This is a genomic window from Bradyrhizobium viridifuturi, from assembly GCF_001238275.1.
Taxonomy (GTDB): Bacteria; Pseudomonadota; Alphaproteobacteria; order Rhizobiales; family Xanthobacteraceae; genus Bradyrhizobium; species Bradyrhizobium viridifuturi.
The window spans coordinates 1-55108 of sequence record NZ_LGTB01000015.1 but is presented as its reverse complement, the minus strand read 5'-3'; the positions used below and the strand labels follow the sequence as shown (position 1 = coordinate 55108).

The window sequence follows — 55108 nt, the reverse complement described above, 5'->3', positions numbered from 1 at the left end:
GCGGCGTCGGCGGCTTCGATCAGGTCGCCGGGGCGTTGGGTGTCGTTCGGCTTGGTGGTCGCGACGCCGATGCTGACGGTGACGACGCAATGGCTGGAGGGCGCGTGCGGCACGGCGAGGCCGAGCACTGCCGTGCGCACCGTTTCGCCGATCGCGAGCGCATGCGCGGCATCGGTGTTCGGCAGCAAGAGGCAGAATTCCTCGCCGCCATAGCGGCCGGCAAAGCCCATCGTGTCGGCGGCGATCCCCGCCAGGGTTTCGCCGATCCGCGTCAGGCAGACGTCGCCTTCGGGATGGCCGTAGGTGTCGTTGTAGAGCTTGAAATGATCGACATCGATCATCATCAGCGACAGCTCGCATCCATACTGCTGCGCCCGCATCCATTCGAAGTCGAGCCGGCTCTGGAAGCCGCGGCGGTTGGCAAGGCCGGACAGCGCGTCGATCGAGGCCATCACGGTGAGACGGTCGTTGGACTCAACGAGCTCGCGTTCGCGCTGGCTGAGCTGTGCCGCCATCGCGTTGAAGGCGCGCGCCAGCGGCACGAATTCCGACGGCAGCTTGTGCTTGGCGACGCGCGCCGACCAGTCGCCTTCGCCGAATCGCCGTGCCATGCCGGTCATCAGCTCGATCGGATGGATGACGAGCCGCTCCGCGCCGACCAGGGCGCCGAGCAGCACGAACAAGCAGACGAAGCCGAGCTGCAGATAGGCGGTGCGGATCTCGCGGTTGATCGCCGCCGTCACCTTGGCCTCGTCCATGCTGACGATCAGCCGGGACTGCGTTCCGGCGATGCGGGCGAAGCTCAGCGTGCGCTGTGCGCCGTCAGAGGCCGTGAACGACACCGAGCCCGACGGCTCGTCGTAGCTCAGCGCCTTCTCGGCAATCGCCGACATCAAGGGGATAGTATCGAGCGAGTGGCCGATCAGGCTGGCGTGATCCGCGGGAGCCGCGATCACGACCCCGGTCGAGTCGACCAGGACGGCCGACATGCCGGGCTGACCGCCGAGATTGGCCATGATCTGCGACAGCCAGTCGATGTTGATCCCGGCGACCACGACGGCGTCCTGCTCCGGATTGATCGCCGCCACCGGATAGGCGGCCATCATCATCGGCCGGCCATTGGTCTTGCCGCGCAGATAATCGCTGAATACGAAGCCGCGATTATCCTGCGCCTTCTTGAAATATTCGCGGTCGCCAAGGTCGAGGCCGACCTGCATGTTGAGCGTGGAGCACTGCACCACGCCATCCCGGGAGACGAACATGATGCTGCGGATCCAGGGCAGCACCGTCGGCAGGCTGGCGCGCAGCACCTCGCAGCTCTGCCCGATACCGCCGGAGGCGCGGATATAGGCGGCCGACTTCAGCATGGTCTCGACCGAGGAGACCACTTCGCGCTGGGTCTCGGCGGCATGCGCGGTGAGGCTGGCGTAGCCCGCGGCGGCCTGCGCGATCTGCTTGCTGCGGAAATCTTCCAGCGTGCGGACGCGATCGAGCATCAGGGGCGCGACCAGCATCAGCGCAAGCAAGGCGAGCCGGGCACGGATACCCAGAACCTTCTTGAGCCTGACCCGGTTGCGGTTGAAAGTGACGCCCGACATTCTGTTCCCTTGCCCGCGCGCAAGGTAGAATGCAGGGCTTCAAAAAGCCTTTCCCGAATTTGGTAAAATTCGAGCCAAACCCCGCATCTGTCAGAGAACGGCACAAGCATGACGCAAAGCCCGACCACGCCGTTATCGGCTGATTCACCACACGGCCTCGCCGCCGTGGAGCAGGAGATCGCGCATGCCTGCAAGGAGGCGCGGCGCGACCGCGCGTCGGTGACTCTGATCGCGGTGTCGAAGACCTTCGCGGCCGACGCAATTTTGCCGATTATCGGCGCCGGACAGCGCGTATTTGGCGAAAACCGCGTGCAGGAGGCCAAGGGCAAGTGGCCGGAGCTGCTCCAGGCTCATCCCGGATTGAAGCTGCACCTGATCGGGCCGTTGCAGTCGAACAAGGCCAAGGAGGCGGTCGCGCTGTTCGATGCGATCCATTCGGTTGATCGCACCAGCATTTGCGAAGCGTTAGCCAAGGAAATCAAAAATCAGGGCAAGCACCCGGAACTGTTCGTCCAGATCAATACCGGCGAGGAACCACAGAAGGCCGGCGTCGCGCCGCAGGATGCGGATACCTTCATCGCGGCATGCCGCGACAAATACGGTCTGCAGATTTCAGGACTGATGTGCATCCCGCCGGTCGACCAGGCCCCGGCGCCGCATTTCGCGCTCTGCGCCAAGATCGCCGCGCGCAGCGGGCTCAAAAATCTCTCGATGGGCATGAGCGCGGATTTCGCCGTGGCAATCGCGATGGGTGCGACGCATGTGCGGGTGGGTTCGGCGATTTTCGGCACGCGGACGGTGCCGCACAACTGAAGCCGCATAACCAGCGTCGTCCCTGCGAAAGCAGGGACCCATACGCCGCGGCCATCGCAAAGGGCACGCGGCTAGTCGGTACTCAACAACCAAGCCCTGTGGTTATATGTCCCGGCTTTCGCAGGGACGACAGCGGTGTGTCCTGCAAGAGCGGTTGTTACCCGAACTTCACCGACACCTTTCCGATCGCGCCGAAATCGGCCGCGAACACATCTCCGGCCGCGATCGGCAGCGGCGGGTGGCAGGTGCCTGTCGTGACGACCTCCCCTGCCCGCAACGTCAGCCCGAGCGCGCGCAATTCATTGGCGCACCAGGCGAGCGCCACGCGGGGATCGCCGAGCACGTTCTTGCCGTGGCCGATGTAGCGCTCGCCGCGCAGGGTGATGGTCGGGCGTTCCTCGACCAGATCGATCGCGCGCCAGTCGGCCGATGTCGCGGGTCCGAGCACGAACAGATGCGCGCAGGCATTGTCGGCGATCAACTGCGCCTCGCCGGCGGAGACGAAATCGGTGAAGCGCGAATCCGGAATCTCGATCGCGGGATGCAGCGTGCCGACGGCATCCAGCACCTCCTGCACGCTGTACGGCGTTGCGCGCGGCACGAGGTCACGCGCCATGCGGAAGGCGAATTCCGGCTCGCCGACGCGCATCTCGATGCCCTTCATCGACGCGGTGCCGCCATCTGCGATCACTGTCTCGGCGAGGATGCGCCCCGCCAGCGGCCCGGCGACGTTGATGTGCTTCTGGCCGGCTTCGCTGGTCGCCGCGATCTTCCAGCCGAACAGTTTTTCGCGCGAGGTCTTTTCCAGCTCGGCCTGCACCGCGTAACCCTCGGCGCGATCGCGCGGCCGCATCGCGCCGTCGAGCGCGCCAAGCTTGGTGCCGGCGTGCCAGTGATCGCTCAGGACTATTGCAGCGGCCGCGATCTGGTTGCTGTCGAGCATGGTTTCGCTCCCGCGAGTTTTATTTTGGGGAATGTTTTTGGGTCGCGCGCAATCTCAGCACAAACGCGTCGCGTCTGTCGCGTGGGAAAACCGATGCCCAGCTATCTACTCGATGATGATCTTTGTCTTTGGGCTCATCCGCCGCAACAGCCGCAGCATCGACGCTTTCGTCATCGAGACGCAGCCCGCGGTCGGTCCGAAATTCGACCGCGCCAGGTGCAGGAACACGGCGCTGCCGCGGCCGGCGATGCGCGGCGCAGCGTTGTGGTCGATCTCAACGATGAAGTCGTAGAGGTGATCCTCGCGGGTCAGCCGGTCGCCGCCCTCGTCGCGGTCGAGCCGGATCGGTTGGTTGTAATGGCGGTCGGCGGGATCCTCGCACCAGGCGTCCTCGCGGCGGATCGGCCGGGTCGGCAGCAAGGTCACCGGCCGCCGGTGCCGGTCGGCGCGCCACCAGAGTTGCCGCGGATGGAACATGCCGCGCGGCGTGCCGCCGTCGCCCTCGCGCTTGTTGGCGAGGATTCCGCCGCGTCCGAGCGCCACCGGAACGGTCCAGCCGTCGGCCGTCAGCCAGCCCCGGCGCGGGTTGCCGGCGGCGGCGCGGACCTCGATGGCGGAGAGCGGGCGATCACGTTTGACTGTCATATAAGTGATTGAAATAGCTGATCTTCCCCTAAGAATCGTTCCAAACTGAACTTGCCTCGGATGTTCGGATCATTCTATCACCCGGTATTACAGGACATTCACGTCCTGCCCCGCCGGATTTGAGGTAGACTGCGTTGCCTTGTGAATCGGTAACAATCGCCTACCTGAGCAGATATCTAGCCGATGCTACGGCCTTAAGCGCCCCCCGCTTCTGACCGCCCCGCCCCGAAGGATTGTACCTATGGCCAATGCCCGCAAGATCTTGATCGTGGATGACGATACCGATCTGCGCGATACGCTGGTCGAGCAGCTGTCCCTGCACGAGGAATTCGAAGCCTCCGCAGTCGATACCGGCGCCAAGGGCGCCACTGCCGCCAAAGCCAATTCCCCCGACCTGGTCCTGATGGATGTCGGCCTGCCCGACACCGACGGCCGCGAAGTGGTCCGTAGCCTGCGCAAGGGTGGGTTCAAGGCCCCGATCATCATGCTGACCGGCCACGACACCGATTCCGACACCATCCTGGGGCTCGAAAGCGGCGCCAACGACTATGTGGCCAAGCCGTTCCGCTTCGCGGTGCTGCTGGCCCGGATCCGGGCGCAGCTGCGCCAGCACGAGGCCAGCGAGGACGCGGTGTTCTCGGTCGGCCCCTACTCGTTCCGGCCCGGCTCGAAGATGCTCACCGGCGCCAATGCCAGGAAGGTGCGGCTGACCGAGAAGGAAACCGCGATCCTGCGCTTCCTCTACCGCGCCGGCCAGATGCCGGTGTCGCGCGAGACCCTGCTCCAGGAAGTCTGGGGCTACAATTCCGGTGTCACCACCCACACGCTGGAAACCCACATCTACCGCCTCCGCCAGAAGATCGAGAAGGACGCCGCCAACCCGGAAATCCTGGTCACGGAAGCCGGTGGCTACAAGCTGGTGCCGTGATACGCTTCGCGCTCAACGATTCGTGAAATCGAGGCGCACCGCGGTTACCGGCCCTGAATGTCGATCGATGATGACGTAGCCCTGCTCGAGCGGGTCCCGACGATGCGTCTGTTGGGCGACAGCTCCTTGCGCATGCTGGCGATCGGCTCCGAGCAACGCGACTTCAACGCAGGCGAGGTGCTGTTCAAGACCGGCGACACTGCGGACGCCGGCTATGTCGTGCAGCGCGGTACCTTTCGCGTCGAGGAAGGCGGCGCCGAGATCATCGCAGGTCCCGGCGCGCTGATCGGCGAGCTTGCATTGATCGTCGCGATGAAGCGGCCGTCGACCGCGACCGCACTGGAGCGCGGCTCGGTGATCCGCGTCGCCCGCAGCCTGTTCCAGCGCGTGCTGGAAAGCGACCCCGCCGCAGCTCGCCGCCTGCGCGACGAACTCGCACTGCGCACCAGCCAGCTCGCGAGCGATATTCTGATGGCGGGTGGGAAGTTGAGTACGTAGCTGCCGCTGTAGCCTTCGCCATCGTCCTGATCCGTCATCCCCGCGCAAAGGCTTCGCCTTTGTCGCTGGAGGTGCGAGCCCTTGCGAGCCTCGAAGGATGCACGGCCCGGCTGGGGCCGTCGACCCTTCGAGACGCGCTTCGCGCTCCTCAAGGTGACGGATCACGTTGCTGCTCCGCCAGTGAATCAAACCTCCATCACCGCCGTCACCGGCACATGGTCCGACGGCCGCTCCCAGCTGCGGGCGTCGCGGGTGATCTTGAAGTCGCTGACCTGATCCTTCAGCGCGCGCGAGACCCAGATGTGGTCGAGCCGGCGTCCGCGGTCGCCGACGGTCCAGTCCGCGGCGCGATAGCTCCACCAGGTGTAGACCTTTTCCGACATCGGGATCCGCTCGCGCGCGATGTCGAACCATTCGCCATGCGCCTGCGCCGCGAGCAGCTTCTCGGTCTCGACCGGGGTGTGCGAGACCACCTTCAACAGCTGCTTGTGCGACCACACGTCGTTCTCGTGCGGTGCGACGTTGAGGTCGCCGACCAGGATGTGGCGATCGTCGCCGCGCGGATGCAGCGGCTCGCAGCTCTTCATCTCGTCGAGGAACTGCAGCTTGTGCTCGAATTTCGGATTGAGCGCGGGATCGGGAATGTCGCCGCCGGCCGGCACGTAGAAATTATGCAGCACCAGCGGCTTTGAAAGCTGCGCCTTCTCGCCGAACGAAACCGAGATGTGCCGCGAGTCGATCTTGTCGCAGAACGTCCGGATGTCGGTCGACTCGAACGGCAGCCGCGAGACGATGGCGACGCCGTGATAGCCCTTCTGCCCGTTCAGCGCGACGTGCTCATAGCCGAGCCGCTTGAAGCGCTTCAACGGAAACGCATCGTCGATGCACTTGGTCTCCTGCAGGCACAGCACATCGGGCCGGGCGCTCTTCAGGAATTTGGCGACGATGTCGATGCGCAGGCGCACCGAATTGATGTTCCAGGTGGTGACGGAGAACCGCATGAGAGCTGGGTCTTAGCATGGTTCTCAGCGCGGGTCGGCGCTTTGTCCACAGCGTCGTAGGCGAGGATGGGTTTCGCTGCGCTCTACCCATCCTGCGCAGCTACGCGTGACGGCTAGCCCGGCGAGGAGCCCGGATAGGTCGTGAAGTCGATCTTGAACAGGCCCGGATCGGGCTTCTGCGTGGCGTCGAGATTGTAGACCGCAACCGTGGTGTCGTAGCCCTGCGGGTCGGTGACGGTCCATTGCTTGAGCTTGCCGTCCTTGGCGCCGATCATCAGCAGGAAGCGGCTGGTGCCGACCAGCGCCTGCTTCTCCTCGATCGTGATGCTGACGAACACGTCGTCGGCGGTGACGCTGACGACGTTGGTGTCCTTCATCAGGTCGATGCGGTCCGACAGCAGATAGCGCAGCGGGGTCTGCGACAGCGGATAGATGTCCTGGGTGGCGAGCCTGCGGTCGCGCACCGCGACCGACGAGCCGTCGGCGATCACCTCGATGGTGCTCGGATTGTCGTACTCGAAACGCAGCTTGCCGGGCTTCTGGATGTAGAAGTCGCCCTTGGTCTTGGTGCCGTCAGGGCCGACCTGCACGAAATTTCCGACCAGCGTCTGCAACGACGACAGATAGGCCGAGACCTTGGCGGCCTGCGCCTTCTGGTTGGCGTCGAAGGTCTGGAAGATGTTGGCGGGCACGTTGCGGCGCGGATCGGGAATCACCGGGTCCGGCGGTGCCTGGGTGGCGCCTGTCGTCGTCGGTCCCTTGTCCGCATTGCTCTGCGCGCCGGCGTCCTTGGCTTTGGGCGCAGCCTTCGGTGCGGGTTTTGGCGTCGTCGGCGCATTCTGCGCAGTCGCGCCGCCGGCGATCGCGGCGGTGACGAGAAGAGCAAGCGCAGTGCGCGCGCCGCGGTCAATGAGGTGTTTTGCCATCAGATATGTCAGGTCTCTGTTCGACGCTCGTCCCGCTTCGCCGGATTTTATCCCGCCTCTTCCGAGGGAGATATGGTTTTTCCGTGATGATCGCCCCCGATCAGAACTGGCCTTCTTCCTCCCCGACCAGGATTTCGCGCTTTCCGGCGTGATTCGCAGGGCCGACGATGCCCTCAAGTTCCATCCGCTCCATCAGCGAGGCGGCGCGGTTATATCCGATCTGCAGCCGGCGCTGGATGTAGGAGGTCGACGCCTTGCGGTCGCGCTTGACGATCGCAACCGCCTGCGTGAACAGGTCGCCGCCGCCGTCGCCGCCCATGCCGGTGGCATCGAACACGGCGCCGTCCTCGTCGGTCGGTTCTTCCGCAGTGACCGCTTCGAGATATTCCGGAGCGCCTTGCGTCTTGAGGTGGCGAACCACCTTCTCGACTTCCTCGTCGGAGGCGAACGGGCCGTGCACGCGGCTGATGCGGCCGCCGCCCGCCATGTAGAGCATGTCGCCCTGGCCGAGCAGCTGCTCAGCGCCCATCTCGCCGAGGATGGTGCGGCTGTCGATCTTCGACGTCACCTGGAAGGCGATGCGGGTCGGGAAGTTCGCCTTGATCGTGCCGGTGATGACGTCGACCGACGGACGCTGCGTGGCGAGGATCACGTGCAGGCCGGCGGCGCGCGCCATCTGCGCGAGGCGCTGCACCGCGCCTTCGATGTCCTTGCCGGCGACCATCATCAGGTCGGCCATCTCGTCGACGATGATGACGATGTAGGGCAGCGGCTCGAGGTCGAGCTTCTCTTCCTCGTAGATCGCCTTGCCGGTCTCCTTGTCGAAGCCGGTGTGCACGGTGCGCGTCAGCTCTTCGCCCTTGCCCTTGGCTTCGACGAGGCGCGCATTGTAGCCGTCGATGTTGCGGACGCCGAGCTTGGCCATCCGCTTGTAGCGCTCTTCCATCTCGCGCACGGCCCATTTCAGCGCGACCACCGCCTTCTTCGGGTCGGTGACGACCGGCGTCAGCAAGTGCGGGATGCCGTCATAGACCGAGAGTTCGAGCATCTTCGGATCGACCATGATCAGGCGGCACTGATCCGGGCGCAGCCGGTAGACCAGGCTCAGGATCATGGTGTTGATCGCGACCGACTTGCCGGAGCCGGTGGTGCCGGCGATCAGCATGTGCGGCGTGCGCGCCAGATCGATGATGACGGGATCGCCGCCGATCGTCTTGCCGAGGCACAGCGGCAGCTTGGCGACCGAATCGACGCTTTCTTTGGCGACCAGGAGCTCGCGCAGATAAACCTTCTCGCGATGCGCGTTCGGCAGCTCGATGCCGATCGCGTTGCGGCCGGCGACCACGGCAACGCGGGCCGACAGCGCGCTCATCGAGCGCGCGATGTCGTCGGACAGTCCGATCACGCGCGACGACTTGATGCCGGGCGCGGGCTCCAATTCGTACAGCGTGACCACCGGGCCGGGATTGGCCTTGACGATCTCGCCGCGCACGCCGAAGTCCTGCAGCACGCCTTCCAGCGCGCGCGAATTGTTTTCCAGCTCGGCCTTGCTCAGCGGCTGGCGATCGCTCGCCTTCGGCGCGCTGAGCACCGAGACCGACGGCAGCTCGAACTTGTCGGAATTCTTCTTCTTCGGCTTCGGCTCGGCCTTCTTGCGCGGGGCGCGGGCGGCGGGAGCTTCCTCCTCCTCGTCCTCTTCTTCCTCGTCGTCGAAAGCCTCGGCCTCGTCTTCGTCCTCGTCGTGATCGTCATGCGCCGGCGCGATCGAGGGCGCCGCGCGGCCGCCGCCGATGTTGGGCTCCTGGCGCTCGAACGCAGCGCTGCGGCCCTGCGCTCCGCTCGACACCAGCGATTTATAGGCTGTCGTGAACAGCCAGCCGAGTCGTGCCTTCGCGCTCATCAGGGCGTGGAACAGCCAGCCCAGCGAGACCGAGCTGCGGTCCTCGTCCTCTTCGACGAACGGCTCGTCATCATCAGAGATCGGCGTCAGCTCCTCGTCCTGCTCCTTGGCGCCCCAGCCGCAGGCGAACAGGAAGCACGCCGCCATCGCGACGAACAGGATCAGCCCGAGCACGACGCGGTAGATGAAGCCGGGCGGGCCGAACACCACGGCCGGCGCGCGCAGCAAGGCATCCCCGACCACGCCGCCGAGCCCGGTCGGCAGCGGCCACGACGTGTTGTGCGGCCAGCAGCTGGCAAAGCCCGCCGCGATCACCGTGCACAGGATCCAGCAGCCGAGCCGCAGCGCCTCGCGGTCGAACGGACGATGCGTCAGCATCCGCCAGCCCCATACCGCGACCGGCAGCAGCATCATGATCGCGCCGAGGCCGAGGATCTGCATCAGGAGGTCGGCACCGATCGCGCCGGGATAGCCGAGCACGTTGCGGATCGCGCGCGAAGTGGCGTGGCTCAGCGACGGGTCCTGCACCGACCAGGTCATCAGCGCAGCGGTGATCGCGCCGGACAGCGCGATCAGGCCGAGCCCGGTCAGTTCGCGCAGTCGCCGCGCCAGCGCCTCGCGCAGCGAGAGCGGCAGATGGCCGACCAGGGGGATGACACGTTCGATCGCTGGCATACTCAATCTTCGCGCTTCGCGATTAACCCAGGGTTTCGACCAGGCGATGCATCGCCTCGGCCGTTGATTCACTGTCGGAGACCAGCGCGAGGCGGATATAGCCCGCGCCCGGATTGGAACCGTCGTTCTGCTCGCGCGCCAGATAGCTGCCGGGAATCACGCGAACGCCGGCGTCGCGATAGAGCCTCACCGTCGTCGCCTCGTCGCCGCCGCGATCGGAGACGTCGAGCCAGACGCAGAAGCCGCCGGCGGGCCGCTTGTAGCCGTAGCGGCTGCCGAGGATCTGGTCGGCGAGATCGAACTTGATGCGATAGAGCCGGCGGTTCTCCTCGACATGCGCCTCGTCGCCATAGGCGGCGACCGCGACATGCTGCAGCGGCACCGGCACCTGAGGTGCGGCGACATTGCGCAGCTCGAGGAAGGCGGCCATGAACTTTCGATCGCCGGCGGCGAAGCCGACCCGCATCCCCGGCAGGTTCGAGCGCTTCGACAGCGATTGGAACGCGACCACATTGGTGAAGTCGGGCCCGGCGCATTCCAGCATGCTGCCCGGTGCTTCGCGGGTGTAGATCTCCGAGTAGCACTCGTCGCTCAGGATCATGAAGCCATGGCGGTCGGCGAGCTGCTTCAGCCGGGTGAAGTAGGCGCGCGAGGCGACCGAGCCCTGCGGATTGGCCGGCGAGGCAAGGAAGAACGCGACGGTGCGCGCCAGTGTCGCCTCGTCGATCGAATCGAGGTCGGGCAGGAAGCCGTTGCTGAGCGTGGTCGGCAGATAGATCTGCTCGCAGCCGGCCGCGCGGGCACCGGCGCCATAGGCCGGATAGAACGGATTCGGCATCAGGACCGCCGGCCGGCCCTTGCGCGGCGAGACGTAGCGGGCGGCGGTGATCGCGGCGAAGAACAGCCCCTCGCGGCTGCCGTTCAGCACCATCACCTCGCTCTCCGGATCGACCGCGCGCGGCAACTGGAACCGGCTTCCCAGCCAGGTCGCGGCCGCGCGGCGGAACGGCTCGATGCCCTTGGCCATCGGATAGCGGCCGAACTCGGCGGTGTGCTTTGCCAGCACCGGCCCGACGAAATCAGGCACCGGGTGCTGCGGCTCGCCGACCGACAGTGTAATCAATGGCTTAGCCGGTTGGTACGGCGCCAGCAACTCGGTGGTACGCACGAATGGGGAACGCTCGGCCTGGCCGGCGGATGCGACATCGCCGGCGCCCTGCGCCAAGCCGGATGAGGCGGTCATTGCCATGGTTGAAATGCCAGCACTTTCACTGCGGTCGGGGTTGAGGGGGCGCCGACCGTAAACCGATCAAGTCACCATAGATAGGGCGAGGTTAAGACGCGATTAACCATCGGCGGCGCGGCGCGATCGGCCGGCGCGTGATATCAGCGCTGGCCGAACAATGCCGCATCGAAATTGCTCCGAGATTGCTCTTGGACTTGATCCACCGCCGCGCCGTCAGGGCGCTCATCGTCACGGACGACCGCGAGGTCCTGCTGCTGCGGATTCGACCGCCGCACGGAGACTGCTTCTGGATCGCGCCCGGCGGCGGCATCGAGGGCGACGAGGCGCCTGAAGCGGCGTTGCGGCGGGAGCTCGCCGAGGAATTGGGGTTGGTCGATTTCGCGCATGGCCCCGCCGTCTGGCGGCGTCACCACACCTTCAATTGGGGCGGCCGGAGAATCTCCCAGAAGGAAGAATACCGGATCGTTCATACGGATCGCTTTCACCCCGTGATGACTGATGCGGCTGAGGCCAGGGTGCTCGATTGCTTCCGCTGGTGGCCGATCGCCGATCTGTCCCGCGCGCAGGAACGGCTGACGCCGCTGTCGCTCGCCACCATCCTTGAAAACTATCTGCGCGACGGCGCGCCCGGCGAGCCGCCGGACGAGGAAGTGCTGGTCGACTAATGCTGCTTGCCGGCGGTTGTCGCGGATTCGAGCGATCCGCTTTACCCGCCGTTAAGGCGCCGCACGCGCCACGAAATCCCTTCAGCAATTCGCAACACAGCGCGAATGAATGATCCCGCATATTGCGAGTTCGTGCAGACGGAAATGGCCATCAAGATCGAGACACGCGGCGATGTCCTGCGCCGCACCGGGAAGGTGATGGTCATTGCCGCCGGCATGACCGCGGCGATGTCCTTCAGCATCGGCATGCTCGTGTTCGGCCGCGACCTGGCCGCGTCGATCACGGTCGGGCAGATGCAGGCGTTTGGATTGACTGCGGGCGTCTTCATCGGGGTCACGCTCAGCGGCGCGATGTCGTATCGTGCAGGGATGCTGATGCTGGAGCTGGCGCAGACCCGCCGCGAGCTCGCGCAGATCTCGCAGACTGACCAATTGACCGGGCTGCTGAACCGGCGCGGCTTCGATGCCGAGGCGGCCATCGCGCTCGACAAGGCTGAGACGGATGGCGCGTCGGCGGCGGTGCTGATGTGCGACATCGACCATTTCAAGTCGATCAACGACCGCTACGGACATGAGATCGGCGACAAAGTGCTGGTCGAGATCGCCGACGTGCTGCGCGAGTTCGCGGTCCGGCACGGCGCGCTGGTCGCGCGTTACGGCGGCGAGGAGTTCGCGGCGGTGCTGACGGGCCGGAGCCACGAGCAGGCCGCGCGCGGCGCCGAGGAAATCCGCCGCGATTGCGCTGCAAGAACCATCCTCGACGGCGTAACCCAGTTGCCGGTGACGATCAGCATCGGCTTCACGGTGAAGGACGCCGGATTCGATCTCGGCGGCCTGATGCGCACCGCCGACCAGGCGCTCTACGCGGCCAAGCGCCACGGCCGCGACCGCGTCGAGCACGCGCGGGATGCCGCGTGAGTGTTCGTAGCCCGGATGGAGCGAAGCGCAATCCGGGCCACGCACAATCGATACGCAAGGCTTAGCGCGCCGGCAGCTTGTCGAATGACGGCTTGCCCTCGGGCAGATGGTGGAAGGTCTGCTTGTCGCAGGTGTAGATCGTCATCTGCGGGGTGAACACGCTGGGGTCGTCGAAGGTGCCGACCTTCAGGATCGTGGCGGGCAGACCCGGCACCTTGGTCACCAGATGCGTGCCGCATTCGGGGCAGAATTCCCGGGTCACGGCGCGCTCGAGGTCCTTGCGCGTGAACTGCTTGGGTTCGCTTGCGGTGTATCTGAAGCCGGTGGTCGGCATTGCCATGAACAGGTTCGGCCCGCCGCCCGTGATGTACTGGCATTCGCGGCACAGGCATTGCGCCGCCATCATCGGTTCGCCTTCGGCCTCATAGCGCACGTTGCCGCAATAGCACCCGCCTTGCACCTTCATGACGTCCTCCCGTTTTTGTTGTCGTCGTTGTTTGTAGCCTGTCATTCCACAATGGCAGGCAATTCCGACAATATTTTCTCAAGCCGCCCAAAAAAGAAAGGGGCTCCAACTTGCGCTGGAGCCCCTCAACGGTCCGGACATTGCCGGGTATGTGCCCGGACCGTAGTTCTGGGAACGACCGCTTGGGGAGGTCGCGCCCCGGGAGAACCCTTACATGTTGTACGCGCGCTCCGTGTGCTCGGTGATGTCGAGGCCTTCACGCTCGGTCTCGACGTTGGCGCGCAGGCCGACGATCACGTCGACGATCTTGTAGAGGATCGCCGAACCGATGCCCGACCACACCAGCGTGGTGCCGACGCCCCAGCACTGCGAGATCATCTGCGCCGCGAAGTCGTAGTCGGCGACCTTCGGCGGGATCGCGGTGTAGTCGATGATGCCAGCGCCACCGAGCGCCGGGTTGACCAGGATGCCGGTGCCGAGCGCGCCGATGATGCCGCCGACGCAGTGGACGCCGAACACATCGAGCGAGTCGTCATAGCCGAGCGCGTTCTTCACGACCGTGCAGAAGAACAGGCAGACCACGCCGACCACGAGGCCGAGCACGATGGCGCCCATCGGACCGGCATAGCCGGCCGCCGGTGTCACCGCGACGAGGCCCGCGACCGCGCCCGAGAGCGCGCCGAGCAGCGAGGGATGGCCCTTGATGATCCATTCCGCGAACATCCAGGCCAGCGCCGCCGCAGCCGTGGCCACGAAGGAGTTGGTCATGGCGAGCGCAGCGCCGCCATTGGCTTCGAGGTTCGAACCAGCGTTGAAGCCGAACCAGCCGACCCAGAGCAGCGAGGCGCCGATCATGGTCATGGTCAGCGAGTGCGGAGCCATCAGCTCCTTGCCGTAGCCGGTGCGCTTGCCGATCAGGAGCGCGCCCACCAGGCCGGCGATGCCGGCGTTGATGTGCACGACGGTGCCGCCGGCGAAGTCGATCGCCCCCTTCTTGAAGATCCAGCCGGCGTCGGCGTTGATCGCGTCGAGGGCGGCCTGCGCCTTCGTCTTGGCATCGCCGTCAGCCGCGGCGGCGAGCGCCTTGGCGGCATCCTGGATCGCGTCCGGGCCCGGCCAGTACCAGACCATGTGCGCGATCGGGAAGTAGATCAGCGTCACCCAGAGCGGGATGAACAGCGCGATCGCCGCGAACTTCATGCGCTCGGCAAAGGCGCCGACGATGAGGGCCGGCGTGATCGCCGCGAAGGTCATCTGGAAGCACATATAGACGAGCTCCGAGATGTTGGCGTCGACCGAGAAGGTCGCCGCCTTCGAGTCCGGCGTGACGCCCATCAGGAAGGCCTTGGAGAAGCCGCCGATGAAGTCGGAGCCGCCGGTGAAGGCGAGGCTGTAGCCGTAGAGGGCCCAGAGCACGGTGACGAGGCAGACCGTGTAGAACACCTGCGCCAGCACCGAGAGCATGTTCTTGGAGCGAACGAGGCCGCCATAGAACAGCGCGAGGCCCGGGATGGTCATCAAAAGCACCAGCACCGTCGAAGTCAGCATCCAGGCGTTGTCGCCCTTGTTGACGGTTGGCTCGGCGTAGGCGGCGGTTGCGGCAAACAGGCCGACTGCGAGGGCCGCCAGTCCCGCGCCATAGGGACGCTTGAACGTCATGTCATATTACTCCTGAGGTCTTAAGGTTTGAGCGCGAAATCAGAGGGCCGCGGCATCGGCCTCGCCGGTGCGGATGCGCACGGCGTGCTCGAGGCTGATGACGAAGATCTTGCCGTCGCCGATCTGTCCGGTCTTGGCGGCGGAGGTGATGGCGTCGATGGTCTTGTCGACCTGGTCGGAGCCGACTGCGACCTCGATCTTGATCTTGGGCAGGAAGCTCACGGCGTATTCGGCGCCGCGATAGATTTCCGTATGACCCTTCTGACGGCCGTACCCCTTGACTTCCGTCACCGTGAGACCGTGAACGCCAATGGCGGTCAGGGCGTCACGGACCTCTTCCAGCTTGAATGGCTTAATGATCGCCATAACAATTTTCATGAGTCCTATCCCCGCTTGGGCCCGGTGCGAACGAACACCGGGAGTTTCGACTGAGGTTCACCACGCGGAGGACTTCCACTACGCGGGCACAGCCGGGACCCTTAGAATCAAATGCCGTGCCAACCGGCCGGAGTTCGCTAATGGATTATGAATCCGGATATTTTCCCGCATTGCGGGAGCCAGGTAGCCCTGCGCCATTCCGTCGCGCCTAAAATCTAGTCAGGCCGGCTCAATTCGTGAGCAAGCCAGGGTCCGGACACAATTCTGCTTAGCAGGGCAGCAGCCGTAGGTATCTAGATGGGGTGGTGCCGGGCACTTAGGCGGCGTCGCGCGCCGCGAACACCTTGTCGATCAGGCCCCATTCGAGTGCCTGCTGCGCGGACATGAAGTGATCGCGGTCCAGCGTCCGCTCCACGTCGGCCTCGGTGCGCCCGCAATGCTGCGCGTAAAGCCGGGTGATGCGCCGCTTGGTCTCCTGCATCTCGGTGGCATGGATCAGGATGTCGGACGCCTGGCCCTGGAACCCGCCGAGCGGCTGGTGCACGTGGAGGCTCGCATTCGGCAGCGCGGCGCGGTGGCCGGGTTCGCCGGCCATCAGCAGGAACGAGCCCATCGAGCGCGCGGTGCCCATGCACAGCGTGTGCACCGGCGCCTTGATGAACTGCATGGTGTCGTACATCGCGAGCCCGCTGGTGATCACGCCGCCATAGGAGTTGATGTAGAGGTTGATCGGCTTGTTCGGATTGTCCGCCTCCAGGAATAGCAATTGGGCGCAGACCAGTCCGGACATCGCGTCATTGACCTCGCCGTTCAGGAAGATGATGCGCTCGCGCAAGAGCCTGGAATAGATGTCGAAAGAGCGCTCGCCGCGGCTCGATTGTTCGACGACCATGGGGACGAGTTGCATCATGTCGCGCATTGGCGACCTCCATAGCTGCAGGTGATGAAGTCTTAGCGGTGAAGTTTGCGATCAGGCCGCGCGCATCAGGGTGCGGCGGTTGCTGTTGGCCGGTTGCGGCTGCTTTTCCCTGATGTCGCAGGCTTGCTGGATGATGCGAAACCTTGTGCCGCCGGCCTCGTTCGGCTCGATCCGGAAGGTGACGCGGCTTTCGCGAAACGGCGGCTCGGACTCGCGGAGCCGGTAACGCACCTCTTCGCCTGTTATCGTTGATTCAGGCTCGGCGCCGGCGAGATCGGCATCGGGCAGCCAGCGTTCGCGCAGTGCCGGAATGGTTACGGCGCGCCATACTTTCTCGGGCGGTGCGTCGAGCTCGTATTCGATCACCAGGGCTTGGTCCGCGTCAGGCTCGACTGCATCGCTCATTGATCCATGTCCTTCAGGAGGTCGGAGAGCGCTTCGATGCGCTTCGGCCAATAGGCGCGGTAGCGGGCGAGCCAGCTGCCGATGCTGGCGATGCGTCCGGGTCGACCTCGTAATTCACGAAACGGCCCTGCCGCTGCTCGCGCACCAGCCCGGCCGCGCGCAGCACCGCCAGATGCTGCGACATCGCCGGCTGGCTGATCTCCAGGCCGTCGCGCAAGGCGCTGGCGTTCAGGCTGCCGCCCGCCAGCTTCTCAAACACCTTGCGGCGGGTCGGATCGGCCAGCGCCTTGAAGATATCGGTTTCGACCATGACGACACATAAGCATACACTTATGTGTCGTGCAAGCGGGAACTGGCCTCACGCCCAGCTGCGTGACGTCGCAGCGCTCGGGTGCTTTGCATGGGGTTGTTTTGCGAATTTGCCGCCGGGCTCCCACCGGCCCTGCGAGCTCTACTGCAGCGCCTCCCCGTGCTGCGAGATGTCGAGGCCTTCCATCTCCTGCTGCATCGAGACGCGCAGCGGCACGAAGGCGGAGACCAGCTTGAGCAGCACGAAGGTGATGCCGCCGCACCAGACGAATGTGACGGCGACACCGTAGAGCTGGATCAGCAGTTGCTTCGGATTGCCCTCGAGCAGGCCGGAGGTGCCGCCGATCGCGGAGGCCGCGAAAATGCCCGCGAGGAGCGTACCGGTCAGGCCGCCGATGCCGTGGACGCCGAACACGTCGAGCGAATCGTCATACTTGAAGCGATGCTTCAGCCAGGTACAGGCCCAGAAGCAGACCAGGCCGGCAATGATGCCGATGATGACGCCGTGCCATGGCGCGACGAAACCGGAGGCCGGGGTGATGGTGCCGAGTCCCGCGACCGCACCCGAGATCATGCCGAGCACCGACGGCTTGCGGCGCGTCGCCCATTCGATCGCGCCCCAGGTCAATGCACCGGCGCAGGCCGCAAGATGCGTGGCGGTGATTGCAAACACTGCGCGCGAATTGGCCGCGAGCGCCGAGCCGCCGTTGAAGCCGAACCAGCCGACCCAGAGCAGGCCGGTGCCGACCACGGCGAGCGACAGATCGAACGGCGACAGATTGTCATGGCCATAGCCGTGCCGGTTGCCCATCACCTTGGCGGCGACGAGGCCGCTGATGCCGGCGGAGAGATGCACGACAAGGCCGCCGGCGAAATCCATCACGCCCGCCGTGAAGAGGAAGCCGCCGCCCCACACCCAATGCGCCAGCGGCACATAGACGAAGACGAACCAGCCGATCGAGAACAGCACATAGGCGGAGAACCGCATGCGGTCGGCGACCGAGCCTGCAACCAGCGCCACGGTGATGATCGCGAACGTCATCTGGTACAGCATGAACAGCGCTTCCGGGATGGTCTTGGCCGCCGGATTGACGCTGTCCATGGTGATGCCGGCCAGGAACCAGCTGTCGAGCGAGCCGAGCCATGGACCGTTGCCGACGAAGGTCAGCGAATAGCCGAAGGTGACCCAGAGGATCGAGATCAGCGCGACGGCGGTGAGGCTCTGCGCCATCGTCGCCAGCACGTTCTTCTTGCGCACCATGCCGGAGTAGAACAGCGCGAGTCCCGGGATCGTCATCATCAGCACCAGCGCGGTGGCGACGATCATCCAGGCGGTGTCGGCGGCGTTGATGCCGGGATTGGCCGCAGAATCCTGCGCCAAGGCCGGCGCGCCCCACGCGAGCAGGATTGCAGCAGTGATCGGCGCAGCTGATATCGCTGCACGAAGAGCTCGTGCCCCCATCATCATTCCCCGGCGGTCGTGGTTTCTTGGCGTGGATTTGACGCGCGCCGGCGTCGTTGCCGGCGCGATCTCGATAGAACTCAGAGCGCGTCGTTGTCGGTCTCGCCGGTGCGGATGCGCAGGGCGTGGTCGATCGGCGTCACGAAGATCTTGCCGTCGCCGATCTGGCCGGTGCGGGCATGCTGGGTGATGACGCTGACCGCCTTGTCGGCGAGCTCGGTGTCGACGGCGATCTCGATCCTGAGCTTGGGCAGGAAGTTCACGACGTACTCGGCGCCGCGATAGATCTCGGTGTGGCCCTTCTGGCGGCCATAGCCCTTGACCTCGGTCACCGTCATGCCGTGGACGCCGATCGCGGTCAGGGCCTGGCGGACCTCGTCAAGCTTGAACGGTTTGATGATCGCGACGACGAGTTTCATGGTTCAGGCCTTTATTCCCTTGAAGTTTTCCCTGTGCGCCCGTCCCCGGAGCGGCGCTTGCCGCCACCGGAGCGACAATTTGCCGTCCCGCACATTTCGCGTCCGGCAAATCTGGCAGCTTTCTGGGCAAATGGCACAAAAAAGTTGCAGGTTGAAGGGGAAAACGTGCGCAGCGGGTGAACTCCGTCACTGTACGAGACGACAACCCTCGGCCAGAATATGGCTTTCCCGCCCCGGCCAGCGGTCCCGCTGGCTCGTTTCGCCTACCGTGCGTCCCCAAGCGCGCGCCCCGAGGAAACAAGAAATGTCGAACCGAAACTGGTTTTATGCATCCGAAGGCCAGCAAAAAGGCCCCCTGCCTGAAGCTCAGCTCCGCGACCTGATTACCCGTGGCATGGTGGGCGCCGATACGCTGGTGTGGACCGAGGGGATGGCCGGCTGGCAGAAGGCCGGGGAGATTCCGGGTCTTGTTCCGAGCGCAGGGGCGCCGTCGGCGTTTCCGCAGGCCGGCGGACCGCCGCCGGTTGCGGCAGCGGCAGGCTACAGCGGCGGCGCGCTGTCGGCCGACTTCCCGATCTGGGGCCTGTTCGGACGCAGCGTGCTGATGTTCATCGGCCAAGTCTTCGTCATCCCGGCGCCGTGGACCGCAACCGGCTTGTACCGCTTTGCGATCCCCTATATCCGCGTGCCGGGCCGGCCGCATCTCGCCTTCACCGGGCAGCCGCTCGACATCTGGTACGTCTTCATCGTGCTCGGCCTTCTGACCTATGCCGGAGCGGCCCACAGCACGATCGTGTCGCTGCTCTCGCTGGTGCTGCAGGCTTTCCTGGGCTGGATGATCGTTCGCTGGATCTTCGGCCGTCTCAGCTCGAGCGGCCAGGACCTGCCGATCTCGTTCAACGGCAGCCCGGCCGTCTATGTCGGCTGGTACGTGCTAATGGTGATCGCGTCCATCACCATCATCGGCTGGGCCTGGGTGATGACCGCATGGCTGCGCTGGATCTGCCGCAACGTCGAGGGCACGCGCCGCGAGGTCACCTTCAATGCCTCCGGCCTCGACGTGCTGTGGCGAACCATCGTGTTCGCGGTCGGCTGCGGCTTCCTGATCCCGATTCCGTGGGTGCTGCGCTGGTACGCCAACTGGTTCATCTCGCAATTCGCGTTGACCGAGCGTGGCGCAGCCGCGAACGCATAAGCTTGCGTGGCGCTTCCTCTCCCTTCACGTCGCAGGGAGAGGAGCCGCCGCTTCAACAATGCTGGAAGCGCTCGCTCAATGCTGACTTTCTCGCCGCCGGTTCCGTTGGGTGATGTCCCGCCATAGCGTCCGCCTCGAGGCTCCGACATGTTTGACAGGTCCTGGTTCTATGGATCCGACGGCCAGCAAAAGGGGCCGTGCTCGGATGCCGAGCTTCGCGACCTCATTGCCAGGCGAAAGGTGACCGCGGATACGCTGGTCTGGAGCGAAGGAATGACGGGCTGGGCCAAAGCCGGCGACGTTCCGGGTCTACTGACCAACGCGGCGCAGCCAGCGCAATCCTTCGCTCAGGGCGAGGCCGGGTTAGACCCGGCATTGGCCACCAGCGGCGCGCCGCAGCGTCAAGCCCTGGCGGCGGGAAAGATTCTGGAGCTCGACATCACGCTCGGGAGATTGCTGAGGATCTACTGGCTGTTTATCTGGCGGTCGTTTCTCGGATCGATACTGATCGGCGCGGTGCTCGGGTTCATCATCGGCCTTGTGCTGGGTGTGCTCGGTGCGCCGAGAACCCTGCTGCAAACCACAACTGGCCTGGCTGGCGCCGCCGTCGGCTTGATCTGGTCGATTGTCTGCCTTCGGATGGCGCTGGAAAAGAAATACAGCGACTTCAGGATCGCGCTCCTGCCGCGCGAGACCGGGCGCGACTGAGCGCGCCGGCGCGAGGTGCCGTGCCGCGCTTTCTATTTGCGTTCGCGCACCGAGCCTTCTTGCGCGACGGACGCCACCAGCGTGCCGTCGGGCTTGAAGATCATGCCGCGGGTCAGGCCGCGGCCCGATTGCGCGCTCGGCGAATCCTGCGCGTAGAGCAGCCATTCGTCGGCGCGGAACGGGCGGTGAAACCACATCGCGTGGTCGAGGCTCGCCGGCATCATGCGCCGGTCGAACAGCGTGCGGCCGTAGCGCGCCATCACGGCGTCGAGCAGCGAGAAGTCCGATGCATAGGCGAGCGCGCACAGATGCAGCGCCGGATCGTCGGGCAGCTTCGCGGCGGTGCGGATCCAGACATGGATGCGGCCGTCGTCGATCTGCTGGCCGAAATAGCGGCCGAGCTCGACCGGGCGCAGCTCGATCGGCCGGTCGCTCTCATAATAGCGGCGGATGAACTCCGGCATCTCCTTGAACATCGGCTGCTTCGACACTTCCTCCGCGGTCAGCTTCTCCGGCGGTGGCACGTCGGGCATCTTCTCCTGATGATTGAAGTTGCTCTCCTCATCGGCATGGAACGAGACCATGATGGAGAAGATCGCGTTGCCGTGCTGGATCGCGGTGACGCGGCGGGTCGAATAGCTCTTGCCGTCGCGCAGCCGCTCGACCTCGTAGATGATCGGGATCTGCGGATCGCCGGGCAGGATGAAATAGCAATGGATCGAATGCGGCAAACGGCCCTCGACGGTGCGGCAGGCCGCGACCATCGCCTGGCCGATCACCTGGCCGCCGAACACGCGCTGCCAGCTCGTCTTCGGGCTGTTGCCGCGGAACAAATTCACCTCGAGCTGCTCGAGATCGAGGATGGACAGCAGGTCGATCAGGCTCTTGGACATGGATGCGTCCTGGATTGGTTCGGTTTGAATGTCGTCATTCCTGGGCGCGGCGCAGCCGCGAGCCCGGAATCCATTCATCCACGGAAGATGCGGCCTGATGGATTCCGGGTTCGTGCTGCGCGCGCCCCGGAATGACGGATGGGGCTGGTTAGCCGCCCTTGTTTCTGCCCCCTGTTTCGCCCAGCTAATATCAGGTAGCAAGCACAGTCTGAGGGCGTGAGGCGCGTAGGGAAAAGGCATGCCGGCACAGCGAAGTATTGTCATCTGCGGGGGTGCATTCGCCGGTCTGGCGCTGGCCGTGGCGTTGCGCCAGGGGCTTGGGCCGGACATTCCGGTGATCGTGGCCGATCCGGCGCTGAGCCAGCGCCCGAGCCGCGATCCGCGCGCGACCGCGATCGTCGCGGCCTGCCGTCGGCTGTTCGAGACCCTCGGCGTCTGGGGCCAGGTGGCGCCGACCGCGCAGCCGATCACCGACATGGTCGTGACCGATTCCAAGCTGGAGGACGCCACGCGTCCGGTGTTCCTGACCTTCGCCGGCAATGTCGAGCCCGGCGAGCCGTTCGCCCATATGGTCGAGAACCGCCATCTGATCGATGCACTGGCGGCGCGCGCCGAGGCCGAGGGCGTCGAGCTGCGTGCCACCGCGGTGGCGAGCTTCGAGTCGCGGCGCGATGGCGTCAGCGTCACGTTGGCCGACGGCGCCGTGATCGATGCGAGCCTGCTGGTCGCCGCCGATGGTGCGCGGTCGAAGCTGCGTGAGCGCGCCGGGATTGCGACCCATGGCTGGGACTATGACCAGTCCGGCATCGTGGTCACGGTCGGGCATGAGCGCGAGCATCATGGCCGTGCCGAGGAGCATTTCCTGCCGGCGGGTCCGTTCGCGATCCTGCCGCTGACCGGCAATCGCTCCTCGCTGGTGTGGACCGAGACGCGCAAGGACGCTGCGCGTATCACGGCGCTGAGCGAGGAAGAATTCCACGCCGAGCTCGAGCAGCGTTTCGGCTTGCACCTCGGCGAGATCAAGGCGCTCGACAGGCCGCGCGCATTTCCGCTTGGCTATTTCGTCGCGCGCTCGTTCATCGCCGAACGCCTCGCGCTGATCGGTGATGCCGCGCATGTCATCCATCCGATCGCGGGGCAGGGGCTCAACATGGGCCTGAAGGATGTCGCGGCGCTTGCCGAAGTCGTTGTCGATGCGGCGCGGCTCGGCATGGATCTCGGACAGGCCGACGTGCTCGAGCGCTATCAGCGCTGGCGCCGCTTCGACACCATGGCGATGGGCGTTGCCACCAACTCGCTCAACTTCCTGTTCTCCAACGAATCGACGTTGCTGCGCACCGTACGCGACATCGGATTGGGCTTGGTCGATCGCGCGCCGCCGTTGAAGAGCATGTTCATCCGCCAGGCGGCGGGATTGTCAGGCGAGGTGCCGCGGCTCTTGAAGGGCGAGGCGCTCTAACTGGTTGTCGTGCTGGCCCCGTGCGCAATTGCGCACCAGGCCGGGACGACGCAACTGTGATCGTGCGGACCTAATCGATCTTGCGGGCCTCTTCCGGCAGCATGATCGGGATGCCGTCGCGGATCGGATAGGCGAGCTTGGCGGAGCGCGAGATCAACTCCTGCCGCGCGGCGTCGAATTCCAGCGGTCCCTTGGTGATCGGGCACACCAGGATTTCGAGCAGCTTTGGGTCGGCGGTGCTATCGAGGTGATCGGTCGTCGAGTTCATTGCGGTCTCCGGCTGCAGCGTTTTCGAGCGACGCCTGTCCTGCACTTGATGCGGATGGGTACCGGTTCGCGTGAAGAAATCGCGTCAGAATAAACTGCCGTGATGTAGCACATCCAAATGTCTGCTGTCAGCGCTTCGCCATCCGCAGCAGCTCGTCGATTGCGGCCTGCTGTTGCGCCTTCGGCAGCGTCTGCTCTGATAGCGCGTAGCCGATGAACGCCCAATAGAAGATCTGCGCCCGGCCGCGCGCGATGTCGGCGGGAAACCCGGCCTGCCGGAGCAGGGTTTCGATATAGCCGATCCGGCGCCGGTCGACCTCGAGCACGGCGGCGCGTGCTGCGGCGTCAGTTGTGGCCCAGCTACGCACCGCGCGCTCCAACGCCAGCCGCGCCGAGAAGGCGCGGCGCAGCAGCAGCGCCAGCGCGTCGCCGCCTTGCGGAATGGCCTCGAGCTCGGCGATCACCTGCTCGGCGGCGACCTCGCGCCAATGGGTGAGGATCGCGGCGCGGTAGCCGCCGATATCGGCGAAGTGCCAGTAGAAGCTGCCGCGCGAGACGCCCATGGCCTTGGCCAGCGGCTCGGCCTTGAGCGCCGTGAAGCCGCGCCGCGCCAGCGTCTTCAGGCCCTCATCGAGCCAGTCTTTTGCCGATAGCTGTTCCGTCATGGTTCCCGTCCGCGACGACCATACACAAGTGTATTGACATGCGCCAGCGTCCGGTGTCCTATCCATACAGTACTGTATGGATGATTGCATGGAGACTTGGCGATGCGTGATCTTCTGCTGCAAGGCGCCGGGCTCATCGCGATCCTGGTCAGCCTGATCCATGGCGTTCTCGGCGAGACCAAGATCTTCGCGCGCGCCACGATCGAGCCGCCGCGGCTGCGCCTCTTGCTTCGCCTGGTCTATCAGGCCGGCACCGTCGCGTGGATCGGCGGCGGCGTGCTGCTGATTGCAACGCCGGCGATGGCCTCCGATGCCGCAAGGCACTGGATCGTGGCGACGCTCGCCGTCGTGTTCGGCTTCGCCGCGCTGGCGAATGCAATCGCGACCCGCTTCCGCCACATCGGCTGGATGGCGATGAGCGCCGTGGTGGCGCTTGCCGCCGCCGGCTATTAGCGAGCACTGCCATGAACACTGATCGCATCAATCTCAGCATCGCCAACGGTGTCGCGGACGTCAGGCTCAATCGACCGGACAAGCTCAATGCGCTCGATCCTGACATGTTCACCGCGATTGCCGACATCGGCGCACGGGTCGCAGACAACCCAAGGGTTCGCGCCGTGGTGTTGTCGGGCAACGGCCAAGGCTTCTGCGCCGGTCTCGACATCGAGCGGCTGGTCGCAACGACCGAGGGCGAATCCATCCTGCCCTTTGTCGATCTCGGTCAGCGCACCCACGGGATCGCCAATTTCGCCCAGCATCTGGTGTGGCTCTGGCGCGAGCTGCCGATGCCGGTGATTGCCGCCGTTCACGGCATCGCCTTCGGCGGCGGCTTTCAACTCATGCTCGGCGCCGACATCAGATATCTCGCGCCCGGCACGCGCCTCGCGATCATCGAGGCCAAGTGGGGGCTGGTGCCCGACATGGCCGGGACGCAGTTGATGCGCCACCTCGCGCGCGAAGATGTAATCCGCGAACTGACCTACTCCGCGCGCACCTTTTCAGCCGAGGACGCGCTCGGTTACGGTTTCGCCACCCGGATCGTTGAAGACCCGCGCGTGGCTGCGCTTGAGACGGCGCGTGCGATCGCGGATCGCAGCCCGGACGCGATCCGTGCTGCCAAGCGGCTGCTCAATCTTGTCGCCGATCGCGACGCGGCGACCGCGCTCGCGGCCGAAACCGAGGAACAAAGCAACCTGCTCGGCACGCCCAATCACGTCGAGGCCGTCAGGGCGAACCTGGAACGGCGACCGCCGCAATGGAGTCTTGCATGACCGCCAGCCCGGGATTCGATCTGGAGCGTCTCGTTGCGGCCAATGCGTCGGCGGCCTTCAATCGGCTTGTCGGCTTCGAAGTCGTCTCCGCCGGTGCCGGCGAAGTCGAGCTGCGCTTGCCGTGGCGCGACGATCTCACCCAATATGCGGGGCACCTGCATGCCGGCATGATCGCAGCCTTGCTCGACACCGCGTGCGGCTTTGCCGCGGCGTCGATCGTAGGCTCCGTCACGGCATCACATTTCTCGATGAATTGCCTGAGGCCGGCCGTGGGCCGCTGTTTCATCGCCAAGGGTGTCACGCCGCGTGTGGGGCGCCGGCAGATTTTTGCCCGCGCCGAACTGTTTGCCGAGATCGAGCAGGGCAAAACCGTGCTGGTTGCGACCGGCGAGACGTTGCTGATTCCGCTCGCCGGCTGATCGGTCAACTCTGGAGCTTGAACATGTCTCTCGTCCTCGTCACCGGCGGGACGGGCCATCTCGGCCGCGATCTCGTCGATCACCTCGTGCAGGCGGGGCACACGGTGCGTGTCTTCGCCAGATCCCGACAGGGACGGACCGATGTCGAGTGGGCGATCGGCGATCTCGCCAGCGGGCAAGGCTTGCGAGCTGCGTTGAACGGCGTGCACACCGTGATCAATGCCGCGACCCATTCGCCGATCGCTCGCCGCGGCGGCTTCAGGCCAATCGACTTTTTCAAGTCGCCGGCGGCAGTGGATGTCGAGGGAACCGCGCGGTTGCTCGGCTTCAGCCACGACGCCGGCGTGCAGCATTTGCTTCACGTCTCGATCGTCGGGCTCGACGACGCGACACTGCCCTATGCGCGCGTCAAGCTTGCGGGAGAGCAATTGGTCCGGCAATCGTGCGTCTCATGGTCGGTGATTCGTGCAATGCCGTTCCACTATCTCCTTGCGGACCTGCTGTCAGGCATGACCGCTCTTCCCGTGTGGCCGATACCTCGAGCGACGTTCAATCCGGTCGATACGTCTGACGTTGCGGACTATCTCGCCAGATGCGCCTTCGACGGGGGACGCGGCGTGCGCGCCGAGATCGGCGGACCCGACGACCTTAGCCTGGTCGAGATTGCCCGGCAGTTTCAAGTCGCACGCGGACTTCGCCGGGTCGTCCTGCCCGTGCCACTGTCGGACAAGGCCGCGCGGGGTATGGGTTTCGTCGTCAGCCAAGGGGTCCGGGGCACACGGTCATGGGCGGACTGGTTGAAGCAGGCGTTCGCGCAGCGGCGGTCGGCCGCGTAGTCGGTTGTCCGGCAGGCAAACGCCGAGGCGCAAAGCTTAGGCCTAAGGGAGAACGAGTCCGCGCTATTGCAGGGGGCGCGATATTTATGGGGTCATCAATTTCCGTGCGGAATCGGCTTACGCACGGATAACCATGCGACTGAAAGTTGTAGAAAATTATCGAGAAGACAATTCAATCGGCCTAGCTTGTCCATGCGGACAACCATGGACCGACGCATGTTTCGTGTTCTGACGTGCCTTTCAGGTGAGCATGACTGGCGGCTGGTTCTGCTGGCCGGACTGGTCTGCTTCGTTGCCAGCATTGTGGCCGTCAACATCTTCCATCGCGCGATCGCCTCGCAGGCGAGAACGAGGCTGATCTGGATCGCGATCGCGGGAGCTGCGATCGGCTACGGCATCTGGGCAACGCATTTCATCGCCATGCTGGCCTACGAGCCGGGCGTGCCGACCGGCTACGGCATCGTTCTCACCGCGCTGTCGCTTGCGGTGGCGATGATGCTGACATCCGGCGGCCTCGGCCTTGCCACCAGCGAGAACAGCCGCTGGCGCGCGCCGGTCGGCGGCGCGGTGATCGGGGCCGGCATCGCCAGCATGCATTATCTCGGGATGTGGGCGCTGGAAGTGCCCGGCCACGTGGTGTGGTCGATGGACCTCGTGGCCGCCTCCATCGTGCTCGGCATGCTGTTCGGCTACGCCGCGCTGGCGATCGCGGTCCGTCACCAGGATCGCTGGATGTCGCTGGTCGCGGCGCTGTTGCTGACGCTTGCGATCGTGTCGCATCATTTCACCGCGATGGGCGCGGTCGAGATCATTCCGGATCCGCTGCTGGCTCCGGAGGCCATGTCGCTCTCTCCCGCCTTCCTCGCCATCGTGATCGCGGGCGTGGCGCTCTCGGTGCTCGGGATGAGCCTGGTCGGCGTGCTCGCGGACCGGCGGCTCGCGCTTCGCACTCGCCGCTTCGAGGAGATCATCAGTCAGTTGTCGCTGGCGCGGCAACAGGTCGAGGCGTCGCAGAAGGAGCTGGAAGAGCAGCGGCTGCGGCTGGATACGGCGATCAACCACATGGGCGAGGGCCTTTGCATGTTCGATGCGGAGAAGCGCCTCGTCGTCTGCAATGATCGCTATGCCAAGATGTACCGGCTGCCGCCCGAACTGCTGGTGCCCGGCACGGCCCATTGCGAGATCATCACGCATCGGATCGCCAACGGCATCCTCAAGGGCGAGACGAGCAACGTCGCCGCGACGCAGGTGCTCGCGACGCTGAACGCGCTGCCGGCCGGCGAGATCAGCAGCCGGGTCGACGAGCTGGCCGATGGTCGGCTGATCTGCGTGACGCGGCAGCCGATGCCAGGCGGCGGCTGGGTGGCGACGCATCGCGACGTCACCGAGCAGCGGCGCTCCGAGGCCAAGATCACCCATATGGCGCAGCACGACGCGCTGACCGACCTGCCGAATCGCGTGCTGCTCAAGGAATGGATGGAGCAGGCGCTTTCCGGCGCGAGGTGCGGCGGGCCGAGCCTTGCGGTGCTGATGCTCGATCTCGATCGCTTCAAGGACGTCAACGACACGCTCGGACATCCGGCGGGCGATGCGCTGCTGAAGTCGGTGGCCGCGCGGCTGCGCCGCTGCGTCAGCGATACGACGCTTGTGGCGCGGCTCGGCGGCGACGAGTTCGCCGTGATCGATTACGTCAGCGATCCGGTCGCCGAGGCCGGCCTGCTCGCGGAGAAGATCAGGAAGGCGCTCAGCGAGCCGATCGATCTCGGCCATCATCGGGTGACCACCACGACCAGTATCGGCATCGCGCTCGCACCGCGCGACGGCACCGATTCGGACGAGGTCCTGCGCAGCGCCGATCTTGCGCTCTATTCGGCGAAGAGCGGCGGACGCGGCTCGTTCCGTTTCTTCGAGCCGGAGCTCGACCGGTTGTTGCAGGCCCGGCGCAGCCTCGAGCGCGACATGCGCAGTGCGCTCGCCAATGGCGAGTTCGAGCTGCACTATCAGCCGTTCATCCATGTCGCGAGCGGGGAGACCTGCGGCTTCGAGGCGCTGCTGCGATGGCATCATCCGCAGCGCGGCATGATCTCGCCGGCGCAGTTCATTCCGCTCGCGGAAGAGACCGGCCTGATCGTGCCGCTCGGAGAATGGGTGCTGCGCACCGCGTGCGCGGAAGCCGCCAAATGGCCCGACGACCTCAAGATCGCGATCAATCTGTCGCCGGTGCAGTTCAGGAGCCCGGAGCTGGTTCCGGTAATCGTGCACGCGCTGGCGAGCGCGGGAATCTCTCCTGACCGGCTCGAGCTCGAAGTCACTGAAACGGCCATCATCCAGGACAGCGAAGCGGTGTTCGCGGCGCTCAGCCAGCTGCACGATCTCGGGGTGCGGATTGCGCTCGACGATTTCGGCACGGGTTATTCCTCGCTGAGCTTCCTGCAGAAGTTTCCGTTCGACAAGGTCAAGATCGACCGCAGCTTCGTGTCAGAACTCTCGGGCGCATCGGACGAGTCGCGCCGGATCGCGCGCGCGATCGTTCGCTTCGCCGTCAGCCTCGGCAAGACGACGACGGCCGAGGGCGTCGAGACCAGGGAGCAGCTCGAGATCCTCCGCGCCGATGCCTGCGTGGAAGTGCAGGGCTTCCACTTCAGCCCGCCGGTGCAGAGCGAGAAGGTCGCAGAGATGATCGGCGGGCGCGCCCCGGCAGCGGCCGAGCGCCCCGCGGTTCGTTTCGCGGTGGCGGGTGCCGCCTCCTGATCGAACACCGCATCGGCAGATTCGGATGCCCGTGAGGCGTAAGGCCGCAGCACGCGGTCAAAACCAGATTGCGCGTGGAGCGCAAAGCGGTTTTCGCGACCGTTAGAACTTCTCTAAAGCCTGCCGCTGACGCGCTTCCTTGACTTGGCAATTCCCTCGGCATTGTTCACGCATGTGCTCGGCGCGATGTGCGTTGTGGGCATCGTCAACGGAGGGGATGCGCGTGAGAGTGATTTTGAGCGCTGTGATTGCAGCTGGAGTCCTGGGGCTCTTCGGATCGGCGGCGTTCGCCGACGGCTACAAGACTTGCACCAAGCTCGACAAGGCGTCGTGGAAGCCGGCAAGCGATGCCGAAGCGAAGGCCAAGGCGGCGGGCTACGAGGTGCGCCGGTCGAAGGTCGAAGGCTCCTGCTACGAAGTCTACGGCGTCAAGGAAGGCAAGCTCTACGAGCTGTTCTACAGCCCGGAAGATCTCAGCCTGAAGCACACGATCCCCAAGTGAATCGTCAAGTGAATCGTCGAGTGAAGCGGGCGCGATGACGGAGGCGGCGCCGGGCGCTCGCGGCGCGACCAGCGTGCAGGTCTGGGACCTGCCGCTGCGGCTGTGGCACTGGGCGCTCGCCGTCCTCGTCCTGGCCGCATGGGTGACACCCAACACCTACGACCGGCTGCACCGGCTGGCCGGCTATTCCGTGATCGGGCTATTGGCGTTCCGGCTGATCTGGGGCTTCGCCGGCACGCGCTATGCGCGTTTCGGCAAGCTCGGCGTCCGCCTGCGCGCCGCGCCGCGCTACATCTGGAATCTCCGCCGCGGCGTCACCGGTCGCTATATCGGGCTCAATCCCGCGGGGACCGTGATGCTGGTGGCCCTGCTGCTCATGCTCGCGGTCTCGGCGATCACAGGTGCGATGGAGGTCACCGTCACCTTCTTCGGCGTCTGGTGGGTCGAGGACACCCACGCCTATGCTTCGGATGCGGTGATCATCCTGGTTGGCCTGCATGTGCTCGGCGTCATCGTGGTGGGATTGCTGCAGCGTCAGAACCTGGTGCGCGCAATGCTCACCGGGCGCAAGCGGCTCCGCAATCGCTGACGAACGCGTGGCTTTGGTTTGGGCATGATCTCCGCGCAAACGCGTTCCGCGTTTGTCGCGAGGGAAAACCGCCTCGCAGTTTTCCGGATCATGCTCATTGCACCGGCGGGTCCCCTGAGGTGCGTTTCTTGGCGAGGTCCATCTCGGTGACGGCGATCAGGATCTCGGCGCGGGTCTTCAGGTCGGGCGCCTCGAGCATCGCCTGCTTTTCGGCCGGACCATAGGGCGACATCATCGCCAGCGCATTGACCAGCGCCTCGTTGGGCGCGGACTCGATACCCTCCCAGTCGACCTTCAGATTGTTGGCCTCCAGGAAGTCGGCGAGCACCTCGAGCAGCGCCTTGCGATCGACGGCGTCTTCGCCCTTGCGCGCGGTGAAGTCGCCGACGAAGGAGAAGAAGTCGACCTTGCACTGCCGGTACGGCGTCTGCACGGTCAGCTCCTCGACCACCTTGAAGCGCGCGACGCCGGTCAGTTCGAGGATGTAGCGGCCGTCGCCGGATTCGGCGAGCTGGGTGATGCGGCCGACGCAGCCGATGCGGAACAGCACCGGCTTCGACTCCTTGTGCGAATGGGCCACATCAGGCTGGATCATGCCGATCAGGCGATGACCGTCGCGCAGCGCGTCGTCGATCATCGCGAGATAACGCGGCTCGAAGATGTTGAGCGGCATCTGGCCGCGCGGCAACAACAGCGCGCCGGGCAGCGGGAACACCGGGATCACCTCGGGGAGCTCGCCGGGCCCGCGATATTCGGCATTGATCGGCATCTGCGGTCCCGCTGCTGTGACGGGCGAATTTTACGAGAACAGGATCGTCGACAACCGCCTGCGCCCCTCGACGGTTGCCTCATCGGTGCCGCCCCACGCTTCGAAGAACTGCACCAGCTGCTTGCGCGCGCCGTCGTCGTTCCACTTGCGGTCACGCTTGACGATGGCGAGCAGCTGCTCGGTCGCCTCGGTGCGCTTGTTCATCGCGTTGAGCGCGGTCGCGAGATCGAAGCGGGCTTGATGATCGAGCGGGTTTGCGGCGACTTTCTGTTCGAGCTCGGCGATCGGGCCGACCGACTGCGCCTGTTCGGCGAGATCGATCGCAGCCTGCACCGCCTTCACCGCGGCGTCGTTGCGCTTGGATTCCGGCACCATTGCGAGCGTCTGCTTGGCCTGCTCGACCGCGCCTGATGTCATGTAGCATTTGGCGAGGCCGGCCAGCGCCGCGATATTGGTGGCGTCGTGCGCCAGCACCTCGGCGTAGATCTGCGCCGCACCTTCGGCGTCGCCTTCGGCAAGCGCGGCGTCGGCCTCGGCCAGGATCTCGGTGAGATTGGGCTCGCCGGCGGCGGGCACACCCTTGGTGATCTTCTCGATGAAGGCGTTGACCTGGCTCTCCGGCACCGCGCCCATGAAGCCGTCGGCGGGCTGGCCGTTGACGAACGCGATCACGGCCGGGATCGACTGAATGCCCATCTGGCCGGGAATCTGCGGATGCTCGTCGATGTTCATCTTGACCAGCTTGACCCGGCCCTTGGCGTTCTTGACCGCCTTTTCCAGGATCGGCGTCAGCTGGCGGCAGGGGCCGCACCAGGGCGCCCAGAAGTCGATCATCACCGGCTGGCGGCGCGATTCCTCGATGACGTCCTTGACGAAGGTCTGGGTCGTCGTTTCCTTGATCAGATCGGGCGCTGCCTGGGGCGTGGGGCCGCCCTGCTCCATTATCGTCACGTTGTCCTCGCCTGCTTCTGAGGTCGGAATTCCGGGGGCGTTCTAGCACGCTCCGCACGGCACGTTCAGCCGTTCTGTGAGCCTAGAGCATGATCCCGGAAAAGTGGGAACCGGTTTTCCGACGATCACGCCCAGTACATGGCGGCGAGCCGGCAAAATTCAATCGCCTGCGGTCCGATCCCGCTCGATCGGAGATCGGGTGGGCTGCGTCCCCGGAGCGGCCGATGATGGCGGTCCTTGATGGCAACGGGGAACACCCATGGCGAAGGCCTATTACAGCACCGTGTTCGAGCAGCCGGCCGGCGAAGTCTGGAAAATCATCCGCGATTTCAACAATTACCCGGTCTGGGTCCGTGGCGCGGGGAGCAGCGAGATCGAGGACGGCAAGTCCGGCGACACGGTCGGTGCCGTGCGCAACGTGCTGTACCGGGAGCGGCGGATCCGGCAGCGGCTGCTCGCGCAGTCCGACGTCGAGCGCTTCCAGACTTACGAATTTGCCGGACCCCCGACCCTGCCGATGGCGGATTTCAGCGCCACCCTGCGGGTGACCCCGGTGGTCGACGGCGACCGGGCCTTTATCGAATGGTGGGCGGTGTTCGATTGCGAGGCCGACCGCCGCGTCGAACTGGCGCAGACCCTGGCCGGCTGGTTCGAGACCTGGCTCGAATCGCTCCGGGATGAGATGGCTTTGAGGCCGGTTCCGGCGGAAACATAAAAAGAAATCGTCGCAGCGGCCGGTTTCGGCCGATTCGGGGTCAATTTTTAGCGAAACCGTGCGATTTCGTGAGGTTCAGACCGCGCTCTTGTGTTGCATTCACAGACGGCTTTTGGCATAGGTCTGCCGTTGCCGGCGAGCGATCGCCGCCATTTCGGATGCGGGTGTAGCTCAGTGGTAGAGCACGACCTTGCCAAGGTCGGGGTCGAGGGTTCGAGCCCCTTCGCCCGCTCCAAAATCTCTCGCTGACCGCGAATACCTCGCCGACAGAGCTGACAGGCTGATGAAGGCCCGCCCACTGGTGCGGGCTTTTTTGTTGTTCAGGCGGTTTTGCTGTTCGGGGCGGCGCTCGGCGGTCAGGATGCCGTGGCCCGCGATGGCCGCTTCCCGGCTCGTTAACCGTCGGATCGTGCGTTCTCAAAACTGATAGAAATTTGTGGTTGTGTCGGCGTTGAAATGGCTGCCGCTCGCCTTTCGGCGCGGCGCGCACGTGAATGATGTCGATCAGCTGGACGCCAGATCCCGCCTTGGAGCGCCGCGTTGCTCGCGCAAGCGTTGCGGCGCTGATCGCGCTTGCCGGCGTCGCGACATGTTCGCCGGCTTCGGCGCAGTTGCTGCCGAACGACTCCGCCTATGCCCCGGCGCCCAGTTTCTTTCCCATGCCGGGGTTCGAGCAGGCGCCAGGCTTCGAGCCTACGCAGCCGCCGCGGACGCGGGTCTACATCACGACACGCTCGCATTGGGGCGGCCGGCAGAACTTCTGCGTCCGGACCTGCGACGGCCGCTTCTTCCCGCTGCCGCGCGTCAGCGAGGCGGCCGATGTCAGGTCGTGCGAGGCGGCCTGTCCCGCTGCCGAGGTGAAGCTGTATTCCGGCTCGGACATCGACAGCGCCAGGACCGAAGAGGGCGAGACCTACAAGACGCTCGCGAATGCATTCCGGTTTCAGCGCGAGATCGTGCCGCAATGCTCTTGCAGCGCAAGCGCCTCGACCGGCCTGTCGCAGATCGCGATCGAGGACGACATGACGTTGCGGACCGGCGACATCATCGCCGCCGATGATGGTTTCAAGATCGCGGCGATCTCCAGTGGGGCGAAGCGCAGCGTGTTATTCAGGCCGCTGTCCAAGGCCAAGGCGCAGGCGCTCGGCCTGGCGCGCCTCTCGTCGCGATAGATTCCGGGCGTTAGCTTCGCTCGAATATTACGCCGCAGTGCAGAATGCCTTGTTATCAGGCAGCTCGCGCAGGAAAATTTCGTCTCAAATATCGTCTCAACTTGTTTTGACGCAGCGCACACTACCGCATGCGCTTTTCAGCGTCGTTGGATGTGCTACCATTTTGCCGTCTGACCTACCTCCAGACCGCCACCATCATCTCTCAGGGCGTTCAAAATCAATAACAGGCAAGCTGCAATGGCTTGCATAGGGGAGTGACGCGATGAAATCGGCTTTCAATCGATCGATACTTGCGTTCGCGGCGGTTGCGCTGCTGGCGGGGACCACCTTCGCCAATGCGCAGCAACAAACTGACAAGAACCGTGCGCTGAAGAAATACGAATCCGGCACCAAGGAATTCTGGACCCATCCGCCGGATGACTGGTTCCTCGGCGACGAGACCGAAGCGCAGAAGGGCCTTGCCCCGCCATCGGGTCCGCCGACCGGCGCCTCCGACGCCGAACTCGCCAGCATGATGAAGAAGATCAAGCTGCCGCCGGGCTTCAAGATCGAGGTCTATGCCTCGAACGTGCTCGCGGCGCGGCAGATGGCCTGGGGCGACAAGGGCACGCTGTTCGTCGGCTCGTTCGGCCTCGGCAACGTCTATGCGATCAAGGACAACAACGGCAAGAAAGAGGTCAAGACCATCCTCAAGGGCCTCAACATGCCGACCGGCCTCGCGTTCCGCGACGGCGCGCTCTATGTCATCGCGGTCGACAAGCTGATCAAGTACGACAATGCCGAAGCCAATCTCGACAATCTGGGCAGCGGCAAGGTGGTGTATGACGACATGCCGTCCTATGCGGCGCATGGCTGGAAATACATCGCCGTCGACAAGGACGGCTGGTTCTACATTCCGTTCGGACCTCCCTTCAACATCGGCATCCCGCCGACCTCGGTGTCGCAGATCCGCCGCGTCGATCCCAAGACCGGCAACGCGGAGATCTGGGCGCTCGGCGTGCGCAACTCGGTCGGCGGCGACGTCGATCCGCGCACCGGCAAGTACTGGTTCACCGAAAACGCCCGCGACTGGATCAGCGACGATCTGCCGAGCGATAAGCTCAACATGATCTCGAAGATCGGCGAGCATTTCGGCTATCCCTATTGCCACCAGGGCAACCTGCCGGACACCAAGTTCGCGATGGGTCACAAGTGCTCGGAGTTCACCCCGCCGGTCTATAATCTCGGCGCGCACGTGGCTCCGCTCGGCATGAAGTTCTATACCGGCAGCCAATTCCCGGCCGATTACAAGAACAGCATCCTGATCGCCGAGCACGGCTCCTGGAACCGGCACAAGTACCAGGGCGGCCGCATCGTGAAGATCACCGCGAGCCCCGACGGCAAGAACGCCAAGCAGGAAATCTTCGCCTCCGGCTGGATCGAGGGTGACCAGGGCTATCTCGGCCGTCCGGCCGACATCCTGCTCGACAAGGATGGCTCCATCCTCGTCGCCGACGACTGGGCCGGTGCGATCTATCGCATCAGCTACAGCAAGAAGTAACAGTCGAAGCTCATGAGGCTGCGGTGGCCGTCAGGCGACCGCAGCCTCTGTTGCGATCGGGTAACGGAACCACCTCGTCATGCCCGGACTTGATCCGGGCATCCATCCAAACAAGAACCGTTCAGCAAGCACGATGGATCGCCGGGTCATCCTCGATCAGCTCGAGGACAGGTGCCAGGCGATGACAGCCGGAGAAAACTGACATGCGACTAGCGTCACTTGGAGTTGTGGCAACGGCAATTCTCCTCGTTTCGTCCGCCCAGGGCGCCGACGTCGCCGCCGGCAAGGCGAAGGCCGAAATCTGCGCCGGTTGCCATGGCGACAACGGCATCTCGCAGACCGAGAACATTCCCTCGCTGGCCGGCCAGCTCGACCAGTTCATTCAGTGGCAGCTGGTGTTCTTCCGCGCCGGCGCGCGCAAGAACGAGCAGATGCAGCCGATCGTCGAGCAGCTCAACAATGACGACATCCGCAATCTCGGCGCCTATTTCGCGTCGCTGCCGCCGTTCAAGGGCGGCAAGGACGACAATCCTGATTTGTCCGAGAAGGGCAAGCAGGCCGCCGCCGGCCGCCGCTGCGCCTCATGCCATGGCGACACCTTCGCCGGCACCAAGGCGGTCGCCCGCATCGCCGGCCAGCGCGAGGAATATCTCGTCAAGGCGCTGCACGACTACAAGTCAGGACAGCGCTCCGGCGGCGCGCAGGCGGCGATGGCCGATGTCGCGTATCCCTTGAGCGACGAGGAGATCACCGCGCTCGCGCATTATTTGTCGCATCTGTAGCGGCAAAGACGGTGTCGTCCCCTGCCTGGTGCGCAATTGCGCACGGGGGCAGGGACCCATAATCACCGGCTTCAATTGTCTTGAACGGATATCAACCCGCACCGCCTCAAATCGCGAGGCCGCGGCGTATGGGTCCCGGCTTTCGCCGGGACGACGCCGGTTGCGTTACGCCTGCCGCTGCTTCTCATATGCCTTGAGATGCGTGTAGGCGGTGCGCAGCTTCGGCACCGGGATCTTGGCCGCATCCGCGCGCACGATCAGGTCGCCGATCACGTGGTCGGCTTCGACCGGCAGCCCCGCCTTGATGTCGCGGAACATCGATGCGGTCATCGGCGAGCCTTCCGTGGTGAGTAGCCCGCGGGTGCGCTGGAAGAACGGACCGCCCGGTTCATGGCCGGCATCGGCGGCGATCGCGCTGCATTCGTCGAGGATGCCGAGCAGGAAATCCCTGCCGCCGGGCGCGGCCAGGATGTTGCCGACCGAGGTCCGCATCAGGCTGGTGGAGGCGGCGAGCGACGCCAGGAACACCCACTTCTCCCACATGTCCTGCATGATGTGGTCGCTGGCGGCCGCGCCGTTGACGGCGGAGAAGGTGTCGGCGATTGCACGGACTCGGTCGGACAGGCCGCCGGCGCGTTCGCCGAACGCGAGCGACTGCATCGGCTGCAGCTGCACCACCTCGCGCTTCTCGTTCAGCGTCGCCGCGATCGCGCAGAGACCGCCGAGCACATGCCGGGCTCCGAACTTCTTCTCCAGCGCGTCGAGGTGCAGCATGCCGTTGAGCAGCGGGATGATCGCGGTCTTGTCGCCGACCGCTGGCGCGAACGACTTGATCGCGTCCTCGAGGTCGAACGCCTTGCAGCTCAGCAGCACGACGTCGAACTTGTCCGCGAGCTTGTCGGCCTGCACCGTCGGCGGGTTGTTCAGCGTGACGTCGCCGTTCGGGCTCTTGATCACGAGCCCGGCGGAGGCAAGCTCCGACGCGCGGCGCGGCCGCACCAGGAAAGTGACGTCGCGGCCGGCCTGAAGCATCCGGCCGCCGAAATACCCGCCGATCGCACCGGCGCCGACCACGAGAACGCGCATGGGAATTTTTCCTTCTTTGTAGTTGCCCGGAAGCCAGGGGCGAATAGCGAATGGGCAGTGGGGAATAGATAGGGGTCTGAACCGGCTACTCGCTACTCGCTATTCGCCGTCAGCTCATCTCACTTTCCCGACACCAGTTCCTCGACTTCGCGCAGCTGCTCCTTGCCGAAGAAGATCTCCTTGCCGACGAAGAAGGTCGGCGAGCCGAACGCGCCGCGCTCGACGGCCGACTGGGTGTATTCGATCAGCTTGCCCTTGACGTCGGCGTCCTGCGCGCGGGCGAACAGTTTTGCGGCATCCAGGCCGGAAGACGCGAGCGCTTTGCCGGCGATTTCCGGGTCGTCCATCTTCTTCGGCTCGACCCACATATGGTGGAAGGCGGCCTCGACGTATTTCTCGAACATGCCCTCGAACTGGGCGGCGACCGCCGCGCGCATCAAGTTCAGCGTGTTGACCGGGAAGAACGGGTTCCAGGTGTACGGCTTGACGTTGAAGCGCTTGAGAAAGCGCTCGGTCTCGATCTTCATGAACTCGGGCTTGTTCTTGACGCCCGCGAGCGTCTCGGCCGGCGACTTGTTGTTGGTGGCCTTGAAGATGCCGCCGAGCAGGACCGGCACATACTCGAATTTGACGCCGGTGCGCTGTTCGATCGCCGGGATCGCCTCATGGCTGAGGAAAGCGTTGGGGCTGCCGAAATCGAACAGGAATTGCGGATTTGCGCTCACGGCGGTCTCTCCCTCGGCTTGTTTGGCTTGAGCTCATTGTAGCATGGGCCTGCTGCCGCGGGCGCCATCGGTAGAATATGATACTCATCATGTGAGCAGCAGTGCGCGATGTCAAATCAGCCGTTTGATGGTCTGCTTGCGCCATACCAGGCGTAATAGGCCATCTGCAAGAAGAACATGGTTGCGAAGGTGACGGGATAGGCGATCCAGATGCCGCTGATGCCGATGGCGCGGCTCAGCAGCGTCGCGACCGGCACCTCGACCACCGCGATCGCAAGGGTCGAGATCAGCAGCGGCATCCACACCGTGCCGCCGGCGCGCATCGCGCCCGAAAACACCGTCGCCATGCCGAACAGCACCATGCTCCACAGCACGATGTACAGCAGCTGCTCGGCGAGCGCGAGCACGGCGCTGTCCGTGATGAAGAAGCCCATCAGCGGCCGCGCAAAGAGATAGCCGAGCAGCACCAGCCCGCCGGTGAGCCACAGGTTCATCTCGATCCCGGTCCTGACGATGGCGCCGACCCGGTTGGAATCGCCGCGGCCGATCGCCTGTGCGCCGAAGATCGACACCGATATCGCGATCGAGATCGCCGGAAACTGCACATAGCCGATCACCTGGTTGACCGCGCCGTAGGCGGCAGTGGCGTCGGAGCCGAAGCCGTTGACGAGGCCGAGCAGCACCAGTTCGGCGAGCGAGACCACCACCATGCCGATCGCGGTCGGAATGCCGAGCCGCAGCACGATGCGCAGCAGCGCGCCGTTCGGCCGCATCGCGCGCAGGAACGCCGCGTCGAACGCGAGCGGATGCTTGTGCCTGAGCATATGGACATGCAGCCAGAGCAGCGTGACGACGCCGGAGACGGCGGAGGCAATCGCAGCACTGGCGACGCCGAGCATCGGCAGGCCGAGCGAGCCGCGGATCAGCGCGGGCGTCACCACGAGGCCGGTGACGGTCGAGACCGTCAGTGCCACCAGCGGCGTCACGGTGTCGCCGACGCCGCGCATCATCGCCGCGAGCAGCAGGAATGCGAAGGTCACCGGCATCGCGATCATCATGATCCGTGCATAGGACACCGCGGCGTCGAGCACGTCTGACGGCGTGGCGAGCGCGATCAAGAGCGGACGGGCGAACAGGCCGCCGAGGATTGCGATCGCCAGCGCGAGCAGCAGCGTCACCGTCATCGTGGTGCCGGCAACGGCCTTCACCCGGTCGAGCTCGCCGGCGCCCCAGGCCTGGCCGATCATGACGGAGGCGCCCGCGCTGAGGCCGATCACGAAGGAGATGAAGAAGAACATCACCGGGAAGAACACTGATGCCGCGGCCAGCGCGTCGACCCCGATCATCTGGCCGAGATAGACGCCATTGAGTGTGCCGAACAGTGATTGCAGCACATTGCTCAGCAGCATCGGCGCCAGGAACGACATGAAGGCTTTGCGGAGGGACGGGGACTTGGGCACGTTGGGATTCCAGAAATAGCGTGTGCGGCTTAGTGAGTAGGTCGGGCAACAACACCGCTGTCGTCCCTGCGAAAGCAGGGACCCATACTCCGCGGCGGGTTTTGCGAAAGAGACTCGTCGTCCCGGCATCGCACAACAACTTGGACTAGTGGTTATGGGTCCCTGCTTTCGCAGGGACGACATCTCGGTTGAGGTTACTCATCCAGACTATTCAAAACGGATCAGTCCGCTTGATCGGTATAGGCGAGGCTGACCGCGTGGTCGCGGATATCAGCCGGCCAGTCCGCGATCAGCGTCGTGAAGCGGCGCCGGTCGTGCGCGAACAGCGCGCGGATCGCCTCTTCGTAATGCGGCCGGTTGCCGGCCATTGTGGTCATGAAGCGATAGGCGGCATCCTGCGCGCTGCGCGTGCGGTCCCTGTCGCCGCTGGAGCGTCGCGCCTCGTCGACCAGCTTGCGGATCGCAACCGACGCGCCGCCTTTCTGCTGCGCGAGCCAGTCCCAATGTCGCGGCAACAGCGTGATCTCGCGCGCGACGACGCCAAGCTTTGGCCGTCCCGGCCCGCGCGGCGCGGCCGGCTCCGCCGGCTCCTCGTCGAGCGGAAGGGCGGGCATGGGCAGCCGCGCCAGCACGTCGTCGATCGAGCCGCGGAAGTCGATATCGACCAGCGCCGAGGTGCGGCCGTTGAACACCAGGACCGCGGCATCCGTGTGCCGGTCGAGCAGCTGCTTGGCCGCGCGGGCGACCTCCGGGAGGTCACCGGCGGCGATGCGGTGCTCGTTCTGAAAGGCGACATAGGCTGGGTTCATCGCTGATCTCTTCGGTTGCGCGGCATATTGCCGGGTAATTCGGGGTAATCCAGCCGCGCGCGCCTCGACTTTCTTGCGCCGGGCTGGCACCAAACGCCGCCCGATTGCGCTGACATTTGAGAGGACGCCCATGCTGACGGTTCACCACCTCAACAATTCCCGCTCACAGCGCGTGCTGTGGCTGCTCGAGGAATTGGGCGTGCCCTACGAGATCGTTCGCTACCAGCGGCAGCCCGACATGCGGGCGCCGAAGGAGCTGCGCGCAATCCATCCGCTCGGCAAGTCGCCCGTCGTCACCGACAACGGCAACACCATCGCGGAGTCCGGCGCGATCCTCGAATACATCATCGCGACCTACGGCAACGGGCGCCTGATCCCGCCGGCCGATACGCCGGAGCGGCTGCGCTACACCTATTGGCTGCACTACGCCGAAGGCTCGGCGATGACGCCGCTGCTGCTGAAGCTGCTGTTCACGCTGATGCCGAAGCGCGCACCGGCGCTGCTGCGGCCGCTGGTGCGCAAGGTGTCGAACCAGGCGCTGTCCACGCTGGTCATCCCCCAGATCAAGCAGCACATGGCTTACTGGGAAAGCGAACTCGGCAAGAGCGAATGGTTCGCCGGCAACGAATTCTCCGGCGCCGATATCGAGATGAGCTTTCCGCTGGAGGCGGCCGCGGCGCGCGGCGGGCTCGAGGACGGCCACCCCCGATGCGTTGCGTTCCTCGAGCGCATCCACGCCCGGCCGGCCTATGCGCGGGCCCTGGAGAAGGGCGGGCCGTACGAGGTCGGTCGCTGACAGCGCGCTCATCGCGGCAGCTTGACCAGCGGCAGCAGCCGTGAATCGGCGAGCGCCGCGGTGCGATGCCCGATGCCGGCCAGATAAGCCTCCGCTACCGCGAAGGCGAGAAATGCACCGCGGCTCTTCTGCCGGATCAGCATCGCGCGGTCCCAGCGCTCGGCTTCGGGCCCGATCAGGAACGCCCCGCCGTCGCCCATGAACAGGATGTCGCCGCCGCTCTTCTGCAGATGCGGCAGCGTGTGGGCGACATAGCGGTCGTACGCCTCCGCGCCGGATATCGGCCGCGGCGGGGCGAGCTCGGGGTCTTGCGAATAATCGGCGATCTCGCGGAACCGCAGCAAATTGAGCATCACCAGCTCGCCCGTGATCTCGCGCTGGGCAAAGTCGCGTCCGGCGTTCCAGGTCGGCTCGAGATAGCAGGTGGTGTCCATGTTGGCCGTCCCATTGTGCTGCGGAGCGATTTTTACCCGGGCATAATTGCTTTGTCAATAATACCCGGATATAAATGCTGCGACACGACAGGAGCAGCCATGAAGATCGAGGACCGCAAGCAGGCCATTGCCGACTACAAGAAGCGCGCGAGCGTTGCCGGCGTGTTCGCGATCCGCTGCCGCGCGACAGGTGAGGTCTGGGTCGGGCAGGCGCTCGATCTCGACAAGATCGCGAACCGCATCTGGTTCACGCTACGGATGGGCAACCATCGCAATGCCGAATTGCAGCGTAGCTGGGCGGCGCATGGCGCGTACAATCTGTCGCTCGAAATGCTGGAGCGGATCGAGGACGAGGAGCTCGCCTATGTGCGCGACACGCTGCTCAAGGAGCGCGTGGCGCACTGGCGCGCGCAACTCAATGCGTCCGCAGTGTAGCTCAGCGCGCGGGCAGTGCCTGCACGGTGACGCCGGGCGGCGGCACATCGTCGTCAGGCACGAAGAAATCCGACATCAGCGGCACCGATGGATCGACGCGATAGGGCTCGAAGTCGCGCACGCCGTTGGCATAGAGCACCTTGTCGTCGATGCAGAAATGCCCGCTGAATTCGCGCGACGGCCGGGTGATGATCGCGTAGGCCGCATCGCCCATGATCGCGGGGGTGCGGCTCGCGCGCATCATGGCATCGCCGCCGAGCAGATTGCCGACTGCGGCGGTTGCGATCGTGGTGCGCGGCCACAGCGCGTTGACCGCGACGCCGGCCGATTTCAGCTCGCCCGCCAGCCCGAGCACGCACATGCTCATGCCGAATTTCGCCATCGTGTAGGCGGTCGAGTGCTCGAACCATTTCGTCTTCATGTCGAGCGGCGGCGACAGCATCAGGATGTGCGGATTCTCCGCCTTCTTCAGATGCGGAATGCAGTACTTCGACACCATGAAGGTGCCGCGGGTGTTGATCCCCATCATGAGGTCGTAGCGCTTCATGTCGGTGGCCTGCGAATTGGTCAGGCTGATCGCGCTGGCATTGTTGACGCAGACGTCGATGCCGCCGAATTCGGCGACGGTCTGCTCGATCGCCGCCATCACCTGCGCCTCGTCCCTGATGTCGCAGATGACGGGCAACGCCTTGCCGCCGGCGGCGCGGACCTCGTCGGCAGCGGTGTAGATCGTGCCCTTCAGCTTGGGATGCGGCTCGGCGGTCTTCGCCGCGATCGCGACATTGGCGCCGTCACGCGCGGCGCGGAGCGCAATCGCGAGCCCGATGCCGCGGCTCGCACCCGAGATGAACAGCGTCTTGCCCTTCAGCGATGTCATGGCAGTAACCTCCAGTCAGGGACGCACCATGTCAGGCTCCCTCTCCCCTTGTGGGAGAGGGTTGGGGTGAGGGGGTATCTCTCCGCCCGGCGCATCGCATGGAGAGACCGCGACCTCTCACCCGGATTGCATCCGCCGACGCAATCCGGCCCCTCCCACGAGGGGAGAGGCGAAGCGGCGCAAGCTGAGCGGTCGTGCTCACTTCTACCCACCCGCTTGCAGCACGCGGCCGCGGGTTTCCGGCAGCGCGTAGGCGGCGATGAAGAACACGGCATAGGCCGCCACCGCGAAGATCGCGATCGCGTTGGCGAGCGTCGTCGTGGTCGACAGTGCGCCGACCAGGAACGGAAACAGCGCGCCGACGCCGCGGCCGAAATTGTAGCAGAAGCCCTGGCCGGAGCCGCGCAGCCGGGTCGGGTAGAGCTCGGTCAGGAACGCGCCCATGCCGGAGAAATAGCCCGAGGCAAAGAAGCCGAGCGGGAAGCCCAGCACCCACAGCACCTCGTTGGAGAGCGGCAATTGGGTATAGAGCAGCACAACCGCGATGGCGCCGAGCGAGAAGATCAGGAACAGGTTGCGCCGGCCGATCCGGTCGGCAAGCCAGGCACCGACCAGATAGCCGATGAAAGAACCGATGATCAGCGTCGCGAGATAGCCGGTCGAGCCGACCACCGAGAGCTTGCGTTCGGTGGTGAGGAAGCGCGGCACCCAGAATGTGATGGCGTAGTAGCCGCCCTGCATGCCGGTGCCGACCAGCGAGGCCAGCAAGGTGGTCTTCAGGATCGGACCCTGGAAGATCTCCCACAATGCGGCGGGCCCGGTGCCGGATGCCTGGTGCTGCGCCATCGTCGCGGCTGATATTTCCGGCTCGGTGACATAGCGGCGCAGATAGAACACCAGCAGCGCCGGCAGCGCGCCGATCACGAACATCCAGCGCCAGGCGTTCTCCGCAGGCAGAATCGAGAACAGCACCGCCTGCGCCAGCACCGCAAGGCCCCAGCCGATCGCCCAGCCCGATTGCACCGAGCCGACCGCGCGGCCGCGATATTGCGGCCGGATCGCCTCGCCGATCAGCACCGCGCCGGCCGCCCACTCCCCGCCGAAGCCGAGGCCGAGCAGCGCGCGGGCGATCAGCAGCTGGTCGAAATTCTGCACCACGGCGCAGACCAGCGAGAAGAACGAGAACCAGATGATGGTGAGCTGCAGCGTCTTCACCCGCCCGATCCGGTCGGAGAGATAGCCACCGAGCCAGCCGCCGACCGCGGAGGCCAGCAGCGTCACGGTGCCGGCTAGCCCGGCGGTGCCGGCATCGACCTTCCACAGCGTGATGATGGTGCCGATCACGAGCGGATAGATCATGAAATCCATGCCGTCGAGCGTCCAGCCCGAGGCGCAGGCCCAGAACGTGCGACGCTCCTGCAGATTCATGTCACGATAGAAGGCGAGGAGGCTGGTGTCCTCGATCTCTGCAACTTCAATCGGTTTGGCTTCGGCCGTGCTCATGCGCGTTCCCCGGAGAAATCATTCACCGGCTCTTTGCGATCCGCGGCCGGAATTGCGCGGACCGCCAATCTATCGCGATGTCGCAGGCAGGGCAAAGCCGCCTTTAGTACCCCGCAGCTTCCGAGCCCCGCGTGCGCGGATCGGGCGCGCCGAGCAGACCATTGGTCGTGACCACGATCGAGTTCGCGGAGGAGTAGCCGAGCGGCTCGACCAGCTTATGCCCCTTGGCGCGCAGATCGGCGAGCACCTCGTCGGGAAAGCCGCGCTCGATCCGGACCTCGTCGGGCAGCCATTGATGGTGCATGCGGGGCGCGGCGACCGCAGCCGCGATGTCCATCCTGTAGTCGATGACGTCGACGATGATCTGCGTCACCGCTGATATGATGCGGCTGCCGCCCGGCGATCCCGTCACCAGCACCGGCTTGCCGTCCTTCAGTACGATGGTCGGCGACATCGACGACAGCGGTCGCTTGCCGGGTCCCGGCAGATTGGCCTCGAAGCCGACCAAGCCGAACGCGTTGGAGGCGCCGGGCGCGGCGGTGAAATCGTCGAGCTCGTTGTTGAGCAGCACGCCGGTGCCGTCGGCGACGAGACCGACGCCATACGGGAAGTTCAGCGTGTAGGTGTTGCTGACGGCGTTGCCGCTGGCATCGACGACCGAGTAATGCGTGGTGTTGTCGCCCTCGTGCGGTTGCTTGGCATTGCGCACGTCGGTCCAGGGCGTGGCCCGGGCAAGATCGATGGTCGCGCGCTGCCTGGCGGCATAGTCCTTGTCGACCAGCAATTGCGTCGGCGCCTCGACGAAAGCGGGATCGCCGAGATAGCGGGCGCGATCGGCATAGGCCCGCTTCATCGCCTCGATCATGACATGCAGCGAAGCGGCCGAGCCCTGCTTCATGTCCGACATCGGGAAGCCTTCGAGGATGTTGAGGATCTCCAGCAGCACGACGCCGCCGGACGAGGGCTGCGGCATCGAGACGATGTCATAGCCGCGATAGGTGCCGCGGACCGGCGTACGGATCACCGGCTGGTAGGATTTCAGATCCTCAAGCGCGAAGATGCCGCCGGCAGTCTTGATTCCGCTGACCAGCTTCTCGGCGACGGCACCTTCGTAGAAGCCGCGCGGGCCCTGTTCGGCAATCGCGGTCAATACGCCGGCGAGATCGCCCTGGATCAGGCGATCGCCCTCACGCAGCGGTGTGCCGTCGGCGTGCGAGAACGTCTTGGCAGAGCTGGGCCAGCGCGACATGCGGCGATACATGTCAGCCAGCGTGTCGGATGTATCGTCGGTGACGATGAAGCCGTCTCGTGCGAGATCGATCGCGGGCTTGAGGATCTGCGCCAGCGTGAACCTGCCGGAGCCGTATTTCTCCAACGCCAGCGCAAGGCCTGCGACCGTGCCGGGCACGCCGATCGCGAGCGCGGAGTTGCGCGACTTGTCGGGATCGGGCTTGCCCTCAGCATTCAGGAACATGTCGCGGGTTGCGGCCTGCGGCGCGGTCTCGCGATAATCGATCGCGACATCCTCGTTACGGCCGGCGAGATGGATCACCATGAAACCGCCGCCGCCGATATTGCCGGCGCGCGGATAGGTCACTGCCATCGCAAAGCCGGTGGCAACCGCGGCGTCGACCGCATTGCCGCCCTGCCGCAGGATGTCGGCGCCGACCCGCGCGGCGAGCTTCTCCTGCGCCACCACCATGCCGTGTTCGGCGCTGACGCTGTGAGGTGCATCAGTGGCGGACGGCTCGTAGGCCCGACGCTGAACCTGGCCGAGGGCTGGCGACGCGATGCCGATCACAAGGAGAGCGGCAAACAGCCGTCGCGACATCGTTGCCGTCAGCGCCATCGAAATGTCCTGCCCTTTTCATCGCCGTATCAGCAGACCGGCTCATGCTATATGGGAGCGGATCGAAGCGGCAAAAGCCTGCATTTGGCTCGAGTTGGGGAATATCGTTCACGATGAAGGCAACAATGCAGACGCGCGCCGGTGAAGTGCAGGCCTCCACCAGGGTCTATCCGGGTCGTGCCGCCGTCGTCAGCTGGATCTTCTTCGATTGGGCCGCGCAGCCCTATTTCACGCTGATCACGACCTTCGTGTTCGCGCCGTACTTCGCGAGCTTCGTCGCGCCCGATACCGCGAGCGGCCAGGCGCTGTGGGGCTTTGCCACCGCTGCTGCGGGACTTGCGATCGCGCTGCTGTCGCCGGTGCTGGGCGCAATCGCCGATGCCAGCGGCCGACGCAAGCCGTGGATCGCGGGCTTCGGCGCGCTGCTCGTGATCGGCTCCAGCGCGATGTGGATCGGCAAGCCCGGCAATCCCGACATCATCCCCATGCTGCTGCTCGCCTACGCGATCGCCAGCGTCGGCGTCGAGTTCGCGACCGTGTTCAATAATGCGATGATGCCGACGCTGGTGCCGCCGGACCGGATCGGGCGCCTCTCGGGCACCGGCTGGGCCACCGGCTATGTCGGCGGCATCCTCAGTCTCGTGCTGGTGCTCGGCTTCCTCGCCGCCAATGCCGAAACCGGCAAGACGCTGTTCGGCTTCACGCCGCTGTTCGGGCTCGATCCCGTCATGCATGAGGGTGATCGCATCACCGGGCCGCTGACCGGGCTGTGGTTCATCATCTTCGTGGCGCCGATGTTCCTGTTCACGCCGGACTATCCGGCGAAGCGGCCGCTGCGCGAGGCGCTCGGCGAAGGCCTGCGCGAACTCAGGGAGTCATTGCTGAGCTTGCCGAAGCAGACATCGCTGGCGCGGTTCCTGCTGGCGAACATGATCTACACCGACGGGCTGGTTTCGCTGTTCGCGTTCGGCGGCATCTATGCTGCCGGCACGTTCGGCTGGGACACGATCCGGATTGGCACCTTCGGCATCATCCTGGCGGTGGCCGGCACGTTCGGCGGCTGGATCGGCGGCAAGCTCGACGATCGGTTCGGCCCGAAGCGCGTGATCACCTGCAGCCTCGTCATCCTGCTGTTTGCGATCGTCGTGATCCTCACCGTGAACAAGGATTCCATCCTGTTCATCCCGGTCGCGCCGCCGGTGCCGGGCGGTCCGTTGTTCGCAGGCGCCGCCGAGCGCGCCTACATCGTGCTGGGCTGCCTGATCGGCGCCACCGGCGCGCCGCTGCAGGCAGCCTCGCGCTCGCTCCTGATCCGGCTCGCACCGAAGGATCGCATCGCGCAGTACTTTGGCTTGTTCGCGCTGACCGGAAAGGTGACGTCGTTCATCGGCCCGCTCATGATCGGTACGATCACCGCGGCGACCGCGAGCCAGAAGGCGGGCATGGCGGTGCTGGTGGCGTTCTTCGTGGTGGGACTGGCGCTGCTGGCGAAGGTGCGGCAGTAACTCACCGCCGTCGTCCCGGCCAAGCGAAGCGCGAGCCGGGACCCATAACCATAGGGTGAACTTGTTGCGCGACGCTGTGGCCCCAGCGAACGCCACACACGAAGCGGTGGTTATGGGTCCCTGCTTTCGCAGGGACGACGGGGGCTAGTGCCGGAAATGCCGCACGCCGGTGAACACCATGGCGATGCCGTGCTCGTCGGCGGCCTTGATCACCTCGTCGTCGCGCATCGAGCCGCCGGGCTGGATCACCGCGGTGGCGCCGGCCTCGATGCAGGCCAGCATGCCGTCGGCGAACGGGAAGAACGCATCTGAGGCGACCACCGAACCCTTGGTCAGCGGCTCGGCGAGCTTGAGCTCGGCCGCCGCATCCAGCGCCTTGCGCGCGGCGATACGCGCAGAATCGACCCGGCTCATCTGGCCGGCGCCGATGCCGACGGTGGCGAGATCCTTGGCGTAGATGATGGTGTTCGACTTGACGTGTTTTGCAACCCGGAAGGCGAATTTGAGGTCGCGCAGCTCGGCGTCGGTCGGCGCGCGCTTGGTTGCGACCTTCAGGTTCATGTCCTCGATCACGGCGTTGTCGCGGCTTTGCACCAGCAGGCCGCCGGCGACGGTCTTGGCGGTGAGGCCTGTCGCGCGCGCGTCGGCAGGCGCCCGCGAGCAGGAGGCGCAGATTGCGCCGGCCGGCGATGATCGAGATCGCCTCCTCGGTCGCGTCGGGCGCGATGATCACCTCGGTGAAGATGCCGATGATGGCGCGCGCCGCATCCGCATCGAGCGTGCGGTTGACCGCGATGATACCGCCATAGGCCGAAGTGGAGTCGCAGGCCAGCGCGCGGGCGTAGGCGGTGGCGAGATCCGGACCTTCGGCGACGCCGCAGGGATTGGCGTGCTTGACGATGACGCAGGCCGCGGTGCGCTGCGGATCGAACTCGCCGACGCATTCATAGGCCGCATCGGTGTCGTTGATGTTGTTGTAGGACAGCTCCTTGCCCTGCAGCTGGCGCGCGGTGGCGACGCCCGGCCGCTTCTCCGGCGTGGCATAAAATGCTGCGGTCTGGTGCGGGTTCTCGCCATAACGCAGCGACTGGATCAATTTGCCGCCGAAGGCGCGGAAGTCCGGCGCCTTGGTGTCGAGCTGCACGGCAAACCAGTTCGAGATCGCGGCGTCATAGGCCGCGGTGCGCGCATAGGCCTTGGCGGCGAGCCGGCGGCGCAGGCCGAGCGAGGTCGCGCCCTTGTGCGCGGCGAGCTCGTCGAGCACGGCAGAATAGTCGTTCGCCTCGACCACCACGGCGACGTCGTCATGGTTCTTCGCCGCGGCGCGGATCATCGCGGGACCGCCGATGTCGATGTTCTCGATGCACTCCTCGAACCCGGCGCCTTTGTCGACGGTGGCTTCGAACGGATAGAGGTTGACGACCAGCAGGTCGATCGGCGCGATGCCGTGCGAGGCCATCGCCGCGGCATGTTCCTTGTTGTCGCGGATCGCGAGCAGGCCGCCATGCACCTTCGGATGCAGCGTCTTGACCCGGCCGTCCATCATCTCCGGAAAACCGGTGAGCTCTGAGACGTCCTTGACCTTCAGCCCGGCCGCCGCGATCGCCTTGGCGGTGCCGCCGGTCGAGACCAGCTCGACGCCCTGGTCGGCCAGCGCCTTGGCGAAATCGATCAGTCCGGTCTTGTCGGAAACGGACAACAGGGCGCGGGTCACGCGGCGAAGCTGCTCGGTCATATCGGAAAATCCTTGGCTGTTAAGGCAGCCGGGTAGCATGGTTTTGTGCGGTACGAAACCGGTTCTGGGGGCCGAATCCCCGCAAATTAGCCCCGTCACCCTGAGAGAATGGCAAGCGGCGCCAAACGTTCAGCGTCGTCCTGGCGAAAGCCAGGACCCATTACCCCAGCCGCTTGGTGTTGCGCGACGCTGGGCCACGATCCCGCACACGATCAAATTCGGTAGTTATGGGTCCTGGCTTTCGCCAGGACGACGGGGTGGAGAGGCTGTGCGCCTCAGACTGACGGGGATGGGTCAGTCCGCGATGCAGCCGGCGCGTTTCCGCCGCCGCTACAGCGGCAGTTCCGGTTCGCGGCGGGCGTTGCGGCGCGCGTTGGTGGCGGTGGCCGAGGTCGAGGAGCGGACGAAGCTCCAGCGGATGGTGGCGGCGTGCCTGGCGTCCTGCCGGATCACGATCTGCGAGGTGCGGCGCGGGCCGTCATTGCCGGCCAGGAATACGCTGTCCTCGAGATCAACCTTGTCGTCGATCGCCTCGAAGGTCCAGACGTCGCGGTTGGGCAGCACCAGCATCACGCCACGGGCGTCCGAAAGCCGGCTCGCCTTCACCGACGGATGCAAATGAAAGCGCAGCGCGAAATCGGCCTCGCTGCCCTTGATGCGGCCGCCCGGCGCCGGCGACAGCGAGTCCTCGCCCTCAAGCCGCGTGCCGTCCTGGGAGACCATCAGCACGCGGCGGTGGATCACGCCGAAGCGCGAGAGATAGCCGTCATGCGAGGCGGTGAGCACGTCGCCGCCGGGAACGGCTTCGCGGTAGCTTTCGACGTTGCTGGGACCGCTGGTGATCGGTGCGCCACGCAGCAGCCGCTTCATCGCCGACAGCTCGACGAACTGGCACGACGAGGTGTCGCGATAGGTCAGCGTCGAATGCGCCGCGGTGGAGCGCGCGAACGGCCGCCAATTGTCGCGCCCGGTGGACGGCATCCCGCAATTGACGACGATGCGGCTCGGTCCCGAGGAGAGCTCGAACGACAGGCAGCCGGCATGCGCATCCTGGCTGACGCTCGCCGGCGGCGGCGGACCGGTGTCGATGATCAGCGCGGTGTTGCCGGCATCGAGCCGCTGGAAGCCGGTATGCGGCATGCTCGCCATCGGCACGCCGCGGGTGTCGTCATAGGCGAGCAGCGTCGCGACCAGATCGGACGGCGCGGTGCTCATGCCGTTGAACAGCGCGAAGCTGCCGTCGCCGTGCCGGAAGAAGCGCAGCATCGGCATCATGCGATCGATGGCGTTGAGCAGCGCCGGCGGCGGCGCGATATTCCGTGCGGCAAAGGTCTGCCGCAGCGGCAGGAGGTCGCTGAGCAATTCGACCAGCGCGCCGGGATTGCGCGAGATGTGGCCGCCATCGGGCAGGATCTGGCGCTGCAATTCGTCCGACAGCCTGCGCGTCGCCGACTTGATGTTGCGCGCCTGGTTGGCGAGGCAGAGCGAGGCGTAGCACAGCGCAATCAGCACTTGCAGGCGCGGCACGCCGTCATTGTCGAGCGTCGAGTGGCGCAGATAGCGGATCTCGCGCGCCAGCCCGCGGAGATATTTGCGATAGAATTTTCCGTCGGTGTCGCCGAGCACCAAGGGAGCTTGCGACAGCAGCGAGATCACCCGCCGCGCGCGCACGTCGGCGCGCCGTTCCAGCGGCCGCTTGCGGGCCTGGTTGGAGATCCAGTCGTCGACCAGCGAGCGGGCATTGGCCCGGGTCAGCGCGGTGTCGGCGGCGCGCAGATGGCGCAGCCAGCCGAAGCCGAGCAGGGCGGCCTCCCAATCCTCCGACGGCGGCTCGAGATCGAAGATCGAGCGACCGTGGCAGGTGACGATCTTGCCGGCGAACACGAATCGCCCGGCGTAGATCTCGGCAGCGCGGGTGGCGTCGGCGGTCCGCAGGTCGTGCGGCGCGATGATCAGCCGGTCGGTGCGGCCGGGCCACAGCCGCGACAGCGCGACCGTGCTGCCGCTAGCGCGTGCGAGCATGCTGCGGGCGAAGCGGCCAGCAATCAGCGTCGAGATGCGTCTGCTTTGAGCGACCGACACGCCTAACCTTGCGGGGAGGGAATTTTCAACGAATCCTTATTTAATCCGGAAACGCGGCCAAGACACCTTCTTGATAAACAAGACACCCTCTTGATTACCGCGCGAATCACTTCGAGCTTAGAGGGCTGAAGTTTAAAATCAGGCCTTAACCAGCCGGGCAGCGTAAAAGCCGTCCAGCCCGCCCAGCCGCGGGTCGGCGTTGGGCAGGTGGCTCGGCAGGGTGCGCAGGTCGCCGTCGGCGGTAATGACGTCGTCGAGGCCCGCGACCTCGTCCTTCTCGACCGGCGCACGGCGCAGGCCCGATTCGCTCGCCAGCAGCGCGGCAATCGCGTGCTCGCCTTCCTCCGGCTCCAGCGAGCAGGTGCAGTAGACCAGCGTGCCGCCGGGCTTCAGCAGATGGGTGGCCTTTTGCAGCAGCCGATTCTGCAAGGCTGACAATGCGGCGATGTCGCCTTCCTGGCGCAGCCAGGCGACGTCGGGATGGCGGCGGATGGTTCCCGTCGAGGTGCAGGGCGCATCGACCAGGATACCGTCAAAACTTGCGGCCTCGGCGGGCCATTCGGCGGCGTCGGCGACAACAGTCTCGGCCTGCAGCGCCAGCCGCGTGAGATTTTCGCGCAACCGCGCGACCCGCGCCGGCGAACGGTCGACCGCGGTGACCTGCGCGCCTGCCAGCGCGAGCTGGGCGGTCTTGCCGCCGGGCGCGGCGCAGAGATCCGCTATCGCCTTGCCTTTGATGTCGCCGAACAGCCGCACCGGCAGCGCCGCGGCGGCGTCCTGCACCCACCATTGGCCTTCGGCAAAGCCCGGCAGCATGGTGACGGAACCCTGCAGCAGCGTGCGCACGGTTCCCGTCGGCAAGATCTCGCCGTGCAGGCGGCTCGCCCATTGCGCGGCGTCGGACTTCACCGTGAGATCGAGCGACGGCTCGTGGCCGAGCGCCAGCGCCATCTCGCGTGCGGTGGCCTCGCCGTAATGCGCGTTCCAGCGCGCCAGCATCCATGGCGGCAGGTCCAGTGTCTGCGTGCTGATCTCGTCGATCAGCCCCTGGCCCTCGCGCGCGCAGCGGCGCAGCACGGCGTTAACGAGCCCGGCATATTTCGCCGCGCGGCGATCGGACTGCACGAGGCGCACCGAGAGATCGACCGCGGCGTGATCAGGCACGTCCATCCAGAGGATCTGCGCGGCGCCGATCAGGAGCGCGCTCTGCGCGCGCGGCGCATCGGTCGGGATGCCGCGATCGAGCAGGCGCGACAGCAGATGGCCGAGCGTGCCGAGCTTGCGCAGGATGGTCGAGACCAGCCGGCGCATCAGCGCGCGGTCGCGATCGGCCAGCGATTTCAGGCCGGGATGCGCGCCGGCGCCGTCGAGTTGATCGTCGAGCGTGCGGTGCTTGTGCAGCACGCCGTCGAGGATGTCGGCCGCGATGCGGCGCGCCGCGAGACCGGGGACTTCGGCAGGAACTGCAAATCTTGAAGGAGGCATGAAGCGGAGATATCTCGAAGGTGCTGAGTACTGAGTTACATTCGGCTCATGCCCATCAACTCGAAAACACCTCTGGCATGCGAATATGCCAAATGTAAGAATCGCCTTGCGGATTTCTTGATCGTGATGTCGTCACTGAGCCAAGTCAGAGATACGAAATTCGCAGGCAGAAAGTTTTGCCAAGAAGGCCTGCCATGTCTGAGAACATGACTGAGAAATCGACGTCGCCGCCGGAACCGGCGCCGCGCAAGCCGCTGACGCCGGCAGCCCAGCGCGCACTCGCCGAGGCCGCGGCGCGGCGCAAGGCTGCCGAGGAGCTGGCTGCGAAGGAAGCGGCCGCGCGGCCGAAGGAATTCCAGGGCCCAAAGGGGCCGGAACCGACGCGTTACGGCGATTGGGAGACCAAGGGCATCGCCTCGGACTTCTGAGAGTCTTTGTCGTGCCTTGCCTGACGGATCGACTCAGGTCAGTCTGGGAATATGTCCCCATACGAGAGAATAAATCCTTATCGTGGGACGGGACGTCCGCCCTTCCGCCGCTCTCCTTGGGGCCGCCGCGTCTCGGCGGCGCTGCCATGGGTGTTCGTTCTCGGCATCGCCGTTGGCAGCATGTTGCCGATCCGCCGATGGGCGCCTGAATGGGTACCTTTGCCGTCGCACTGGTCGCTGAACCGGTCGCGCGATGCCGACATGATCCGGCAGCGGGCCGGCGCACCTGACGTTCGCCATGCTGTCGATGTCGTCAGGACGATCGATGGCGACACGTTCGAGGCGCGGGTGCATCTCGCGCCGGGGCCGGATCTGTACACGCGGGTCCGGCTGCGCGGCATCGATGCGCCGGAGCTGAAGGCGTCCTGTGCGCGCGAACTGCAGATGGCGCAGGCGGCGACGGTGGCATTGCGCGATCTTCTGGGCCAGGGCGAGGTCGCGATCTACAATATCGGTCCCGACAAATATCAGGGCCGCGTCGTCGCCGACGTCGCGACGAAGAAGACCGACAACGTCTCGGCGGCGCTGCTCGCGGCCGGTCATGCGCGCGCCTACAATGGCGGGCATCGCTTCGGCTGGTGCGGATATTTCGGGCGCTAGACGATAGCGTCACCGCCGCGGCGACGCAGGACCGACAAATAAAGTCGCGCAGATGCGCGGCTTTTCTTTCGGCGAAGGACTGTGCGATCAGCGGGTGACGACGACCGTCGTGCCGACCGAGACACGCGAATAGAGATCGGTGATGTCGGTGTTGAGCATGCGGATGCAGCCGTAGGAGACGAAGCCGCCGACCGAGCCCGGCACGTTGGTGCCATGGATGGCGTATTCACCGCCGGCCAGGGTCATCGCCGCGACGCCCATCGGGTTACGCGGCGAACCGCCGGCGATCACGTCCGGGATGCTTGGCTTGTCGCGCTTGACCTCGGCGGGCGGCGACCAGGCCGGGTTGCGATACTTGCCGTCGATGCGGGTGGTGCCAGCCCACTGCTTGCCGGACTTGCCGACGCCGACCGGGTAACGCATCGCGTGGCTGGAATCGAGAATGAGATAGAGCCGCCGTTCGTTGGTCTTCACCACGATGGTGCCTGGCTCATAATTGTCGGCGTGGATTCCGACCATTTCCGGCCGCGCTTCGGCCGTCTGCGACATCAAAGCAACGGCACCAAGGGTGGCAGCGAACGCCACCGCAAACTTCATCGACATCAACCTCTCCACTTCCCAACAGCTCCCGGCGGGGAGCCAAAAACGAAGGTGCAGAGCCCTGAAAAAAAACCGGGCCCGCCGGTCTCACGCACGCAATATTAACCGCGTGTCTTAACCGGGTGGTTTCACGCCGGCCGCGAGACACGTCCAGATGGCCGGCAGAAAAGGAAAACTTGGGATCAAAGTAAATGACTTGAAAACAACACCCGGCCACAAACGCGCCGCAGTGGCGCCTTGTCTCTGACAATCCCGTGAAATGCCCAATCCCATAACGTTTCAAGGGCAGCCGGCGCCGGATCGCATGGAGACAAGCGAAGGGCCGCGGCGGTGATCGCGCGCGGCCCTTGCTGCATGTCTCGATATTGCCGTCGGCGGGCTA

At 65.3% G+C, this 55108-nt stretch carries 54 protein-coding genes, 1 tRNA gene and 3 pseudogenes (1 of these 58 cut by a window edge); 25 read left to right on the top strand and 33 right to left on the bottom strand.

Translation table 11 applies throughout. The annotated features are described in order from the left end of the window. Nucleotides 1-1598 carry the 5' portion of a sensor domain-containing diguanylate cyclase gene (locus ALC15_RS15525; RefSeq protein WP_050627987.1) on the bottom strand. 94 nt of this gene lie to the left of the window's left edge, so the window shows 1598 of its 1692 coding nt (coding positions 1-1598); the start codon lies at nucleotides 1596-1598; its stop codon lies beyond the left edge, outside the window. A 108-nt stretch (nucleotides 1599-1706) separates the two neighbouring features. On the opposite strand from ALC15_RS15525, the gene ALC15_RS15520 reads away from it, so the two are divergent. Then, the gene (locus ALC15_RS15520; RefSeq protein ID WP_050627986.1) at nucleotides 1707-2411 is read left to right on the top strand and encodes a YggS family pyridoxal phosphate-dependent enzyme; all 705 of its coding nucleotides are present in this window, start codon (nucleotides 1707-1709) and stop codon (nucleotides 2409-2411) included. 157 nt (nucleotides 2412-2568) lie between these two features. Here ALC15_RS15520 and ALC15_RS15515 read toward each other — a convergent pair whose 3' ends face one another. Both ALC15_RS15515 and ALC15_RS15510 read right to left on the bottom strand, forming a co-directional pair. Further along, nucleotides 2569-3354: a 2-keto-4-pentenoate hydratase gene (locus tag ALC15_RS15515; protein ID WP_050627985.1), complete on the bottom strand. Its 786-nt coding sequence runs from the start codon at nucleotides 3352-3354 to the stop codon at nucleotides 2569-2571. A gap of 105 nt (nucleotides 3355-3459) precedes the next feature. Beyond that, nucleotides 3460-3999, bottom strand: a complete 540-nt coding sequence (locus ALC15_RS15510; RefSeq protein WP_050627984.1) for a L,D-transpeptidase family protein — start codon at nucleotides 3997-3999, stop codon at nucleotides 3460-3462. A 241-nt stretch (nucleotides 4000-4240) separates the two neighbouring features. Here ALC15_RS15510 and ALC15_RS15505 point away from each other — a divergent pair, with 241 nt between their 5' ends. Together ALC15_RS15505 and ALC15_RS15500 are read left to right on the top strand one after the other, a co-directional pair. Next, the gene (locus ALC15_RS15505; protein WP_016841446.1) at nucleotides 4241-4927 is read left to right on the top strand and encodes a response regulator transcription factor; all 687 of its coding nucleotides are present in this window, start codon (nucleotides 4241-4243) and stop codon (nucleotides 4925-4927) included. 57 nt (nucleotides 4928-4984) lie between these two features. Continuing rightward, entirely contained in the window at nucleotides 4985-5425 is a 441-nt protein-coding gene (locus ALC15_RS15500; RefSeq protein ID WP_050627983.1) for a Crp/Fnr family transcriptional regulator, read from the top strand. Between the two features lie 185 nt (nucleotides 5426-5610). Here the strand turns inward: ALC15_RS15500 and ALC15_RS15495 are convergent, their stop codons facing one another. From ALC15_RS15495 to ALC15_RS15480, 4 genes are all read right to left on the bottom strand, one after another. Beyond that, on the bottom strand, nucleotides 5611-6426 hold the full coding sequence (locus ALC15_RS15495; RefSeq protein ID WP_050627982.1) for an exodeoxyribonuclease III: 816 nt from the start codon (nucleotides 6424-6426) through the stop codon (nucleotides 5611-5613). Between the two features lie 113 nt (nucleotides 6427-6539). After that, on the bottom strand, nucleotides 6540-7352 hold the full coding sequence (locus ALC15_RS15490; RefSeq protein WP_050627981.1) for an outer membrane lipoprotein carrier protein LolA: 813 nt from the start codon (nucleotides 7350-7352) through the stop codon (nucleotides 6540-6542). A 100-nt stretch (nucleotides 7353-7452) separates the two neighbouring features. Further along, nucleotides 7453-9933 carry a DNA translocase FtsK gene (locus tag ALC15_RS15485; protein WP_050627980.1) on the bottom strand — a complete coding sequence of 827 codons (2481 nt, stop codon included), beginning with the start codon at nucleotides 9931-9933 and terminating at the stop codon, nucleotides 7453-7455. Between the two features lie 16 nt (nucleotides 9934-9949). Next, complete coding sequence (locus ALC15_RS15480; protein WP_050627979.1) at nucleotides 9950-11176, bottom strand: aminotransferase class I/II-fold pyridoxal phosphate-dependent enzyme; 1227 nt, start codon at nucleotides 11174-11176, stop codon at nucleotides 9950-9952. 185 nt (nucleotides 11177-11361) lie between these two features. Here ALC15_RS15480 and ALC15_RS15475 point away from each other — a divergent pair, with 185 nt between their 5' ends. Both ALC15_RS15475 and ALC15_RS15470 read left to right on the top strand, forming a co-directional pair. Next, nucleotides 11362-11838: an NUDIX hydrolase gene (locus ALC15_RS15475; protein WP_244486106.1), complete on the top strand. Its 477-nt coding sequence runs from the start codon at nucleotides 11362-11364 to the stop codon at nucleotides 11836-11838. A gap of 144 nt (nucleotides 11839-11982) precedes the next feature. Continuing rightward, nucleotides 11983-12756: a GGDEF domain-containing protein gene (locus ALC15_RS15470; protein ID WP_063781834.1), complete on the top strand. Its 774-nt coding sequence runs from the start codon at nucleotides 11983-11985 to the stop codon at nucleotides 12754-12756. 61 nt (nucleotides 12757-12817) lie between these two features. Here the strand turns inward: ALC15_RS15470 and ALC15_RS15465 are convergent, their stop codons facing one another. The 8 genes and pseudogenes from ALC15_RS15465 to ALC15_RS15430 all read right to left on the bottom strand — a co-directional run bounded on the left by ALC15_RS15465 (nucleotide 12818) and on the right by ALC15_RS15430 (nucleotide 18773). Beyond that, nucleotides 12818-13222, bottom strand: a complete 405-nt coding sequence (locus ALC15_RS15465; RefSeq protein ID WP_050627977.1) for a GFA family protein — start codon at nucleotides 13220-13222, stop codon at nucleotides 12818-12820. 210 nt (nucleotides 13223-13432) lie between these two features. Next, complete coding sequence (locus ALC15_RS15460; RefSeq protein WP_050627976.1) at nucleotides 13433-14881, bottom strand: ammonium transporter; 1449 nt, start codon at nucleotides 14879-14881, stop codon at nucleotides 13433-13435. Between the two features lie 39 nt (nucleotides 14882-14920). Further along, nucleotides 14921-15259, bottom strand: a complete 339-nt coding sequence (locus ALC15_RS15455; RefSeq protein ID WP_021082517.1) for a P-II family nitrogen regulator — start codon at nucleotides 15257-15259, stop codon at nucleotides 14921-14923. 316 nt (nucleotides 15260-15575) lie between these two features. Next, nucleotides 15576-16178: an ATP-dependent Clp protease proteolytic subunit gene (locus ALC15_RS15450; protein ID WP_050627975.1), complete on the bottom strand. Its 603-nt coding sequence runs from the start codon at nucleotides 16176-16178 to the stop codon at nucleotides 15576-15578. A gap of 51 nt (nucleotides 16179-16229) precedes the next feature. Continuing rightward, nucleotides 16230-16583: an SRPBCC family protein gene (locus ALC15_RS15445; protein WP_050627974.1), complete on the bottom strand. Its 354-nt coding sequence runs from the start codon at nucleotides 16581-16583 to the stop codon at nucleotides 16230-16232. Then, nucleotides 16580-16893 (bottom strand): annotated as a pseudogene (locus tag ALC15_RS15440) (ArsR/SmtB family transcription factor). Before ALC15_RS15440 ends, ALC15_RS15445 begins: the two are co-directional and overlap by 4 nt. Before the next feature lie 141 nt (nucleotides 16894-17034). After that, entirely contained in the window at nucleotides 17035-18354 is a 1320-nt protein-coding gene (locus ALC15_RS15435; RefSeq protein WP_050628072.1) for an ammonium transporter, read from the bottom strand. A gap of 80 nt (nucleotides 18355-18434) precedes the next feature. Beyond that, nucleotides 18435-18773 carry a P-II family nitrogen regulator gene (locus ALC15_RS15430; protein WP_016841426.1) on the bottom strand — a complete coding sequence of 113 codons (339 nt, stop codon included), beginning with the start codon at nucleotides 18771-18773 and terminating at the stop codon, nucleotides 18435-18437. A 304-nt stretch (nucleotides 18774-19077) separates the two neighbouring features. Here ALC15_RS15430 and ALC15_RS15425 point away from each other — a divergent pair, with 304 nt between their 5' ends. Next, complete coding sequence (locus tag ALC15_RS15425; protein ID WP_050627973.1) at nucleotides 19078-19968, top strand: DUF4339 domain-containing protein; 891 nt, start codon at nucleotides 19078-19080, stop codon at nucleotides 19966-19968. A gap of 147 nt (nucleotides 19969-20115) precedes the next feature. Beyond that, nucleotides 20116-20676, top strand: coding sequence for a GYF domain-containing protein (locus ALC15_RS47595; protein WP_050627972.1), 561 nt, complete (start codon nucleotides 20116-20118; stop codon nucleotides 20674-20676). Between the two features lie 32 nt (nucleotides 20677-20708). Here ALC15_RS47595 and tesB read toward each other — a convergent pair whose 3' ends face one another. Then, nucleotides 20709-21569, bottom strand: a complete 861-nt coding sequence (gene tesB, locus ALC15_RS15415) for an acyl-CoA thioesterase II (protein ID WP_050627971.1) — start codon at nucleotides 21567-21569, stop codon at nucleotides 20709-20711. 238 nt (nucleotides 21570-21807) lie between these two features. Here tesB and ALC15_RS15410 point away from each other — a divergent pair, with 238 nt between their 5' ends. Beyond that, entirely contained in the window at nucleotides 21808-23028 is a 1221-nt protein-coding gene (locus ALC15_RS15410; RefSeq protein ID WP_050627970.1) for a ubiquinone biosynthesis hydroxylase, read from the top strand. 70 nt (nucleotides 23029-23098) lie between these two features. Here ALC15_RS15410 and ALC15_RS15405 read toward each other — a convergent pair whose 3' ends face one another. Both ALC15_RS15405 and ALC15_RS15400 read right to left on the bottom strand, forming a co-directional pair. Next, nucleotides 23099-23296 (bottom strand): Trm112 family protein, encoded by a 198-nt coding sequence (locus ALC15_RS15405; protein ID WP_029080935.1) that lies wholly within the window; start codon nucleotides 23294-23296, stop codon nucleotides 23099-23101. A 127-nt stretch (nucleotides 23297-23423) separates the two neighbouring features. Next, nucleotides 23424-23960 carry a TetR/AcrR family transcriptional regulator gene (locus tag ALC15_RS15400; protein ID WP_050627969.1) on the bottom strand — a complete coding sequence of 179 codons (537 nt, stop codon included), beginning with the start codon at nucleotides 23958-23960 and terminating at the stop codon, nucleotides 23424-23426. 102 nt (nucleotides 23961-24062) lie between these two features. Between ALC15_RS15400 and ALC15_RS15395 the strand changes: the two genes are divergently transcribed. The 7 genes from ALC15_RS15395 (at nucleotide 24063) to ALC15_RS15365 (ending at nucleotide 30328) form a co-directional block, all read left to right on the top strand. Then, the gene (locus ALC15_RS15395) at nucleotides 24063-24413 is read left to right on the top strand and encodes a hypothetical protein (RefSeq protein ID WP_050627968.1); all 351 of its coding nucleotides are present in this window, start codon (nucleotides 24063-24065) and stop codon (nucleotides 24411-24413) included. 11 nt (nucleotides 24414-24424) lie between these two features. After that, entirely contained in the window at nucleotides 24425-25231 is an 807-nt protein-coding gene (locus ALC15_RS15390; protein WP_050627967.1) for a crotonase/enoyl-CoA hydratase family protein, read from the top strand. After that, a complete protein-coding gene (locus tag ALC15_RS15385) occupies nucleotides 25228-25650 on the top strand; it encodes a PaaI family thioesterase (protein ID WP_050627966.1) in 423 nt (140 codons plus the stop codon). The genes ALC15_RS15390 and ALC15_RS15385 overlap by 4 nt, the downstream gene beginning before the upstream one ends. Nucleotides 25651-25673: 23 nt before the next feature. After that, nucleotides 25674-26486, top strand: coding sequence for an SDR family oxidoreductase (locus tag ALC15_RS15380; protein ID WP_050628071.1), 813 nt, complete (start codon nucleotides 25674-25676; stop codon nucleotides 26484-26486). Between the two features lie 216 nt (nucleotides 26487-26702). Further along, the gene (locus tag ALC15_RS15375) at nucleotides 26703-29237 is read left to right on the top strand and encodes a bifunctional diguanylate cyclase/phosphodiesterase (protein ID WP_244486105.1); all 2535 of its coding nucleotides are present in this window, start codon (nucleotides 26703-26705) and stop codon (nucleotides 29235-29237) included. A 217-nt stretch (nucleotides 29238-29454) separates the two neighbouring features. Next, nucleotides 29455-29739: a PepSY domain-containing protein gene (locus ALC15_RS15370; RefSeq protein ID WP_094193909.1), complete on the top strand. Its 285-nt coding sequence runs from the start codon at nucleotides 29455-29457 to the stop codon at nucleotides 29737-29739. Between the two features lie 34 nt (nucleotides 29740-29773). Continuing rightward, nucleotides 29774-30328, top strand: coding sequence for a cytochrome b/b6 domain-containing protein (locus ALC15_RS15365; protein ID WP_050627965.1), 555 nt, complete (start codon nucleotides 29774-29776; stop codon nucleotides 30326-30328). 94 nt (nucleotides 30329-30422) lie between these two features. On the opposite strand, the gene ALC15_RS15360 is transcribed toward ALC15_RS15365, so the two are convergent. Continuing rightward, the gene (locus ALC15_RS15360) at nucleotides 30423-31097 is read right to left on the bottom strand and encodes an LON peptidase substrate-binding domain-containing protein (protein WP_050627964.1); all 675 of its coding nucleotides are present in this window, start codon (nucleotides 31095-31097) and stop codon (nucleotides 30423-30425) included. 30 nt (nucleotides 31098-31127) lie between these two features. After that, a complete protein-coding gene (gene trxA, locus ALC15_RS15355) occupies nucleotides 31128-32048 on the bottom strand; it encodes a thioredoxin (RefSeq protein ID WP_050627963.1) in 921 nt (306 codons plus the stop codon). Between the two features lie 259 nt (nucleotides 32049-32307). Here trxA and ALC15_RS15350 point away from each other — a divergent pair, with 259 nt between their 5' ends. The 5 genes from ALC15_RS15350 to ALC15_RS15330 all read left to right on the top strand — a co-directional run bounded on the left by ALC15_RS15350 (nucleotide 32308) and on the right by ALC15_RS15330 (nucleotide 36257). Beyond that, nucleotides 32308-32763, top strand: a complete 456-nt coding sequence (locus tag ALC15_RS15350) for an SRPBCC family protein (protein WP_050627962.1) — start codon at nucleotides 32308-32310, stop codon at nucleotides 32761-32763. A gap of 160 nt (nucleotides 32764-32923) precedes the next feature. After that, nucleotides 32924-32998 (top strand) — tRNA-Gly (locus tag ALC15_RS15345). A gap of 259 nt (nucleotides 32999-33257) precedes the next feature. Next, nucleotides 33258-33935 (top strand): DUF2865 domain-containing protein, encoded by a 678-nt coding sequence (locus tag ALC15_RS15340; RefSeq protein ID WP_244486104.1) that lies wholly within the window; start codon nucleotides 33258-33260, stop codon nucleotides 33933-33935. Between the two features lie 262 nt (nucleotides 33936-34197). Next, entirely contained in the window at nucleotides 34198-35475 is a 1278-nt protein-coding gene (locus ALC15_RS15335) for a PQQ-dependent sugar dehydrogenase (RefSeq protein ID WP_050627961.1), read from the top strand. A gap of 203 nt (nucleotides 35476-35678) precedes the next feature. Continuing rightward, nucleotides 35679-36257: a c-type cytochrome gene (locus ALC15_RS15330; RefSeq protein WP_050627960.1), complete on the top strand. Its 579-nt coding sequence runs from the start codon at nucleotides 35679-35681 to the stop codon at nucleotides 36255-36257. A 165-nt stretch (nucleotides 36258-36422) separates the two neighbouring features. On the opposite strand, the gene panE is transcribed toward ALC15_RS15330, so the two are convergent. From panE to ALC15_RS15310, 4 genes and pseudogenes are all read right to left on the bottom strand, one after another. After that, a complete protein-coding gene (gene panE / locus ALC15_RS15325; protein WP_050627959.1) occupies nucleotides 36423-37343 on the bottom strand; it encodes a 2-dehydropantoate 2-reductase in 921 nt (306 codons plus the stop codon). A 119-nt stretch (nucleotides 37344-37462) separates the two neighbouring features. Next, nucleotides 37463-38068 (bottom strand): 2-hydroxychromene-2-carboxylate isomerase, encoded by a 606-nt coding sequence (locus tag ALC15_RS15320; protein ID WP_050627958.1) that lies wholly within the window; start codon nucleotides 38066-38068, stop codon nucleotides 37463-37465. 111 nt (nucleotides 38069-38179) lie between these two features. Next, nucleotides 38180-39495: pseudogene (locus ALC15_RS15315) on the bottom strand (MATE family efflux transporter). Nucleotides 39496-39749: 254 nt separating this feature from the next. Beyond that, nucleotides 39750-40337 carry a DUF2239 family protein gene (locus tag ALC15_RS15310; RefSeq protein WP_050627957.1) on the bottom strand — a complete coding sequence of 196 codons (588 nt, stop codon included), beginning with the start codon at nucleotides 40335-40337 and terminating at the stop codon, nucleotides 39750-39752. A 130-nt stretch (nucleotides 40338-40467) separates the two neighbouring features. Here ALC15_RS15310 and ALC15_RS15305 point away from each other — a divergent pair, with 130 nt between their 5' ends. Continuing rightward, nucleotides 40468-41133 carry a glutathione S-transferase family protein gene (locus ALC15_RS15305; RefSeq protein WP_050627956.1) on the top strand — a complete coding sequence of 222 codons (666 nt, stop codon included), beginning with the start codon at nucleotides 40468-40470 and terminating at the stop codon, nucleotides 41131-41133. Between the two features lie 8 nt (nucleotides 41134-41141). Here ALC15_RS15305 and ALC15_RS15300 read toward each other — a convergent pair whose 3' ends face one another. Beyond that, entirely contained in the window at nucleotides 41142-41567 is a 426-nt protein-coding gene (locus tag ALC15_RS15300) for a DUF1330 domain-containing protein (RefSeq protein ID WP_094193907.1), read from the bottom strand. A gap of 99 nt (nucleotides 41568-41666) precedes the next feature. Between ALC15_RS15300 and ALC15_RS15295 the strand changes: the two genes are divergently transcribed. After that, complete coding sequence (locus tag ALC15_RS15295) at nucleotides 41667-42002, top strand: GIY-YIG nuclease family protein (RefSeq protein ID WP_050627954.1); 336 nt, start codon at nucleotides 41667-41669, stop codon at nucleotides 42000-42002. A 1-nt stretch (nucleotide 42003) separates the two neighbouring features. Here the strand turns inward: ALC15_RS15295 and ALC15_RS15290 are convergent, their stop codons facing one another. The 3 genes from ALC15_RS15290 to ggt all read right to left on the bottom strand — a co-directional run bounded on the left by ALC15_RS15290 (nucleotide 42004) and on the right by ggt (nucleotide 46231). Further along, entirely contained in the window at nucleotides 42004-42879 is an 876-nt protein-coding gene (locus ALC15_RS15290; RefSeq protein ID WP_050627953.1) for an SDR family oxidoreductase, read from the bottom strand. Between the two features lie 204 nt (nucleotides 42880-43083). Beyond that, a complete protein-coding gene (locus tag ALC15_RS15285; protein WP_050627952.1) occupies nucleotides 43084-44382 on the bottom strand; it encodes an MFS transporter in 1299 nt (432 codons plus the stop codon). Between the two features lie 103 nt (nucleotides 44383-44485). Continuing rightward, nucleotides 44486-46231, bottom strand: a complete 1746-nt coding sequence (gene ggt / locus ALC15_RS15280; protein ID WP_050627951.1) for a gamma-glutamyltransferase — start codon at nucleotides 46229-46231, stop codon at nucleotides 44486-44488. Between the two features lie 125 nt (nucleotides 46232-46356). Between ggt and ALC15_RS15275 the strand changes: the two genes are divergently transcribed. After that, nucleotides 46357-47736, top strand: coding sequence for an MFS transporter (locus tag ALC15_RS15275; RefSeq protein ID WP_050627950.1), 1380 nt, complete (start codon nucleotides 46357-46359; stop codon nucleotides 47734-47736). 144 nt (nucleotides 47737-47880) lie between these two features. Here ALC15_RS15275 and purH read toward each other — a convergent pair. The 3 genes and pseudogenes from purH to ALC15_RS15260 form a co-directional block, all read right to left on the bottom strand. Then, a pseudogene (gene purH, locus ALC15_RS15270) lies at nucleotides 47881-49471 on the bottom strand (bifunctional phosphoribosylaminoimidazolecarboxamide formyltransferase/IMP cyclohydrolase). Between the two features lie 330 nt (nucleotides 49472-49801). Continuing rightward, on the bottom strand, nucleotides 49802-51553 hold the full coding sequence (locus ALC15_RS15265; RefSeq protein WP_050627949.1) for a heparinase II/III family protein: 1752 nt from the start codon (nucleotides 51551-51553) through the stop codon (nucleotides 49802-49804). Nucleotides 51554-51691: 138 nt separating this feature from the next. Next, nucleotides 51692-53038, bottom strand: a complete 1347-nt coding sequence (locus ALC15_RS15260; RefSeq protein ID WP_050627948.1) for an RsmB/NOP family class I SAM-dependent RNA methyltransferase — start codon at nucleotides 53036-53038, stop codon at nucleotides 51692-51694. Between the two features lie 194 nt (nucleotides 53039-53232). On the opposite strand from ALC15_RS15260, the gene ALC15_RS15255 reads away from it, so the two are divergent. Both ALC15_RS15255 and ALC15_RS15250 read left to right on the top strand, forming a co-directional pair. Beyond that, nucleotides 53233-53466 (top strand): DUF1674 domain-containing protein, encoded by a 234-nt coding sequence (locus tag ALC15_RS15255; protein ID WP_244486103.1) that lies wholly within the window; start codon nucleotides 53233-53235, stop codon nucleotides 53464-53466. A gap of 150 nt (nucleotides 53467-53616) precedes the next feature. Further along, on the top strand, nucleotides 53617-54126 hold the full coding sequence (locus ALC15_RS15250; RefSeq protein ID WP_050627947.1) for a thermonuclease family protein: 510 nt from the start codon (nucleotides 53617-53619) through the stop codon (nucleotides 54124-54126). Between the two features lie 87 nt (nucleotides 54127-54213). Here the strand turns inward: ALC15_RS15250 and ALC15_RS15245 are convergent, their stop codons facing one another. Then, the gene (locus tag ALC15_RS15245) at nucleotides 54214-54729 is read right to left on the bottom strand and encodes a L,D-transpeptidase (RefSeq protein WP_050628066.1); all 516 of its coding nucleotides are present in this window, start codon (nucleotides 54727-54729) and stop codon (nucleotides 54214-54216) included. A gap of 179 nt (nucleotides 54730-54908) precedes the next feature. After that, the coding region (locus ALC15_RS45465; protein WP_210168592.1) for a hypothetical protein at nucleotides 54909-55108 on the bottom strand (200 nt) is incomplete at its 5' end.

Bases quoted from the DNA above. Each gene is read 5' to 3' on its own strand.
- ALC15_RS15520 (WP_050627986.1), top strand. From the start codon at position 1,707: ATGACGCAAAGCCCGACCACGCCGTTATCGGCTGATTCACCACACGGC.
- ALC15_RS15515 (WP_050627985.1), bottom strand. From the start codon at position 3,354: ATGCTCGACAGCAACCAGATCGCGGCCGCTGCAATAGTCCTGAGCGAT.
- ALC15_RS15510 (WP_050627984.1), bottom strand. From the start codon at position 3,999: ATGACAGTCAAACGTGATCGCCCGCTCTCCGCCATCGAGGTCCGCGCC.
- ALC15_RS15505 (WP_016841446.1), top strand. From the start codon at position 4,241: ATGGCCAATGCCCGCAAGATCTTGATCGTGGATGACGATACCGATCTG.
- ALC15_RS15500 (WP_050627983.1), top strand. From the start codon at position 4,985: ATGTCGATCGATGATGACGTAGCCCTGCTCGAGCGGGTCCCGACGATG.
- ALC15_RS15495 (WP_050627982.1), bottom strand. From the start codon at position 6,426: ATGCGGTTCTCCGTCACCACCTGGAACATCAATTCGGTGCGCCTGCGC.
- ALC15_RS15490 (WP_050627981.1), bottom strand. From the start codon at position 7,352: ATGGCAAAACACCTCATTGACCGCGGCGCGCGCACTGCGCTTGCTCTT.
- ALC15_RS15480 (WP_050627979.1), bottom strand. From the start codon at position 11,176: ATGGCAATGACCGCCTCATCCGGCTTGGCGCAGGGCGCCGGCGATGTC.
- ALC15_RS15470 (WP_063781834.1), top strand. From the start codon at position 11,983: ATGGCCATCAAGATCGAGACACGCGGCGATGTCCTGCGCCGCACCGGG.
- ALC15_RS15465 (WP_050627977.1), bottom strand. From the start codon at position 13,222: ATGAAGGTGCAAGGCGGGTGCTATTGCGGCAACGTGCGCTATGAGGCC.
- ALC15_RS15460 (WP_050627976.1), bottom strand. From the start codon at position 14,881: ATGACGTTCAAGCGTCCCTATGGCGCGGGACTGGCGGCCCTCGCAGTC.
- ALC15_RS15455 (WP_021082517.1), bottom strand. From the start codon at position 15,259: ATGAAAATTGTTATGGCGATCATTAAGCCATTCAAGCTGGAAGAGGTC.
- ALC15_RS15450 (WP_050627975.1), bottom strand. From the start codon at position 16,178: ATGCGCGACATGATGCAACTCGTCCCCATGGTCGTCGAACAATCGAGC.
- ALC15_RS15445 (WP_050627974.1), bottom strand. From the start codon at position 16,583: ATGAGCGATGCAGTCGAGCCTGACGCGGACCAAGCCCTGGTGATCGAA.
- ALC15_RS15435 (WP_050628072.1), bottom strand. From the start codon at position 18,354: ATGGGGGCACGAGCTCTTCGTGCAGCGATATCAGCTGCGCCGATCACT.
- ALC15_RS15430 (WP_016841426.1), bottom strand. From the start codon at position 18,773: ATGAAACTCGTCGTCGCGATCATCAAACCGTTCAAGCTTGACGAGGTC.
- ALC15_RS15425 (WP_050627973.1), top strand. From the start codon at position 19,078: ATGTCGAACCGAAACTGGTTTTATGCATCCGAAGGCCAGCAAAAAGGC.
- ALC15_RS47595 (WP_050627972.1), top strand. From the start codon at position 20,116: ATGTTTGACAGGTCCTGGTTCTATGGATCCGACGGCCAGCAAAAGGGG.
- tesB (WP_050627971.1), bottom strand. From the start codon at position 21,569: ATGTCCAAGAGCCTGATCGACCTGCTGTCCATCCTCGATCTCGAGCAG.
- ALC15_RS15410 (WP_050627970.1), top strand. From the start codon at position 21,808: ATGCCGGCACAGCGAAGTATTGTCATCTGCGGGGGTGCATTCGCCGGT.
- ALC15_RS15405 (WP_029080935.1), bottom strand. From the start codon at position 23,296: ATGAACTCGACGACCGATCACCTCGATAGCACCGCCGACCCAAAGCTG.
- ALC15_RS15400 (WP_050627969.1), bottom strand. From the start codon at position 23,960: ATGACGGAACAGCTATCGGCAAAAGACTGGCTCGATGAGGGCCTGAAG.
- ALC15_RS15395 (WP_050627968.1), top strand. From the start codon at position 24,063: ATGCGTGATCTTCTGCTGCAAGGCGCCGGGCTCATCGCGATCCTGGTC.
- ALC15_RS15390 (WP_050627967.1), top strand. From the start codon at position 24,425: ATGAACACTGATCGCATCAATCTCAGCATCGCCAACGGTGTCGCGGAC.
- ALC15_RS15385 (WP_050627966.1), top strand. From the start codon at position 25,228: ATGACCGCCAGCCCGGGATTCGATCTGGAGCGTCTCGTTGCGGCCAAT.
- ALC15_RS15380 (WP_050628071.1), top strand. From the start codon at position 25,674: ATGTCTCTCGTCCTCGTCACCGGCGGGACGGGCCATCTCGGCCGCGAT.
- ALC15_RS15375 (WP_244486105.1), top strand. From the start codon at position 26,703: ATGTTTCGTGTTCTGACGTGCCTTTCAGGTGAGCATGACTGGCGGCTG.
- ALC15_RS15370 (WP_094193909.1), top strand. From the start codon at position 29,455: ATGCGCGTGAGAGTGATTTTGAGCGCTGTGATTGCAGCTGGAGTCCTG.
- ALC15_RS15365 (WP_050627965.1), top strand. From the start codon at position 29,774: ATGACGGAGGCGGCGCCGGGCGCTCGCGGCGCGACCAGCGTGCAGGTC.
- ALC15_RS15360 (WP_050627964.1), bottom strand. From the start codon at position 31,097: ATGCCGATCAATGCCGAATATCGCGGGCCCGGCGAGCTCCCCGAGGTG.
- ALC15_RS15350 (WP_050627962.1), top strand. From the start codon at position 32,308: ATGGCGAAGGCCTATTACAGCACCGTGTTCGAGCAGCCGGCCGGCGAA.
- ALC15_RS15340 (WP_244486104.1), top strand. From the start codon at position 33,258: ATGATGTCGATCAGCTGGACGCCAGATCCCGCCTTGGAGCGCCGCGTT.
- ALC15_RS15335 (WP_050627961.1), top strand. From the start codon at position 34,198: ATGAAATCGGCTTTCAATCGATCGATACTTGCGTTCGCGGCGGTTGCG.
- ALC15_RS15330 (WP_050627960.1), top strand. From the start codon at position 35,679: ATGCGACTAGCGTCACTTGGAGTTGTGGCAACGGCAATTCTCCTCGTT.
- panE (WP_050627959.1), bottom strand. From the start codon at position 37,343: ATGCGCGTTCTCGTGGTCGGCGCCGGTGCGATCGGCGGGTATTTCGGC.
- ALC15_RS15310 (WP_050627957.1), bottom strand. From the start codon at position 40,337: ATGAACCCAGCCTATGTCGCCTTTCAGAACGAGCACCGCATCGCCGCC.
- ALC15_RS15305 (WP_050627956.1), top strand. From the start codon at position 40,468: ATGCTGACGGTTCACCACCTCAACAATTCCCGCTCACAGCGCGTGCTG.
- ALC15_RS15300 (WP_094193907.1), bottom strand. From the start codon at position 41,567: ATGGACACCACCTGCTATCTCGAGCCGACCTGGAACGCCGGACGCGAC.
- ALC15_RS15295 (WP_050627954.1), top strand. From the start codon at position 41,667: ATGAAGATCGAGGACCGCAAGCAGGCCATTGCCGACTACAAGAAGCGC.
- ALC15_RS15290 (WP_050627953.1), bottom strand. From the start codon at position 42,879: ATGACATCGCTGAAGGGCAAGACGCTGTTCATCTCGGGTGCGAGCCGC.
- ALC15_RS15285 (WP_050627952.1), bottom strand. From the start codon at position 44,382: ATGAGCACGGCCGAAGCCAAACCGATTGAAGTTGCAGAGATCGAGGAC.
- ggt (WP_050627951.1), bottom strand. From the start codon at position 46,231: ATGGCGCTGACGGCAACGATGTCGCGACGGCTGTTTGCCGCTCTCCTT.
- ALC15_RS15275 (WP_050627950.1), top strand. From the start codon at position 46,357: ATGCAGACGCGCGCCGGTGAAGTGCAGGCCTCCACCAGGGTCTATCCG.
- ALC15_RS15260 (WP_050627948.1), bottom strand. From the start codon at position 53,038: ATGCCTCCTTCAAGATTTGCAGTTCCTGCCGAAGTCCCCGGTCTCGCG.
- ALC15_RS15255 (WP_244486103.1), top strand. From the start codon at position 53,233: ATGTCTGAGAACATGACTGAGAAATCGACGTCGCCGCCGGAACCGGCG.
- ALC15_RS15245 (WP_050628066.1), bottom strand. From the start codon at position 54,729: ATGTCGATGAAGTTTGCGGTGGCGTTCGCTGCCACCCTTGGTGCCGTT.